The sequence below is a fragment of the Williamsia sp. Y721 genome (assembly GCF_059683565.1).
Map to the genome: position 1 here is coordinate 173,014 of NZ_JCASNH010000005.1, position 57,671 is coordinate 230,684.

The following is a 57,671-nucleotide window of genomic DNA, read 5'->3' on the forward strand; positions in this document are numbered from 1 at the left end:
CGGATCGATCAGCGTCGCCGCGTTGCTGTCGGTGATCCCCAGCCTGATCCCGTCCGACCAGATGATCGGTGTCGGCGCCCTCAATGCATTGACGGTCCGGCTCGGCGCGGTGCTGTCCCCGCTGCTGGCCGGCCTGATCGTGGCGACCTGGTCGGTGTCGTGGAACTACTGGATCACCACCATCGGAACGGCGATCACGATCATCATCTTGTCCGGGCTCCCCCGCCTTCCGGCGCCGACCCACGAGCCGACGGAACCGGTCGACGGCAAGGCTGTCCCCGCCCGCGAATCCGCCGTGCAGTTCCTGCGTCGCGACCGACTCGTCGGCGGGGTGATCGCGGTCGGCGTGATCGCGATGCTCGGCGGCGGACTGCTCGCGTTGATCCCCGCATTTGTCGACGAGCGATTCTCCGGAGATTCGCGGACCACCGGCCTGCTCTACGCCGCCGGCGCGATCGGGGCGGTGATCGCGTCCTTCACCAGCGGCTGGCTGTCTTACCTGCGCAGGCCCGGACTGGTGCTGCTGACGGCACTGGCCATTGGTTTTGTCCTGCAGGGCGCGGTTGGCCTCGCGACCACCATCCTGCTCGCAGTACCACTGCTGATCGCATTCGGGGCGGCGACAACCATCCAGGAAGTGCTGCGCTACAACCTGATCCAGACCAATACTCCGGCCGCGCTGCTCGGCCGCGTCAACAGCCTCTGGGCCGCACAGGAAGTCGCGGGCCTCTCGGTTGGCGCACTGCTGGCCGGTGCCGTCGGCAGCTTCATGGCGGCATCGAGCGCGGTCACCGTCTACAGCGGAATCCTGCTTGTCGTCTCCCTCTGCGGAGCGCTGGTGTTGCGTCCGCTGCGGACGTATTCGCCACCGAATTCCCCGGTGATAAGGTGAGCCTTCCTTAAGATATTCGTGGAAACACGTTGAGCGACAGGAAGACCAGAATGACGTCGGAGCGACGGTCGAAGAACATGCAGTGGCGCAACCGCCTGATCGGCGTTGTCGCCGCGGGTACGGTCCTCCTTCCGTTACTCGCGGCCTGCGGGTCTGACAGCGACGGCAACCAGACGAACGATGCCCGGAAGGCAACGGAAACCGCGGCCGCCTCGGAGTCGACTTCTGGTTCGTTCCCGGTGACCGTGGGCGGTGCGTTCGGTGACGTCACCATCGAATCGAAGCCCGAGCGGGTCCTGGCACTGAGTCCGACCGACGCAGACATCGTCCTCTCACTCGGCGTGACGCCGATCGCCATCCCCACCAGCGCCCAGACCGACGCGACAACCAACGGCACCGGCCTGTTCCCCTGGGCGCAGGGCAAGTACCCCGCCGGAACCCCAAAGTTGGACCTCAGCACCGCGCAGTCGTCCACTCTCGAAGCGATTCTGGCCCTGGAGCCCGACGTCATGGTGGGCACCGCGTTCTACGGCCTGGTCGATCAGACGAATGCCGCACTGGTGGACGTGGCACCGATCGTGTCGTACACGACCCAGGCGAACGGTGATTCCTGGCAGGACTCGACCCGAAAGGTCGCCAAAGCCCTTGGCCTCGAGTCCAAGGGTGAAGAGGTCATCGCCTCGGCAGATTCGACACTCTCCGACGCCGCAGCGGCCAACCCGCAGCTCAAGGGCAAGACGTTCAATGTCCTCATCTCGCCGTCGGCATCCGACGTCTACATCCTGTGCTCGGCCGACGACAACCTGGGCCGCGTCATGAAGGAGTTCGGCATGGTGTTGTCCGACTACGCAGAGAGCGTCCCGTGCACCAACGGCCGGACCCAGGTCAGCTACGAAAGCCTGGAGAAGCTCGACGCCGATGTGCTGATCGTGTTCCCGGACACCGCCGACCAGATGAGTCTGCTCAGTGATCAGCAACTGTGGACCAACATGCCTGCCGTCAAACGTGGTGCCGTCGTGGCGATCCCGAAGACCGAGTCGGTCCCGGCTGCACTGGCGTTCCCGTCAGCACCCAGCCTCGAATGGGCAACTGATCAGATGACCCCGAAGATCGTGGAAGCGGCCGGGAAGTAGCCACACACACGGCCCACGGGCCCTGGACCCACAAACGCTGATCGGCGCGGCGGTGAACATCTCACCGCCGCGCCGATTGCTATCCCGAAGAGTTGCGATATCCGAGCCGACCCGAAGCCGGCAAGCCTCAGGCCGAACCGACCCATTCGTCGGTGCCGTCGGCGAAGATCTGGTGTTTCCACACCGGCAGCTGGGCTTTGACCTCGTCGACCAGCAGCGCACACGTGGCAAACGCCGCCTGCCGGTGATCGGCGGCGACGGCGACCACCAGTGCGGCGTCGCCGATGGCGAGATTGCCGACGCGATGCGACACCGCAACGGCACGTACACCTTCCGCGGCCGCCGCGACCTCGCCGACAACTCTTGCCACCACCTCGGCAGCGGTCGGATGGGCACTGTAATTCAGAGCGGTCACGTCTCGGCCGCCATCGTGATTGCGCACGGCACCAACAAAACTCACGATTGCCCCGGCAGTACCGTCGGCGGCATCACCGGCAAGCTGTTCGTGGACAGCGGTCGACAACGGTTCCTCGGTCACGGCGGCCAAAGCCACCACGGCTGCCATCAGTGATCACCTCCGTTGATCTGATCGATCGCGTGGTCGAGAACCGGCTCGAGTACCTCGAGTCCGTCCCGCACACCTCCGCTGGAGCCGGGGAGGTTGACGATCAGAGTGCGTCCGGCAGTGCCGACGATGCCACGTGAGAGGACCGCGGTGGGCACCTTCGGAAGACCGCTGCGCCGGATGGCGTCGGCCAGACCAGGTATCGCGCGGTCGATCACGGCGGCGGTTTGTTCGGGTGTGTGGTCGGTGGGTGTGAGCCCGGTTCCCCCGGTGGTGATGATGAGGGCAACACCGGCGTCAACAGCACCGCGCAGCGCCTCGCCCACCGCGTCGCCGTCCGGCACGACCTGCGGCTGCCCGACCTCATAACCGCGCTCTCGCAGCCACCCGGCGATGATCGGCCCACAGCGGTCCGGATACACGCCGGTGGCAGCCCGTGTCGAGGCGACCACGATGGCGGCGGTGCGCGATGTGGCGTGCTCAGACCCCGGTGAATGGGTCTTACCCATCGTCGCGCTTCCAATGACCTTTCTTGCCACCGGTCTTTTCGGCAAGTCCGATGTCGGTCATCTGTGCGCGGGGGTCGACCCCTTTGACCATGTCGTGAAGCGTGAGACCGGTAACGGCGACAGCGGTCAGCGCTTCCATCTCGACGCCGGTGCGATCGGTGGTGACGGCCGTGGCCCGCACCTCGATGGTGCTCTCACCGAGTTCGAAGTCGACGCCGACGGAACTGAGCGCCACCTGATGACAGAGCGGGATCAGTTCAGGGGTCTTCTTGGCCGCCATGATCCCGGCGATCCGGGCCGTGGCCAAGGCATCGCCCTTGGGCAGACCACCAGACGACAGCAGCCCGATCACTTCGGCGGTGGTCACAAACGTGCCCGTTGCCACAGCTTTTCGGGTGGTCGCGGGTTTGCCTCCGACATCGACCATCTTCGCTGCCCCGGACTCATCGAGATGAGTCAGGCGCCCCGAATCCGATGAGGGATCCACCGATCAGCGATTGACCGTGGTGCGGGGATGGAGGTAGGGAAGATCGCTCGGATCCAGCGGGAATGTGATGTCGCCAAAGGGTGACAGCGATCCGGAACGATCGGACGTGAATTCACTCACGGCGTGCTCGCCTTCCGGAACCTCAGGCCAACCGTTGTCCACGTACTTCTTCTTTTCAGCCACGGCGGTCATTGTGCCATGACCGGCGCGCATATCATCTACTGGATGAGCCCCGACCAGCCAATCAGCCTGGCCGACGACCTCGCCTCGCGCAGCGACGAACAACTGCTTGATCTGTTGCAGGCGCGGCCCGACCTGGCAAGCCCACCTCCTCCGGGTGTTGTGGTCCTCGCCCAGCGGGCGTTGTCGGCAGCCTCGATCAACCGTGCCGGCGAAGATCTGGACCTGCTCGCGGTGGCCGTTCTCGAAACCCTGAGCACATTGCGACGGGAGTCCGGCGGCGAGGCCGTCACCGCCGCTGCCGTCACCGAAGCCCTGTCGCAGCGCGGCGATCCGGCCGCGATCCGCGCCCGGATCGATTCGCTGAACGCGCTGGCGCTGATCTGGGGTCCGCAAGAAGCCCTGCGGACCGGACCGCATATGCCTGCTGCGTGGCCCTGGCGCGCACCGCTGGCCACCGCGCCCATCAACCTGTGCGACCTCGAGGAGATCCGGAAGAAGATCGACGCGCTCGGTGAGCGCGAACGCGAACTGTTGACCACGCTGTCCACCGGCCCCGGCCTCGGCCGAACCCGTGACGCCGCACTCGGACCGGACTCGGACCGACCGGTTCCCCAACTCGTTCACCAGGATCTGCTTGTCGTGGTGGACGAGCAGACCGTCGAATTGCCGGTGGTGGTCGGGCAGTTGTTGCGCGGCGAGGATCCGGCCGAGCCCAAGGTTCCGCGCCCACCGGAATTGACCGGCGGCGGCGGCCGCAAGATCGGTCTCGGCGAAGTCGACGCGGCCGCCGCGGGCGAGGCCATGGAGTTCTTGCGGCACAGCACAGATGTGCTCGAGGCACTCGGTGCGCAGCCGGCGACGGTCCTGCGGGCAGGCGGGATGGGAGTCCGCGAGATCCGCCGCCTGACCAAAGCGGTGGGCGTGGACGAGAAGCGGATGGGGCTGGTGCTCGAGGTGCTGGCGGGCCTGCGCCTGATCGACTCCGGCTTCCCCGAACCAGACCTGTCCGACGGTGTGGAACCGTCGTGGGCACCAACAACATCCGCCGACAGCTGGATCCACCAGAGCACCGAACGACGCTGGTTCTCGATCGCGTCGGCGTGGATCGACCTGCACCGTCGTCCGTGGCAGATCGGCGATCGGACACCGGAAGGCACGATCATCGGCGCGCTGGTCGGTTCGATTTCGGAGGGCGCCGCACGCGCCGAACGAATGCTGGTGCTGCAGGCACTGGCCGAGGCCAAACCCGGTGCCGCTGTCGGTCCCATCTCGGTCGGGCGGCAGATCGCCTGGCGTCACCCCCGGTGGATACGCCGGTTGTCGCAGACCACTATCGCCGAGACACTCGCCGAAGCACAGGCGTTGGGCCTGGTCGCCCACGGAGCGCTGACATCCGCGGGCCGTGAGATCGTCGCCACCGGTACCGCCGAGGACATCGAGTCCCAGACAATCGCCGCGATGGCACGGTCCATCCCGGCCCCCATCGACTACTTCCTTGCTCAGGCAGATCAGACGATCACCGCACCGGGTCCGCTGACACCCGAACTGATGGCCGACCTCAGCCTGGTCGCAGATCTCGAATCCGGTGGCGCCGCATCGGTATATCGGGTCTCGGAAGCAACCGTCCGACGTGCACTCGACGCCGGCCGCACCGGCACCGAGTTGCTCACCTTCTTCACTTCTCATTCGAAAACGCCGGTGCCGCAGTCGATCTCCTATCTGATCGACGATGTCGCCCGTAAACACGGACAGCTCCGGGTCGGCGTCGCCAGTACGTTCATCCGATGTGAGGATCCGACGACGCTGGCCGCGGTGCTCAGCTCCCCGGTCGCCGACGAACTCTCGCTACGCGCGCTGGCTCCGACCGTCGCCGTGACGTCCGAACCACTGATCGGCGTGCTCGATCACCTCCGGGCGGCCGGGTTCGCCCCGGCAGGCGAGGACGCCACTGGCGAACTGGTGGACCTGAGGTTCCGTGGCGCGCGGCTGCCGACACCGCGCGAACGCCAGAGTGCCCGCAAACCGTCGCTGTCGCTGCCGAGCCGCGATCGGCTCGGCGCGGTGGTCACCCACATGCGTTCGCAGGATGCCGCCAACTCCGCAACTCTGGTCCGTCCTGGGAAGGGCGGCTCCTCGGTGACCGGCGGCGGACTGCCTGCCACCGCGCTGTTGCAGAAAGCACTGAATTCGAAGAGCACGGTTCGGCTGGGATATGTCAACGCGGAGGGCTTTGCGAGCCGTCACGTGGTGGTCCCCCGGTTGATCGGCGCCGGCCAGGTGATCGCGACCGAGCCCGGCACCGACGAGGAGCACCGGTTCTCCCTGCACCGCATCACCACCGTCGAAATGGTCGACTGAACTTCGGCCCGTAGAGAGACGCACGTCACCCCTACGTGGCACAAACGCGCACTTCCCAGGACAATGGTTCCTTGTGACCGACGGACCCCTGATCGTGCAATCCGACAAGACCCTGCTTCTCGAGGTCGACCATCCCCAAGCTGCCGAAGCGCGCGCCGCCATCGCGCCGTTCGCAGAGCTCGAACGCGCACCCGAACACGTGCACACCTACCGGGTGACACCGCTGGCGCTGTGGAACGCCCGCGCGGCCGGACACGACGCCGAACAGGTGGTGGATGCGCTGGTCAGCTTCTCGCGCTACGCCGTGCCGCAGCCCCTGCTCATGGACGTCGTCGACACCATGGGCCGCTTCGGACGACTGCAGTTGGTCAAGAGTCCGGTCCACGGATTGACCCTGGTGAGCTTCGATCGCGCGGTTCTCGTGGAGATCATGCGCAACAAAAAGATCGCTCCCATGCTCGGGGATCGCGTCGACGACGACACCGTCATCGTGCATCCGTCCGAGCGTGGTCGGCTCAAGCAGGTACTACTCAAGGTCGGCTGGCCTGCCGAAGACCTCGCCGGATACGTCGATGGCGAAGCCCATGCGATTTCGCTCGACGAGAACGGCTGGGAGCTGCGCGACTACCAGCAGTTGGCTGCCGATTCGTTCTGGGCCGGCGGTTCCGGTGTGGTGGTCCTGCCCTGTGGCGCCGGAAAGACGATGGTCGGCGCAGCCGCCATGGCCAAGGCTCAGGCGACCACCCTGATCATGGTCACCAACACCGTCGCCGGCCGGCAGTGGAAACGCGAGCTGATCGCCCGCACCTCCCTGACCGAGGAGGAGATCGGCGAGTACTCCGGCGAACGCAAGGAGATCAGGCCGGTCACCATCGCGACCTATCAGGTGATGACCCGCAAGACGAAGGGCGAGTACCGCAACCTCGACCTCTTCGATTCCCGGGACTGGGGCCTGATCATCTATGACGAGGTCCATCTGCTGCCCGCCCCGGTCTTCCGGATGACCGCCGACCTGCAGTCGCGGCGCCGACTCGGGCTCACCGCCACCCTGGTGCGCGAGGATGGCCGCGAAGGCGACGTGTTCAGCCTGATCGGCCCGAAACGGTACGACGCACCGTGGAAGGACATCGAGGCACAGGGCTGGATCGCACCTGCCGAATGCATCGAGGTGCGGGTGACGCTGACCGACAACGAGCGCCTCGAATACGCCGTCGCCGAACCCGAGGAAAAGTACAAGCTCTGCTCCACCGCGCACACCAAGATCAACGTGGTGAAGTCGATCCTGGAGCAGCACAAGGATTCTCAGACACTGATCATCGGCGCCTACCTCGACCAGCTCGATGAACTGGGCGAGGCCCTGAACGCTCCGGTGATCAAGGGCTCCACCAAGAACAAGGAGCGCGAAGAGCTGTTCGCCCTGTTCCGCACCGGCGAGATCCAGACGCTGGTGGTGTCGAAGGTTGCCAACTTCTCCATCGACCTGCCCGAGGCGTCAGTCGCGGTCCAGGTGTCGGGAACCTTCGGATCCCGGCAGGAAGAGGCCCAACGCCTCGGCCGTCTGCTGCGACCGAAAGCCGATGGCGGACAGGCACACTTCTACTCGGTGGTCTCCCGCGACACCGTCGATGCCGACTATGCGGCCCACCGGCAGCGGTTCCTCGCCGAACAGGGTTACGCCTACCGGATCACCGACGCCGACGACCTGCTCGGCCCGGCCATCGGCTGATCGCCTGTTCTAGTCGGCGGGGCTACCGAAGCAGAATCCGAGCGGCTTGGGACGGTCGAACGTTATCGCGCTGGGGCAACCGGGAACGGTCGTCGAATCAACCCTGGTGAGCACCTTGAGCACCGTGTTGATCTGGCTGCTCCCGACTTCACAGGGCACCTCTTTCATCCCGGTCAATGACGCGACGGGGACCTCGTAGCAGTTGCCTTCCTGAAAGTTGGGGACCAGACAGAGCTTCGTTTCGTCCTCGCCGGTCTGAGTCAGCTCCGAATATTGCTCTCCCCCACACGATTCGGAACGTGAATCGAGCTTCTCGGCGACGATGAAGTTCAGCGGCGAGGTCGTGCCGCAGCCGACGATGTCGAAGTCCGCGTCCGAGTTGGCGCCGGTCACGGTGACGCAGTCACCTGCTTTGACGTCGTCGATGTCGTCGGCCAGGACAACCGCCAGCGCCACCACCGCGATGACGCCTGCGACCAGAACAGCCGCCACCACTGCGAGAACCACCCACACCGTGCGCTTCTTGCGGGGTGGGGGCTGCTGGTAGTTGCCGTACGGACTGCCGCCGTACTGCGGGACCGCGCCGTACGGCGGGGCGACGGGCTGCTGCGGATAGGGCTGACCGGGGAAAGCAGGCGGAGGATAGGCCGGACCGGAAGCCGGACCGTAGCCCGGTGCCGGCGGCGGATACGACTGACCAGGTCCCGGTTGGCCGGGCGTGGCACCGGGGTACTGCTGCCCATAGGGATTCTGTTCTCCATACGGGTTGTTCCCACCAGGACCATTGGGTCCCGGCGCGCCTGGATAGGGACCTTGATCTGACACGCGAAACCCTCCGATGACCGAAATGCTGAGATTCTGAGCGTAACCGCTGACGACCGCGCCGCCGAGGTGAACGATTCTGAGCGCCCGCGCCGCTGTAGCGTTGGACACTGCGAGCATCTGACATCTCAGGAGGCCAACAGACATGCGGACCGTCAAACGGCTACAACCGTTCTCCTCTACGATCTTCGCCGAGATGTCCCAGTTGGCCGCCCAACACGACGCCATCAATCTCGGGCAGGGCTTCCCGGACACCGACGGCCCGGAAACCATGCTCATGGTCGCGCAGGATGCGATCGCGACCGGACACAACCAGTACCCGCCCGGCGCCGGGATCCCGGCGCTGCGGAATGCCGTCGCCCAGCATCAACTCGACCACTATGGGCTGCACTACGACCCCGACACCGAGGTCCTGATCACCGTCGGCGCCACCGAGGCCATCACCGGAGCCGTTGTCGGCCTGGTCGAGCCGGGTAGCGACGTGGTGATGATCGAGCCGTACTACGACTGCTATGCCGCCGCCACCGCGATGGCAGGCGCCAACCGGGTCACCGTCCCGCTGGTTCCGGACGGCGACGGCTTCACCCTCGATCGCGATGCGCTGCACCGTGCAATCACATCCGATATCGCGCTGGTCATCGTCAATTCGCCGCACAACCCCACCGGCACCGTCCTTTCCGGCGACGATCTGCAGGCCATCGCCAACGCCTGCATCGAGAACGACGTGGTGGCGCTGACCGACGAGGTCTACGAGCATCTGCTGTTCGACAACCGCACGCACACTCCACTGGCAACGCTGCCGGGCATGAGGGAACGGACGCTGCGGGTCAGCTCGGCAGGCAAGACATTCAACTGCACCGGTTGGAAGGTCGGCTGGATCAGTGGTCCGGCCGAGCTCGTCGCCGCGGCCCGGACCGCCAAACAGTTCATGAGCTACGTCGGCAGCGGACCGTTCCAGCCGGCCGTGGCCTCCGCGCTGAACACCGAAATGGACTGGGTTCGCCAGTCCGCAACCCGTCTGCAGCGCAGCCGCGATCTCATCACCAGCGCGCTGACCGATGTCGGTTTCGATGTGCACCGCAGCGAGGGCACCTACTTCGTCTGTGCCGATCCCCGTCCGCTGGGTTATCACGACGGTGCGGCGTTCTGCCGCGACCTACCCGAACGGATCGGTGTCGCGGCGGTCCCGGTCAGTGCCTTCGTCGATCACCAGGACCAGTGGAGCCACCTGGTCAGGTTCGCTTTTGCCAAGCGCGACAATGTGATCGAACAGGCCGCAGCGCGGTTGCGCGCCCTGGCCTGAAGGCGGACGCACACTGCTCTTGATGACCCCGTTGGTCAGGCAACAGCAGTGGCACCCCGCACCGGTAGCAGCTTCTTCACCACATCGTTCATGGTCAGCAGGCCACAGGTCTGCGCCCCGTCGGTCACCACGGCCAGATGCCCGCGGGTTTCACGCATCGTCTGTAATGCCTCATAGACCGGGGTTGCCGCGGCCAGTGTCAGCACCGGCCGCATCAGTTCGCCTGCAGTGGTGGTCGGCGGCACGGTCAGGCTGTCCCGAACGTGCACCACGCCTTCGATTCCGGTCTTGCCGCTGACCAGCAGCCGCAGGTGTCCGGTGGCGTATCCGGCCGCCCGGATGTCGGCGGCAGTGGCGTTCACGTCGATGGAACTCGGTGCGACGCCGCGGTTCACCAACTCGCCGACGGTCAGATTCTCGAGTTCCAGAGCCACCGCCAGTTGGCCGTGGTACCGCTCGTCGAGTGTTCCCACTGTCGCCGAATGTTCCACGAGATGCCGTAGCGCGTCCGAATCCTGGCCTGCGTCAACCTGATCCACCGGCGTCACACCGACCTTGATCAGGAGCCAGTTCGCCATTCTGTTCAATGTCAGCAGCAGTGGCCGCGTGAGCCACATGAATCCTCGCATCGGCAATGCGAGCATGGTTGCTGACTTCTCGGGGTGGGCGATCGCCCATGATTTCGGTGCCATCTCCCCCACCACGAGGTGCAGGAAGGTGACGATGATCAGTGCGAGAACGAATCCCAGGACATCGGCGAGCCACAGTGGGGCACCCCAGTCATCGAACATCGGGGTGAGCCAATGGTGCACAGCCGGTTTGGTCACCGCTCCCAACGCGAGGGTGCAGACGGTGATGCCCAGCTGCGAACCGGCCAGAAGTACCGACAGCTCCGATGCGCTGCGCAACGCTGCCCGCGCCGCGCGGCTGTCCGGTGCGGCATCCTCGAGTCGATGCCGCCTGGCGGCGATCAACGCGAACTCGACCGCGACAAAAAATGCAGACGCCGCGATCAGCGCCACCGTGATGGCCACGACGACCCAGGGGTTACTCATCGTCGACTCCCTTCGTCACCGTCAACGTGACGAACAGCGTTGCGGGAACATGCGATTCGATCGATGTCACTTCGGCGATCAGCTTGCGTACCGGAGCGTCCTCGTCACTGACCAGATCGGCCGGGTCCGGTTGGAGTTCGATCTCGATGCGCTCTCCGACCTCGGGCAGCCCGGCATATCGGGCGACAACTGCGCCCGCCAGCGTCTCGAAGTCACCGTCGGGCAGGCTGTATCCGACGATCCGTTCGACCTCATCCACGTGCAGGTCACCGGGCATCGTCCAACCGTCCTCGGCATTGCCCGCCACCACTGCGCCGCCTTCGGGGTCGTGCTCGTCGGCGATCTCACCGACCAGCTCCTCAGCGATGTCTTCGACGGTGATGACGCCGGAGAATCCGCCGTATTCGTCGACAACCAGTGCCATCGCATCGGATTCCTCGGTCAGGTGGGCCAGCACCTGCGGAAGCGGCAACGTGGTCGGCACGACCACCGCCGGTCGTGAACGCGACAAAGCGGTACCCGTTGTCGGGTCCTCGAGCAGATCGTGCAGGTGGATCACACCCAACAGGTCGTCCGACGTCGAACCGATCACCGGATACCGGGTGTGGCCGGTACCCATCAGTTCCACCACATCGGCCACGGGCAGGTCGGCATGCACCGTGCCCACCCGGGATCGCGGGATCATGGCGTGTTCGGCTGTCCGCGTCGGGAAGTCGAGGATCCGGTCGAGCAACGTCGACAACTCGGCAGGCAATTCGCCGGCATCCCGCGAGTTCGCGACGATGTGTTCGAGGTCGCGTGCGGTCGCCGAGTGTTCGACGTCATGAACCGGCTCGATCCGCAATGCGCGCAGAAGCAGATTCGACGATTGGTCGAACAGCCAGATCAGCCAACCGAACAGCCGGAGGTACAGCGTTGTCGACATCGCCAACCACCGTGCGACCGGTTCAGGGCGCGCAATGGCGAGGTTCTTCGGGAACAGTTCACCGAACAACATCTGCACCAGCGTCGAGAAGGCGACGGCGATGATCGCACCGATCGCGATGCCGGCACCGGTAGGGATGCCCACCCCACCCAGCAGCTCACCCAGGCCCTTGCCGATGAGGGGTTCGGCGACATAGCCGACGAGGAGGCCGGTGACAGTGATGCCCAGCTGCGCTCCGGAGAGCATGAATGAAGTGCGCCGCGTAACGGTGAGTGCACGGGCAGCACCGATGTCGCCGGCCTCGGCGCGCGCCTTGAGTCGCGACCGGTCAACAGACATATATGCGAACTCTTGGGCAACGAAATAGCCGGTGAGCGCGGAGATGAGAAGTACAACGAGGATGCCGAGAGCGATGGACACGAGCGTCAACGCGGAGTCGACCCCGCTTCGGCCGTCAGGTCAATGTCGAAGGGTCTATCTGTGCGCGGGGCGCTGGCCATGGCTCTTTCTGCGGTTGAGCGGGTCGATACCACCGTGCCCGACAGGCACCAATGGTAATGGGTTGGTAAATAAACTGCGCTCTAGCATACCGGATGGGAAATTTGTCGCACATACGTTCTAATCGCGCTAAGGTGGACCGATGAGTCCCGGACGTCAGGTGTCGCTGTTCGAGGATCTGAGTGACACCTCCATACCCACGCTGAACCCGCTGCTGGGGAACGTGATCCGTCGTGAGCTCTCCGATGGCGCCTGGGTTGATCTGCGACCGGCCTGGGTCGGCGGCGCCGACGAGGTCTTCGACCGACTGCACGCAGATGTTCCGTGGCGCGCCGAAAGACGGCAGATGTACGACCGCGTTCTCGATGTCCCCCGCCTTGTCCACCAATACCCCGACGCGGGCAATGGCCCCCATCCGATGCTCGGCACGTGCCGCGACGCTCTGACTGACCACTACCGCGCAGAACTGCCGGAGGGATTCGCGTCGGCCGGATTGTGTCTGTACCGCAACGGCAATGACAGCGTCGCCTGGCATGGCGACACCATCGGCCGGGGCAAATCCGAAGACACGATGGTTGCGATCCTCTCGCTGGGTTCGCCGCGTGCGCTGTTGTTGCGCCCGATCGGCGGCGGCGCATCCCTGAAGTTCACACTCGGCCATGGCGACCTGCTGGTGATGGGCGGCAGCTGTCAGCGCACCTGGCAGCACGCCGTACCGAAAACCACGGGCGTCGGACCACGGGTGAGTGTGCAATTCCGTCCCCCAGGCGTCTGGTAATTCAACCCAGCCCGCGAGCGTGCCCAAATCAACGTGCGCCCAACCGGTTACGCAGCGTTAACATCGCCGTTTCACCACAGACAAACGGCAACCGTAACTTCAGGAGCTACCGGCCAGAACGATTGAGCCGGAACAGTCCGCCCGGCATCGCCGGACACGATCTGGAGCTCCCCTCCAGAAGAGGACATTCACCTCCAGTGGTGGGCGCGAGGGCCATCACAGACGAAAGTTGTCTGGCCCACTGGAGGACTGAATGTACGACCTGCTTTTTCGTGATATCGGACATCTCATGCTGGAGCCGGGTAACGAACTGCCCGACGCCTGGCTGGCGGTGTCAGACGGCCGCGTAGCCGCCTTCGGATCCGCCGGAACTGAGCCCGAAGCAGCCGAAACCCACTCTGTCGGTGGTCGATTGGTGACTCCAGGCCTGATCAACACCCATCATCACATCTATCAGAACCTGACCCGGTCCTACGGTCCCGTGGTGAACGGCTCCCTGTTCGACTGGCTCACGGGCCTGTATCCGATCTGGTCGATGCTCGATGAGGAAGCGGTGTACGTGTCGACGTACATCGGGCTCACCGAGTTGCTGCTCGGCGGCTGCACCACCTCCACCGACCACCTCTACGTGCATCCTCGACCCAATCTGATCGACGCCCAGATTCGCGCGGCCAATGACATCGGCTTCCGGTTCTACCCGACGCGTGGATCGATGTCGTTGTCCGTCAAAGACGGTGGACTTCCGCCGGACAGCGTCACCCAGACCGCAGAGGCGATCCTCGAAGACTCCGAACGCCTGATCAAGCGGTACCACGACCCGAAGCCGGGTGCGATGACACGTATCGGCCTTGCGCCGTGTTCACCCTTCTCGGTCGATGACACACTCATGCGTGCCACCGCCGAGCTGGCGGAGAAACACGACGTCCGCATGCACACGCACCTCGCCGAGGACACCGACGAGCACACCTACTGCCTGGAAAAGTACGGCCGTACGCCGGTCGAGCACTTCGAGGACGTGGGCTGGGCCGGCCCTCGATCATGGGTGGCGCACTTCATCTTTCCCAGCGACGTCGAGGCCAGGCGGCTGGCGTCGGCAGGTGTCGGCGTTGCCCATTGTCCCAGTTCGAATATGTTGATCGGCGGCGGAACCGCCAAGGTCCGAACCCTTCGTGAGCACGGGATGGCCGTTGGTCTCGGTTGCGACGGCTCGGCGTCCACCGACCACGCCTCGATGTGGCTGGAAGCGCGAACAGCCTTGCTGCTGGCGAGGTTCCAGGGTGGACCTACCGCGATGACGGCCCGCGATGCACTCGACATCGCCACCGTCGGCTCGGCGCGATGCCTCGGATGGGACGACGAACTGGGGCGGCTCACGGTGGGATCTCTCGCCGATCTGGTCGCGTGGCACCTCGACCCGGTGTCCCTGGCCGGAGCACCGTCCGATCCCGTTGAGGCATTGCTTCGGTGCGGTCCGGCACGTGCATGGACAACTGTCGTGAACGGCAAAGTTGTTGTCGACGAAGGACAACCGGTATCTGCAGCCCTGCCCGACATGTTGCGTGAACATCGCCGTATCGCCACGCGAATGCAAACGGCCGCCCTGACCTGAGACCGGCGTCTGCGTCTCGCCACACGCTTGCCAGTGCCAACCACAAGTGCTCTGCCCCGCACACGTCTTCACCACAAGGAGAACCCCATGTCCCACGCAGGATTTTCGCTGTCCCGACGGAGTCTGCTCAAGGGCGGTCTCGGTCTCGGAGCAATAGCCCTCGGCGGACCCACGCTGCTCACGGCCTGCTCCGATTCATCGACCTCGGTGGCGGCCGACGGCACCACCTCCATCGACTACCAACTCAGCTGGCTGCCGACCACCGAACACTCCGGTAGCTGGATCGCCTCCGACACCGGCCTGTACGCGAACAACAAGCTCAAGGTGGGTTTTCTCAACGGGGGCCCCAACGTCAGTCCTGACACCGTTGTGATGTCCGGCAAGGCAGCGGTCGGCGGAAGCAACGCCGACGTGGTGGCCAATGCGATCACGCAGGGCGCCGATCTCAAGGTCTTCGGCACCCGATTCCAGAAGAGCCCCTTCTGCATCCTGTCTCTCGCCGACTCTCCCATCAATTCCCCGCAGGAGATGATCGGGAAGAAGATCGGTGTTGCCGCACTCAATGAGACGTCGTTCAACCTGTTGTTGCAGATCAACAACATCGACCCGGACAGTATCGAGGTCGTCCCGGTGCAGTTCGATCCCGCGCCCGTCGTGAACAAGGAAGTTGACGGCCAGGTGGTCTTCGTCATCAACGAGCCCACACAACTCGAGGCCAAAGGTATTGCCACCAACACCTTCCTGTTCGCCGACTTCGGCTATGCGGTCTTCTCGGGCGTCTACTTCGCCAAGACCGAGACCGTCGAGACAAATCCCGAGATGCTCGCCGCATTCCTTCGATCCGAACGACTCGGATGGGAGGCGAATGTGGCCGATCCTGCTCTCGGCACCGATCTGACCCTCAACGTCTTCGGCAAAGACCAGGGCTTCGACCGCGCACAGCAATTGCTCGAGTCGCAGACCCTGCCGCAGATCATGGTCACACCCGACACCGATACCGGCGGACTGCTCACCCTGCCGCCCGCGCTCATCGAGAAGAACATCGCCACGTTGTCCGCGAACGGGATCGACGTGGCCGCGGATCAGCTGTTCACCACCAAGATCCTCGACATGATCTGAGTGGCGGACATGGCGGCAACCCTGATCCTGAGTGGGGATCTGATGCCGGAAACATTCTGCGACTTCATCATCGCGCGCGCCGAGGTTCTCGACGTGGATGCGGTGGTCCTGGAGGCTGCCCCACATCGAATCGTCGTGCGGGTACACGGGCAACACGACCTCGTCGGCGCCTTCGAGATGGCCTGCGAGCTCGCGCCCGGAACCAGCGTTGTCCACGATGTCGCCCACCTCGACTGAACACCAGCAGCGCAAGAGAAAGGAATCATCGAGATGCTCACATCTCACCCGGCCCCGTCCTCGGGTTGGGCACCGGTCGCGCTGAGCCGCGACGTGCTCTCCGGCTCGGCAACAGACACGAAGCTGAGCGGCGCCGGCATCGCACTGTGGCGGGGAGGTGACGGACTCGTCCACGCGTGGGCCGACCGTTGCCCGCACCGCGGCATGCGTCTGAGCCTGGGTTTCGTCCGCGAGAACCGGCTCGTATGCCTCTACCACGGTTGGGAATACGAATCCGCGGGAGGATGCCGACACATACCCGCCCATCCCGATGTCGATCCACCGAGTTCGGTCCGGACCGATCGATACCGTTCCGCCGAACGTTATGGGATGGTGTGGCTGGACGGCCAGACCGGCACCACCAGAGGCGAGCTCGAATACGCCGTCGAGATGCCACCGGAATACCCTGCGACGCCTGCATGTTCGGTGTACCTCGACGCTGCGGTCCCCCGAGTGCTGGAATCCCTCGCCTCCCGTACGGACAACATGCAACATGCGGACAACCTCGTCCACACGACCGTCGACGGCTCCGATCTCGTCATCGGCGTCCAGGTCCGCGACGAGACCACAACCGTGATGCACATCTGCGTCGGCGTCGAAGGCGCCGACCCGGCTCTCGTGCGCCGGATCATTCAGTGGGCACACGCGTTTCGCGATGAGATGAACGCGCATGCGACGGTGGCCTCGTGAGTGACTTGCTGCTCGCCGACTTCGAACTCGACCTCAACTGCTACAAGGTGCGACTGGGGATGGCGCTACTCGGTATCGAGTACACAAAAGTGCCCGTGAACTGTTATCCGGTGGGCCCGGACACTGCAACAAAGGTGCCTGTTCTGCGCCATGGCGATAACACCATACGTGGCGCCGAGAACGCCCTGCTGTATCTGGCGACGGAGTTCGCGACCGACACCACCTGGGCGCCTGGAGAATCCGTGGACGGCTACCGGCTCGCCCACTGGCTCGATTTCTGCGCCAACGCATTCGGCGCGATCACCGTGGCGCGCGATCTCGCCCTGTACAGCGTCGACCCACTGGATGAGGCCGTCGGACGGGCGAAGGCGGCTGTGCAACAACTCGATGACCACCTCACCCTGCAGCGGATCGACAACCACTGGGTACTCGGCCCCCAACCCACCATCGCCGACATCGCGCTCTTCGCCGGTGCGGCCCTCACCCGGGACATCGGCATCGACCGCGGGCGCTATCCGGCGCTGCGGTGGTGGCTCCGACGCATGCAGACACTGCCCGGCTTCATCGCGATGCCCGGCATCCCCGTCTTCCCCTGACACCCGAGAAGAAAAGGCTTGCCATGCAACAAAGTGCCGTAGACGCGGTGATCCGTGGCCTCAAAAAGGCCGGTGTGAGCACCGTCTGCTATCTCCCCGACTCCCTGTTCAAGGAGCTCTATCCGGCCCTGGACGCCGACCCCGACATCCGGACGATCCAGGTCACCAACGAGGGTGAGGGTGCCGCCATCTGCGGTGGCATCTTCCTCTCGGGCAAACGAGCTGCTCTGATCATGGAGAACTCGGGGCTGCGCGCCTCAGTGGAACCGCTCGCCCGGATGGGTCTTGGCGCCGGAATCCCGGTGATCATGCTCATGAGCTACCGCGGTGAACTCGGCGAGAACAACTGGTGGGCGGTCCCGCACGGCATCACGATGGAACCCATCCTCGATGCGCTGCGGATCCCTTACCGGATCGTGCGGGAGGAAGACCAGATCGAGCGGGCGATTCACGACGCCTTCGAGTGGTCTTATGCGGCATACCATCATTCGGCGATTGCTCTGGGCGGAGGTCTGGTCCGATGAACGACTCGACAGCAAACATGACACGTTTCGACTGCATGAAGCTCCTCGCCGACAAATTATCGGACGAACTGGTGATCGTCTCACTGGGTGCCAGCGTGGACGAGTGGTACAACGCCGCACCCCACATGCGCAGCGCCAGCCTGTTTCAACAGCAACTCGGATGCGTCACTCCCCAGGCATTCGGGCTCGCGGTCGGCCTGCCGCACCGGCGCATCATCTCCCTCGACACCGACGGTGGAATGCTCTTCAACCTCGGCATACTCGCAACACTCGCCAACGAACGTCCCCGCAACCTCTTCACCGTGGTGTGGGACAACGAGTGCTACCAATCCATCGGGGGCCCACCGACGCACACGTCGAAGGGCATCGTGAGCATCGCGGCGATCGCCCGTGGCGCCGGCATCGAACACTCCTATACTGCAACAACTCTCGAAGAGTTTGACCAGCACTGCGCGGCGGGGCTGGTGGCCGACGAGCCGTACGTCCTGGTTGCGAAGGTCTCGAGCGTGGTCGAGCCCGGGATCAAACGCAAGCACAGCGACGGACGTGAGGACAAGTACATCTTCGTCCGGCACGTGGAGGCCACCGAAGAGATCACCATCATGGGGCCCAGTGAACACAACTGAGACGTTCGACTACATCGTCGTGGGCGGTGGCTCGGCGGGATGTGTTCTGGCGTCGCGTCTCTCGGAAGATCCCGACGTCTCCGTGCTCCTACTGGAATCCGGGCCGAGCCACGACGGCATCGCCGAGATCGACGAGCCGGGCGGCTGGGCGAGGCTGTTGTCCGGGAAGTACGACTGGGGATATGCCTATTCGCCCAACGCGAACCTCGACGGGCGCATGATCCCGATACCCCGCGGGCGGGTGCTCGGCGGTTCGAGCAGCATCAATGCCATGCTCTGGTATCGGGGCCACCCCAGCGACTACGACGTCTGGGAGGACAGCGGAGCGACAGGGTGGAATTGGGAGTCAATGCTCCCCTACTTCCGCCGCTGCGAGAACTGGGAAGGCGGTCCGTCCGAATTGCGCGGCAGCGCAGGGCCACTGACCATCACCACGCCCGAAAACCCCCATCCGGTCGCCGAAGCGCTGCTCGGTGCGGCCACGGAACTGGGTTTTCCGGTGCTCGCCGACTCGAACGGCAACGACGTCCACGGCGCCTCGCTGGCAAATCTGACCATCGCGGACGGTCGACGGATGAGCACCGCCCGTGCATATCTGGGGCCCGCGGCGCAGCGGACCAATCTGACCGTGCGGACGGGCTCTCACGTCGGGGCCCTCGAATTCGAAGGTGCCCGGTGCTCCGGGGTGAATCTCGGCGGAACCCTGGTTCGGGCCGAACGAGAAGTGATTCTGTCGGCCGGTGCGATCTCGAGTCCGCACCTGCTGTTGCTCGCCGGTATCGGCGAACCCGAACACCTGCGGGCACACGGCATTCGGGTCCGAAGTGATCTGCCGGGTGTAGGACAGAACCTCCAGGACCACCCACTGCTGATGGGGGTGAACTTCGCCGCCCGCCTGCCGATGGGACCGGTGCGCGACAACGGCGGCGGCGCCATCCTGAACTGGTGCTCCACACCGGAGCAGTCACTGCCCGACCTGCACGCCTTTGTCGTCCAGGGGCCACACGCGACGCCCGAAGTCGCTGCGACGTACGGCCTTACAACATCCGACAACGTGTTCGCGGTCTCACCCGGGCTGATGCGGTCGCACAGTGTCGGACAGTTGACCCTACGGTCCGCCGACCCGGAGACGGCACCGGAGATCGATCCCCGGTATCTGTCCGACCCTCGTGACCTGACCGCCCTGGTCGCCGGACTCGACACCATCATGGATCTGGCGCAGACCGCGCCGTACCGAACGCTGATCGCGCGACCGATCGCACCCGATCGTCGTCTCACCGGCGCCGAGCGCGCGGCGTTCGTACGAATGAGTTGTTCGACGTTCTTCCACACCGCAGGCACCTGCGCGATGGGTACGGGTCCCGGAGCCGTGGTCGACTCCGAGCTGCGGGTGTACGGGACCGAGAACCTGCGCGTTGTGGATGCCTCTGTGATCCCCACATTGCCCTCGTGCAACACCAACGCACCCGTCGTCGCGCTCGCCGAGCGCGCGGCAGATCTGATCGCCGGAAGGAACGCCGCATGAGCACACTTCTCACCGCCGATGCCGTGGTCACCGTGGACGCCGCCCGCACCGTGATCCCCGATGGCGCGGTACTGGTCGACGGTAACCGGATCATCGCCGTCGGACCCACCGATCAGCTGACCGCCGAATATCCTGAGGCCAAGGTGACCGCGCTGCCCGGACGCCTCCTGATGCCCGGACTCATCAACGCGCACAGCCACTCCGGGCTACTGCGCGGAACCGCCGAAGCGCTACCGGTCTGGGAATGGCTCCGCGTACACATCGACCCCATGCACCGGGTCGTCACCGCTGCCGAAGCCGAAGCGGCGTCCTGGCTCTGCTATGCGGAAAGTGTGCTGTCGGGTACCACCACGGTGGTCGACATGTGGCGGCACATGCATGGCAGCGTCGCCGCCGCCACCGGGGTCGGGAACCGGCTTGTCACAGTCAATTACGTGAGCGCCCATCCCGACTTCGACTACTTCGACACCCTCGACGACAACGAGCAACTACTGCAGCGCAGTCAGGGTGCGGCAAACGGCCGGGTCTCGGTCTGGGTCGGACTCGAGCACGTCTTCTATGCCGACGCCGCCGGCCAACGCCGGGCCATCGACATGGCGCGCGACTACGACACCGGGTTCTACACACACTGCAGCGAATCCGAGATCGAGATCGCGGAGTTCGACAAGCGCTACGGCAGCAGGCCGATGAGGGCGCTGGAGCGACTCGGATTCTTCGACGTCCCGCGCACCATGCTCGCGCACGCGGTCTGGCTCGACGACGACGAGATCGCGTTACTCGCGCAGCGTAGTGTCGCCGTCGTCCACAACCCGGTGAGCAATATGAAACTCGCAAGCGGGGTGGCACCGATCGAGCGCCTGCTGGCCGCCGGTGTGACCGTCGGGCTCGGTACCGACGGGGAGAAGGAGAACAACAACCTCGACATGTTCGAGGAGATGAAGGCCGCCTCCCTTCTCGCGAAACTGTCCAGCGGGGATGCCGCCGCCCTGGACAGCTGGAAGGTGATCGAAATGGCCACCATCAACGGCGCCAGGGGCCTCGGCCTGGACGCCGACATCGGCTCGCTGGAGCCCGGCAAGAAGGCCGATCTGATCGCCGTCCGCACCGACACCCCGCGGATGACACCGTTCTTCCCCCAGGGTCCCTATTTCAACCTGCAACACAACCTGGTCCACGCCGTGCGCGGCTCGGATGTGGATCTGACGATGATCGACGGTCAGGTGGTGGTGCGCGACGGACAGCTGGTGTCGCAGGACCTGCCGGACATCATCGCCCGCGCTCGGGGCGTCGTCCCGGGCCTGTTCGAACGGCGCGCGGACTGGCTCGCCGAGCACGACGATCTGGAAGGAGTCTTCGGTGCCCACGATTGACGACGTCCACACCGATGAACGCAGCGACGACGGCCGCTGCGACGATCCGGTGGTTCTCGACCAATGGTATGCGGTGTGCGCCCGCACCGAACTCGACGACGGCGCCATCACCACACGTCTCCTCGGTGTCGACTTGACCTGTATGGCGGACGATCCCGATGTTCCACTGGTTCGCGCCGACGGAGCCGAACTGCCCGTCCGTCTGCGATACGGGTTCGTCTGGACCACGCTCGGCACCCCGGCCGGGGACATCTTCGATCTCCCCGAATCATTGGAGCCTGATCGGCGCTACGTGCCTTGCGGATGGATCACGATGCGGACCTCACCCGGCCGGGTGGTGGAGAACTTCCTCGACATGGCGCACTTCCCGTTTGTGCACCCCGGGATCCTCGGCGGTGAATCGAACACCGAAGTGGCCAAGTACGAATCGGAGATCCGCCGCGACACCGACGAGGTGTGGGCCACCAACTGCACGTTCTTCCAGCCACAGGTCAGCGCGAGTTCCGAGGGCGCGTTCGCACAATTGTCCTACCGGGTCCCGGCGCCGTATCTGGTGGTGCTCTATCGGGTGTCACCGGCAGACCCGACCCGGCAGGACGCGATCGCCCTGTTCATCCAGCCGATCACCCAAACACTCTGTCGTGCACAGCCGGTGATGTACCTGGTCGATCAGGAGGCCGCCTTCACCGATCTGCTCCACTTCGAGCAGACGATCTTCCTGCAGGATCGCATCATCGTCGAGAATCAACGCCCGCTGTTGCTCCCACTGGATCCGCGCGACGAAATCCCCACCCGAGCAGACGGTTCATCCATCACCTATCGACGCTGGCTCAAGGCGAAGGGCCTGCGATACGGCGCAGTCCCCTTACCACCCGCCCGCAGCCGCCGAGGAGCAGACGCATGAACACCCCGACCACAATTCCTCGCCACAGTGCCGAGTTCCTGAGCACCTCACCCAAAGCACTGCTGATCGGCGGCGACTGGGTTCCGGCAGGCAACGGCGTATTCGAGAGCCGCGATCCGGCCTCGGGCGAACTACTCGCCGAGATCGGTTGTGCATCCGCCGCTGACGTCGACCAGGCGGTGCGCTCGGCCCGCGAGGCGCTGACCGGACAGTGGGCGAAGTGCACCCCTACCGCGCGCGGAAAACTGTTGTGGCGGTTGGCAGACCTGATCGACGAACACGCCGACGAATTGGCCGAGCTCGAGACCCTCGACCAGGGCAAGACCTGGGCCACGTCCCGTTTCGCCGAGATACCCTCTGCTGCAGAACAGTTCCGGTACTACGCCGGCTATGCGAACAAGATCTCGGGAACCACCATCAACCCGTCGATCACGTACCAACCGAAGGGCCGGAAGGTGATGGCGCACACCGTGCGCGAGCCCATCGGGGTCGTCGCGGCGATCGTGCCATGGAACTCTCCACTGCTGATGGCGGCGATGAAGCTCGCGCCTGCCCTGGCGGCCGGCTGCACGGTGGTACTCAAACCCGCCGAAGACACCAGTCTCACCGCCATCCGGCTCGGCGAACTGATCGTCGCCGCGGGCTTTCCGGCCGCAGCAGTGAACATCGTCACCGGCGACGGTGACGTGGGACGCGCACTGGCGCAGCACCCCGGTGTCGACAAGGTGACCTTCACCGGTTCCACCGAGGTCGGAAAGAAGCTGGTGGCAAGCGCCGGTGGCACCAATCTCACCCGGCTCACGCTGGAACTCGGTGGCAAGTCACCGGTGGTCGTACTCGACGACGCCGATATGTCGATCACGATTCCCGGTGTCGCCAGGGGCATCTTCGCCAATGCCGGGCAGGTCTGTGTATCCGGTTCACGGGTGTACGTCGCGCGCAGCGCATATCAGGAACTTGTCGACGGTCTCGCGGCTGCGGCGTCGTCGATGCGGCTCGGTCACGGGCTCGACCCGGCCAGCGATCTCGGTCCGCTCGTCAGTCGGACGCACCGGGCGCGGGTTGCCGAGTACGTGGACGACGGCGTGGCCGGTGGAGCCGAAGTCGTCACCGGCGGCTCGGTCGTGGCCGGTGAAGGCAGCTTCTACCGACCGACCGTGATCACCGGAGCCGGCCCGGATATGGCGCTGATGCGCGAGGAGATCTTCGGACCGGTGGTGGCGGTGACCGCGTTCGACGACATCGACGAGGTCCTCGGCTGGGCCAACGACACCGAATACGGGCTCGCCGCCAGTGTGTGGACCCGCGACTTCAGCGCCGCCCATCGGCTGGCGGCAGACGTGCGGGCCGGAACGGTGTGGATCAACTGCCACTCGTACTTCTCACCCGAGCTACCGAAAGGTGGCCACAAGCAGTCCGGTTGGGGCGTGGAGAACGGCGCGGCCGGCCTCGACAACTATCTCGAGTCGAAGACGATCTGCATGATGGTGTGAGGGGGTCGAGAGATCTCGGCTCAGGGCAACCGCGAGTCTCAGGGCAGTTGGGCCACAAGTAGGTTTCCGTCGAACTCACCGGCCGCTTTGTCGCTGATCCCGCATTGTCCGTCGGACTCGCCGGGCACCTTCACGTACACCTCTTCGACCTTCGCATCCGGATCGAATGATCTGTCCGAGATCGTGCCCAAGGTTTGCGTAGGCGGGTTGCACCATTCGGTTCCACTGCCCTGCGCGCCGTTGCGCGAGTTGTCGATCAACACGAAAAGATCAGCCCCGTAGGCATTTTGAACGTCGAGGCCGTACTGCTCGGTTTCCGCTTCCGGACGATAGTTCGCCACGTTCAGCGCGATGCCCGGCACGTCTACGTCGTGCGCCGAGATCCGCTTGAGGAATTCGGCCGTATCCTGCGGGCTGCGCCACGTACTGTTGCCTGCGTCCAGATATACCGCGGTATTCGCGTTCGCGGCAAGCACTTTCAGCGCTGCCGCGAGCATCGAGACCCGTTCTGCGGCACCGGCCTCTGGCAGATCGGGCAGATGCGCCAACGCGTCCGGCTCGAGTACGATCACCGCGTCGCCCTGACCGATCACGTCGCTGATTCCCGAAATCCACTCGACATACGCCGCGGCTGAGGCGCTACCACCCTGCGAATGACCGCCGTCATCGCGTTGGGGAATGTTGTAGGCCACGAAAACCGGCACCGACCCGTTCGCGGCGGACCGGTTCAAAACCTCGCGAACGGTCTGCGCGGAGTCCTCGGAGTAGAGCCATACCGCCACCGGGGTCTGGATCAGATTCTTCAGGGACTGCTGTTTTTCCACTGGGACATAGCCTTCCGCCGCCAACAGGTCGGCGGAGTACCCCGGGTCGGCCTGGACCGAATAGTCGGCGCGTGCCGGTGCGGCACGCTCGGACGGCAGCGAACCATCGACAGGATCACCCTCTCCCCCACCGGTGCATCCCGTGACCAGCAACAGACCGATCGCCGAACCCGCCACGACGCCACGGCGCACACGCGATGCGAGGAAGGTGTCGATCAACGAGGACATTGCCTGGTTCACTCGACCTGCACCCATTTCGCGATGCCGGGAACCCCGGCGGTGTCATTGAAGAAGAGCATGTAGCTCCCCCTGGGCAGCAGTGCCCTTTCGGATGGCAGTGTCACGGTGACATTGTTCCCGTTCTGGACGAATCCGACGTCGACAACCCGCTGATTGGTGTCGGTGACGTGCGTCGTCGCGGCCGGAAGGACCAACCTGGCAGATGCGATCGGCGCACCTGCCGTTCCCGGATCAAGGGTGAATGTGCCTGACTTTCCCAGAGGCAGCACGGTTGGACCATCGGTTATCGCAGTACGCGACACCGACTTCCCGTCCGTTCGGAAAAGATATGCCGGGGTATAGACCTCCAGCCGTTGTTCGAACTCACCGGGCACGGAATTGTCTTTGTCCGAGAACAGCGGATCGGATCCCATCGTCAGGATCTGCCCGTTGGGCAAGAGGATCGCCGACGAATGATAGTTACGGCCAACACCCGGATCAGCCATCGCCGTGAGCTCACCGTCTGCGGTCAGCACGTAGCTCTTGAGGATGTCGCTGTCGCCGCCGCCCCGATAGTCCCGAGAACCCCCGGTGATGAACACATCCCCGGAAGGCAGCGGAACCAGGCTCGGATACCTTGTGCCGTCCGCCAACTCGCCGAGCGGCTCGAATCGAGGAGTCGGACTCTTGAGGTCGATGACGTCAATTCTCTCCGTGGACAGCGGCGAGTTCCCGATACCTCCGCCACCGACGACCACGAGCCGCTGATCGTTGACCGGCCCGATCCAGGTGGACGACCCGGTCTCGAGCTGATCCGGATCTCGAAGTCCCGGCACCGGTGCAAACGTGTTGTTCTTCAGATTCCACAGGCCGGGCTCGCGGCCCGACTCCGCCGGACCCCATCCGGTCGACGGCCCGGCGAAGAACAGCATGTCATCACGTGCCGTCTGGAAGACCGCCGGATAGGTCGGAAAGAATCTCTTGAGGCTGCCGCGCTCAGTCCACAGTTTTGTCTTCGGATCATATATCTCGTTCTGTCCGTCCAGGATTCGGCCCGAGTTGTCGAGTCCGGACAGCGCGATGACAGATCCGTTGGGCAACGTGGTCAGTGTCGGATACCAGCGGGCGTAGTTCATGTCCCCGACCCGCTCGTATTCTTCGGTGATCGGGTTGAACTCATAGGAGTACCGGGTGCCCTGGTACTCCTTCTTGTCCATCGTCATCTTCGGGGCAAAGCCGTGCAGGTTGCGACGATCGGCCGCCGTCATTCCCTCGAGTTCCACCCGGTAGGCCTCGCCTTGCAGCGACACCCCGGCAGCACCTGCAACCACGGCTTCGACGAAAACGTTGCGATCGGTCGGCGAAATCTTGCGGGTCCGGGGATCCACCTTCGCCGCAGGGATCACAACCTCAGAATCCGACCGATACTGCTTACCGCTTGCCAGCCCGGTCAGCGCTGTCCCCTTCGGGACCACAAAAGACTTGCCGGGGGTCTCATTTCGAATGGTCACGTAGCCGCCGGCGTTGGTGACGTCTTTCGCCGCCTTCTCATAGCCTTGTGTGCCACCGGCCACCAGCAGGTTGCCGTTCGCGAGATGTGCGTGGCCTGCACAGAACATGTCTTCGGGTGTGTTGACCTCTTTGATGTAGCCATCGGACGGGTCGTAGACGACTGTGCTGAACTGCCCGGCCTCAAAACTCTCCCGATCGTTGCCCGAACCGGCTATCAGCAGTATTCGGCCCGAGGGGAGCAGCGCAGCGTGCACGGCATTGATCTTGTGATCCCCTGGCAGAGTGATGGTCTCCCACTTGCCGTGCTGAGCCTTGTACTCGTCGGAGTTGATGAGCCGGTGCCTGTTGACATTCTGGATCAACTCAGCCGCAGGCGGCGCAGAGAACCCCGCAAGCAGGAGCACCGCACCCACCCCGATCGCCGTTCGCCAGTTCAGCACCGATTTCAGGCTCATATTCGGTTTCCAGCCGGTGCGGGGAGTCAAGCGCTCACCGGCGTGCGAGCCAACGTCGTTTGTTCACCGTCAGCGGGCACGGCCGTGGCCTGCGCTCTGGCTATCGACACCTGCCAGATCACAATCGGCGATGCCGACAACGCGGCCGCGGACAACGGCCACAGTAGTGTCGCCGGATCGGCGTAGCCGTTGACACAGATGAGAGCGATCACGACCACATAGAACAACAGCCAGATGATGTTGAGCCGGAAGGCAAACCAGGTGTCTCGGTTGCTGTGCACACCTTTGGGTGTCACCTCGAAACCGGTCTTTCGTCGAAACACCATTTTGATCAATGCTGCGGCGTAGACCGGTGCGGTGACCACGCTCATGAACATTCCGTAGACGCCCCACGACCGCCCGACCTCGTAAGGGCTGACGTTGTGACGCCGCGACGAGACGTAGACCGACATCTGAAGGACAGAGACCCAGCCGTAGAAGAGCAGCCAGTCGTTTGGCGCTACGCCGGTCGCACTCACGCCGTAGATGGCGAACAGCATCGCGTTGACCGCTCCCAGCATCCACGTCACCGCCATCACCGGGTAGAACGACATCAACAACAGGTAATGCGCGATGCGCAGTGGGCTGCGCCGCATCCCCCACATCTGGCGCAGAAACGGTCCGGCGAACATCTGTTCCAACGAGCCTCGCGCCCAACGGGTCTGCTGTTTGTAGAAGCTCCCCCAAGTGTCCGGGCCCTGACCGTGGGCCAGGAGGTCAGGCGTGTACACGCCTTTCCACAGACGACCGGTTTGCGGGTTGGTTCGGCAGAGGACTTCGAAACTGGTGGCCATGTCTTCGGTGATCGAGGACTGGATCCCGTCGATCTGGCGCAACACGTCGCTGCGAATTGCATAACTCGTGCCAACCAGCATCGGAGCCCAGTACGTGTTGGCGGCGGTCTGGATCAGGGCATGGAACGGGAACTGCTGCGACTCGGCCAGTTTCGCGACAACATTCGACGTCGCATTGGCATAGGCCTGGGGACCCGAGACGTAAGCGATATCCGGGTCCTCGAAATAGCCGAGCATGCGATCGCCGAACTCCGGGAGCGGAACATGATCGGGATCCAGTCCCATGATGACGTCGTAGGCGGGGAAACGGTCCGTGGTACTCACCCAGTCGAACGCGGCATTGATGTTTCCGTATTTGGTTCTGGTCGAGAACTTTTCGCCGGCGTGGTAACCGGGCATCCCGAGTCTGCTGAAGTGGTAGATCATGTTGCTGCCGACCTCGTCGTTGATCGACTCGATCAGTTGCGGAACCCGCTTCGGGTCGCCGGGGTCACCTTCATCGAGCACGAAGACATCGAACGTGCCTGATTGAACTCCGTTTTCATTCTGAACCTGGTGATTGATCTGTTTGGCCGCGCGCAGGGTTCCCGCCAGCACATCGATGTCCTCGCTGGCCGGAACAAAGGTGATGAAGAGCGCCACGTTCATACCGTCCCTGGGCCTGATCACGACCGGCTTCTTCACCAGGACCGTGGACGTGGCCAGCATGCAGGTGAGGAGCATTCTCGAGGATTCGATGAGCAACGAGATCGCGAGTAACACGAAGACGATTGGCCCGGCGACGGAAACCCGTTCGACAACCGGGGTTCCCGCGAAGGTGAGCCAGTAGATGTACCCGACGCTCACGGTCAAGGTGACGAAGGTCAGCATCACCGCGCCGAGGCATCGAGTACGACCGTTCATGGCCTGAAGTCGTACGCGCCCATCGAAGTCATCGGACGGCTCACCCGCTATCCGGCTCTTCTCGACAATCAGGTCCTCGAGGCGCACGGTCACGCTCCACCGAGATGGCGAAATCCCATCGTCAGAACTCGCCCACCCGGAAGGAACGTCTGATTGCGAAAGCCCACCCCGCGAAAAGAAACGCGCATGCAGAACTCCGAATGTCTTGGCCGAGTTGATGTTCGAATCAGTAAGATGTGAGCATCGCCGCTCTATTGCGTTCGCGCAACAACACAAACTCGGCGATTCACCACACTTGATTGACCGTTAGAGTCAGTAGTGGCACCGACGATCCGATTCCGTCAATTGTTCAGTGGAACAAGTCGGTTTCGTACCGTCTTCGACACTCAGAACGCTCAGCAATGTGTGACGGAAATCATATCTTCTTCGTCGGTGAGATTAATGATTGCTCGCGGCCGGTCCGAGGCTGGTTCAGAGCGGATAGGTCACGCCGGTCAACTTCTCCGACGCCGCCCAGAGTTGTGCCGCGAGCGCGGCGTCCTTGGACAACGCCGTTGACGGCGATTCACCAACAGGCCCACGCATGCCCATCAACCGCGTTGGTCCCCAGTAGATATCCGGATCGGCATCGCGTGCTGTGGCGGCAAATATCGTCGACTGCGCGGCTTTGCGCGGATGATGCCCCACCAGCCTGATTGCCGGTTTGGCCAGCTTGTCGACAAAAGTCTCTGTGTGAGAGAACAATTCGGTCGACGAGACACCGGGATGGGCAGCGTATGACCGCTTCGGTGACCCCGCCGCCTGCAATCGCCGCTGGAGTTCACGGGCGAACATCAAATTGGCGAGCTTCGACTGACCGTAGGCAACCGCACGCACGTACCGGCGGTTCTCGTAGTCGAGGTCGTCGAGGTACAGCGCAGGCGTCTGCCGATGCGCGATGCTCGACACGGTGACGACCCGGTCGCTGACGCGGTCGAGCAGTTGCCCGGTGAGTGCGAAGTGACCGAGATGGTTGACTCCGAACTGTGTTTCGAAACCGTCCACGGTGAGCCGGTACGGCGTGTTCATCACTCCGGCGTTGTTGATCAGAACATCGCACTGACCGACCTGTTCGGCGAATGCACGAACAGACGACAGGTCTCCCAGATCAAGATGCGCCACCTCGAGGTCGCCACCGATCCGCTGCGCCAGCCGATCGGCTTTCGCGGTGTCACGGCAGGCCATGACAACTTTTGCGCCTTTGCCTGCCAAGGAGCTCGTGATGTGTTCACCGAGCCCACCGTTGGCACCGGTGACCACAAACGTTCGGCCGGTCTGATCTGGTATGTCGTCTGCCGTCCACCCCATCAGTTCGACGGCGCCGGATCCACCGAGTAGGTCACGCCGGTCAGTGATTCCGACAGTTCCCAGAGTCCGGCGGCGACGAGTTCGTCGCGCGATCGCTTGTTACCCGTGGCAGGTCCCGGTGCGCCGCGCGACCCGCCGAGTTTGGTCGGACCGTAGAAGCCGCCGGACCGTGCCTGGTCCGAGGTCGCGGCATACAGGCTGGGCAGGGCGCCGTCAGCAGCCGGCTGGGCCATCAGGTTTCCGATGACCATCAAGCGATCCCAGACCGATTCTGTGTGCCCCTGCAATCCGGTGGCGGCGTATCCGGGGTGGGCCGCCATCGATTTGACTGATGACCCGGCAGCAGCGAGCCGCCGCGCGAGCTCGTACGAGAACAGCAGGTTGGCCAGTTTCGACTGTCCATAAGCCGGCCATCGCGAATATGAGCGTTGCCGGTAGTTGGGGTCTTCGAGGTCGATCTTGCCGATCTTGTGCATGGCCGACGACACGGTGACGACGCGGTCGGAGATCTTGGGCAGCAGCAGCCCGGTGAGCGCGAAATGCCCAAAGTGATTGGTACCGATCTGCATCTCGAACCCGTCGGCCGTGCGCCGCAGCGGTATTGCCATCACACCGGCGTTGTTGATCAGGACATCGATCGGACCCGTCCGTTCCGCACACGCCCGAACACTGGCGAGATCGGCCAGATCGAGTTCGGTGATGGAGGCGTTGGCCCCGATCCGGGCAGCCACGGGCTGCGCCTTTTCCACCGTTCGGCAGGCCAGGATCACATTGGCACCCGCCGCTCCCAGCGCGAGGGCGGTTTGCTCACCCAGACCGCTGTTCGCTCCCGTGATCAGGAACGTGCGTCCGCTCTGATCACCGATATCCCCCGTGGTCCATGTCATCGCCTCAACCAATCCCCTCGTCATTTTCGAGCATCGATGTGTACTTTTTGCTATCTCCGGTCGCGCATTCCGAACAGTGACCGGGTTCCCTCGCCGACAACGTCGGAAACCACGGTTGTCGGGATCTTGAATGCAGTGCCTATCAGTGATTTCAGGCTACGGCTCCCCTGCTCGCTGTCGACGGGAATCGTGTAAAGATTGGTCGGTACCGCACGCCCACGCAGCACCAGGGATCCGATCGAATCCCAGTGACCGTGCTCATCGTCAGAATTGTCGATCGCCGATCCGCTGGCCAGGACGTGCGCGCGAACCGATTTGGCGGCCTCGGACAAACGGGCCGCCTCGTTCACCGCATCACCGATGACCGTGTACTCGTAGCGTTTGACCGCACCGATGTTTCCGGCGAACACGGTCCCCGCCGAGACCCCGATCGAAAAGTGTAGTGGCCGAAGCACTTCGAGTTCGGCGTGCAGTTCGCGAGCCGCTCCCAACGCGGCGCCCGCCGGGTCGGGGACCGCACTGGGCGCGCCGAAGATCGCCAGCGCCGCATCACCCTCGAACTTGTTGATGAATCCGCTGTGCCGGTCCACCACGTCCGCGACGATGGCAAAAAAGCTGTTGAGCAGGGCCGCGACAGTCTCGGGCGCTTCTCGTTCCGCGAGTTTTGTCGACCCCTGGACATCGACGAAGATCACGCCGACAAATGTGTTCTCGCCATGAAAACCCGCACCCTGCTGCAGCGCAAGCTTCGCCACGCCGTCACCGACGTGCCGTTCGAACAGTTCCCTGATCTGCTCACGCTCGGCCAGCCCCGACACCATGTCGTTGAAGCCCTGCTGCAGGATTCCGAGTTCGGAGGAGTCGTAGACATCCAGAACCGGGTGCGACTGCCCGGCCTTCACCCGCTCCATCCCGCTACGGATCTCACCGAGTGGGTCGGTGATCGAGCGTGACACGAGTACGGTCGCCCGGATGCCGCCGACGAGGCAGAAGCCGGCAAGGACCACCGTCGGGACATCGACGACGTATCGGCTCGCGGGGATCCACTCCGGCAACCGGCCGACGTTGATGGCGATGAGGCCCACCAGCGGGACGGCACAGAACACGATCCACACCGCGATCAGGCGTTCACGGACCCCGAGGATGGATCGCCCGAGTACCCCGTCGCGCAACGCGATCGCCACGAGTGGCCGCGACACCCGTTCGACGAAGAGGTACGCGAGACAGGCGGCGGATGTCCCCGCCATCAGGAAGGCCGAACCGAACACCACGAACTCGACAGCGGTACCACCGAGTCCGAACGGGATGTAGATCAGCGCTCCGATCGCCCAGGTGAGCAACGTCGCGCCCGCCTGCTGCAGCGGCATCATCTGGATCGATCTGCGCCGATCCGGTGACGCCGGGATGGTTTTCACAAACCACACGAGCTGCGGATACAACACGGCGGTGCTCACCGCACCGCCGAGCAGCAAACCGATGACGACCGAACAGATCAGGACGGGAATGTTCGCCGCGTCGATCATGTCCGGCACACTCAATTCGCCGCCTGTCATCACCAGCTGGATCATGACCACGGTCTCGAATGCGGCCGCCAGATTGCTGACCGCGATACCGATCAGCGCAAGGACCACAAAGCGGTTGGCCACATGCCGTCGACTGGCCGGACCATCCAGACTCGGATCGGGTACGTCGACGAAATAGTGATCGATCCGATCATCGATACGGCGAATGCTCTTGAAGGCGTTGGCCAGCCGTGAACGTCGGCTGGACTGGTGCGCCGTCAAGGGTCCACCTTCTCTCACCGCCGATCACCAGACCACGGGCGCGGTCAGATCTCGATCGCAGTTAACGGCAACTATACATAAAGCAACTCAAGTTGCGTTAGAGTCGATAGGTGCGTCAAACCGGGTCTTCGGACCCCATGCCAGAGACGACACCACGGATCCGATCACACCGCCGCGGGGCGGCCGTCCGCGATCGCGTGATGTCGGCGACCGTGAACGAGCTGCTCAACGTCGGCCTCGACAGGCTCACCATCGCGCAGGTCGCCGACCGGGCAGGCGTCCACGTCACATCCATCTATCGTCGATGGAAGACCAAGGAACAGCTGGTCACCGACGCACTGGTCGATCAATTCGATCCCACGATCGATGTGCCCGACACCGGTTCCCTGCGGGGCGACCTGATCGCACTGACCATCGACCTCCACACCGCACTCACCAATCCGCAGGTGAAGACGCTCTCACGACTCGTTGCCATGCCCATCGACGTCGGCCCCCTCGTCGAATTGCAACGCCGGATGACGCAGGCACGAACCGAGGTACTGAAATCGACCTTCGTGCGTTCGGCCGAGCGCGGAGAAATCGACATCACCACCGAACCCGACTATCCACTGCTTCTCGAGGTGATCCACGCCCCGATCTACGCGCGCGTCCTGCTGACGAGGGAGCCGGTGGATCTGAAGTTCATCGAAGACCTCGTCGATGTGCTCATGACGGGGTTCACTCCGCGTTGGCAAGCGACCGAATAACAGGCTGCGGCCTTATGGCAGCACGACCCGACAATCACCGGAGTCTTTGTGAAACTCTCACTAATTGATTTGTTCGAACCGGTGTCCGGTGATGATCGGTCGATCACACAGGCCTTCTACGAGACTCGGCCTGCCGGCGTCGGCCCGAACTCTCCCCAGGAACTCCTTGCGGTGCGTGCCTCGAGGGCAGCTGACCACACATCACCAACCCGAGCTGTTGTGCAGACGGTCGACATCGGCGGCCGCAGTGTGTCATTGCGCGTGATCACTCCGAAAGACAACGAGGTGACCGGGGTCTATCTGTACATCCCGGGCGGTGGCTTCTACATGAGTTCAGCTGCCAGTGCAGATGCTCGGAACACAAGGCTTGCGGATGCAGTCGGGGCGGTTGTGGTGTGCGTCGACTACCGACTCGCGCCCGAGTCCCCCTGGCCGGCAGCGCCGGACGATTGTGAAGCGGCAGCTCTGTGGCTGCTTGACGTCGCAGCCGAACGGTTCGGCACAACCAAGCTCGTCATAGGCGGTATGTCTGCGGGTTCGACCTTGGCCGCGACGACGCTGTTGCGCCTTCGCGAGCGAGGCCTTGCACTGTCATTTCTCGGCGCTGTCCTGGAGGCAGGCACGTATGACATGAGCGCCCAAACCCCTGCTGGGCGAACCATCGCCGACGAGTACTTCATCGAGGCGTACGTCGGCCATATCACCGACCGCACGGTTCCGGATATCTCTCCGACGTTCGGCGACCTGAACGACCTGCCGCCAACCCTCGTTGTGGTCGGGTCCGAGGACCTGGTGTTGGCCGAGAACATTGCAATGGTGGCTCGGCTGTCTGCGGCGGGCAACGATGTCGACTTGCGGCTCTATCCCCATGTCCCCCATGGATTCGCCAACCATGCAACGCCCATCGGCCGCCGCGCTCTACTCGATATCGAAGCATGGCTCAGGCACCGCTTCGACGTGCCGCCCCGCTGACAGAGCCGAGCCGACCAAATCCCAGCGGCGGCCCCGCGTCCGGGATCTTCCGGTCACGGGGCCGCCGCTCGGGGAGCCTGATGGCCGGTGGTGGTCAGCCGATCAGACAGTCGATATTGCTGCGCAGGGTCAGTGCGAGACTAGGCAGTCTTGCCAGCTTCGATGTCCAGCGTGATGGTGATCTTGTCGCCGACAACGCTGCCACCGGTCTCCAGGGGCATGTCGATGTTGATGCCGAAGTCCTTGCGGTTGAGGACAACCGAGGCCTCGAAGCCGGCAACCGGGCCGTTGCCCATACCGGGGTTGACACCGTTGAACTCGAGCTTGAGGGTGACCGGACGGGTCACGCCGTGGAGGCTGAAGTCACCTTCGACCAGGTAGTCATCGCCGTCGGCCTTGACCGCCGTCGAGGTGAAGGTCGCGGTCGGGTACTTCTCGACCTCGAAGAAGTCTGCCGAGCGGATGTGGCCGTCGCGGCCTTCGTTTCCGGTGTTGATGGATGTGACGTCGATCTCGGCGGTGACCGACGGGACGCCGTTCTCATCGACGGTGATGGCTCCCGAGAAGGTCTCGAAGTTTCCGCGAACCTTGCTCACCATGAGATGGCGAACAGAGAAGGCGACGACCGAGTGGGTCGGATCGATGGTCCAGGTGCCGGTGCCGAGATCTGTGGTGGTGATGGTGGCGCTCATGTGGTTCTCCTAGAAAGTCTGGTGGTTGGGACTACATACGATCTAACCGGACTACGGTCCGATTCATTCCATCGGGGTGAAAGTCACTCGGTCGGCAACGCCTGACCTGCGACGACGAGCATCGAATGTGACCGAATGCACCGCAATGCCCGGGCTGCGGCGGCACAATGCCAGCAGACGCAGCATCAGAAGGGTGGTCCACGGGTGTTCGATACAGACGTTTTGATAGCCGGAGCCGGTCCGATCGGCCTGACCGCAGCGATCGAGCTGCGGCGGCGCGGGATCCGATGCCGAATCGTTGATCCACTCCTCGAGCCCCCGCAATACGCGAAGGCCGTCGGTGTCCAGCCCCGCACACTCGAGGTGTTCGAGGGGATGGGTGTGCTGCGCCAGATCCTCGATGCGGCGATCCAGATGCGCGGGCAGGTCGTCTACGTCAACGGCATCGAAGTGTCCCGGATCGACCTGTCGCTACCTGCCGATGTGCCCTTCGGCTTCGCGTCCATCCCCCAGTACGAGACCGAGCGCATCCTCCGCGATCGCCTCGAGACGCTGGATCTACCGATCGAACGCGGAACCTCGCTGTCGCGTTTCGACCAGGACGACAAAGAGGTCACCGCGGTGCTTGCCGGCCCCGACGGGGATGAGATCGTCACCGCGCAGTATCTGGTGGGCTGCGACGGTGCCCACAGCATCACCCGCAAAACACTCGGATTGACGTTCGAGGGCGCGGCGTTCGAGGAGCAGTACATGCTCGGCGACGTCGAGGTCGACTGGGTGCAGCCGCCCGGGTACGGGGTGCGGGTGATGCACCAGACCGAAGGCACCACCGACGACCTACTCGTCTGTATCCCGCTTCCCGGTCGCGGACGATACCGGATGTCGATGCTCGTCCCCGAGGACCTCGCCTCGGCGAAACCGTCGGAGCCGGGGGCGATCGCGCACGGATTCGAAGGTGGGCGCAAACCCGAACTCTCACACATCCAGGCCGTCCTCGACCGGCTCGCCCCGGAACCCACCACAGCGCGAAACCTGCGGTGGTCATCGGTGTTCCGGATCAGCCACCGGATCGTCGACTCGTACGGACACGGCCGGGTGTTCGTTGCCGGCGACGCCGCACATATCCACCCACCGACCGGTGCGCAAGGCATGAACACCGGTATTCAGGATGCCCACAACCTGGCGTGGAAGTTGGCATTGGCCGTCAACGGCAAGGCATCAGACGGTTTGACCGCCAGCTATGACGCCGAGCGCCGGCCGATCGGCGAAGAGGTGGTCGGGCGAACCGTCCGCAGCGCACGGGAAGGTATCGACGCCGGATCGACGAGTCCGGAGCAGCTGATGCTCCGTGAGGCCCAACTCCTCATCGACTATGCGGGCAGCCCGATCGTCGGATCCCCGGCCGACGAGGGCTCGCTGCTCGTTCCCGGCGTCCGAGCCCCGGATGCCACCGGTTTGTCCCGCGACATCGTCACCGACCCGTTCCGGTTGTTCTCACTGTTCGATCGCCTGCGGCATACCGCGATCATCTACCTCAGCGATGCGGACGATGTAGCCGAAATCGTCGATCTCGAGTCCATCGCGACAGCGGCGCAGGCGGCCACCCACGGCGAACTCGATGTATACGTCGTCGCCGCGGCGGCCGCAGCCATCGGAACGACCACCCTGCCCGTCATCCGCGACGACTCCGGCAATTTCGCCAAAAACTATGGCGCCGAGAATCATTCCATATTCATTGTTCGACCCGACGGATATCTGGGCTACAGCAGCGACGCCATCGCCGAAGACACCGTCGTCGGGTTCCTCGCGAAGACGTTCCGGTAGCTCTGAGGAACGGGTAGCTCGCAGGAACGGGCCGACGAATCGTTCTCGTGGATGACATCTAGAAGGTCGGTGGCGGTTCGTTCCTTCCTCGTTCGTCCCGGACTGCTTGGTTGTGTTGTTCCTGTAGTTCGCGCTGCCGACGGTTGGCCAGTCGTTCTTGTTGACGGCGTGCATGTTTCGCGACAGTGTGTGGCTGCGGTCTTGACGATGGTACCGGCGGTCGTGGCCGTGGTGAGCCGCGTTGGTTGTCGAAAACGATCAACCTCAACATCGGGAACAGGTCATCGCCGGTCCACCCCGGACCGTGATAGTGGCGGCGTTCGGGGGTGGTGAAGATGAGCCGCGACCGCCCGGTCTCGGGGTCGGGGAACTGATCATCAAGCCAATCCGAATATGTCTTCAACAGGTGGTGAAAACGGCACAGCGTCTTCATCTCTGACGGATGGGTGCAGCCACCGGCCTCAGGCTCGTTGTGGTTGTACTCGCAGGTGTGGTCCAGGTCGGCGCCCCAGGCCTTGTGCTCACACCCAGGCCACATGCAGTACACATCCCGGATCCGGAGGTAAGTGTCCAAGACGACCGAGGGCCGGTACTGGTCACCCGGTTGGGTGGCCGGCAGCGGAATCACCTGCGGAAACGGCGCTGTGACGATGACACTGTCGTCGCCGTCACCGGGAAGGTTCTCGACTGACGGGTTCTGCGAGCGGCGCACGTACACGTTCGGCCGCTTCGGTTTTGGTATCCCCTGCTCGGGCAGCGCTGGTTCTGGCTGCACCGCTTCTGGCTGCACCGCTTCTGGCTGCTCGGGTGCTGGTTGCGCTGGGTCGGTCTCGGACTGCGGTGATGCGGGTCCGGACTGCTCAGGCTCGGGCGGTGTGGATTCCGCTGATGCAGATGCAGATTCTGGTTGCTCCGACTGTGCGGGCGCAGGTTTGTTGCCCATTGGCCGCTGCACAGTTTCCGGGCGGGCTGCAATGTCGCGAACATGATCGCCGGAGATGACACCGTGACCATCCAGAAATCCTGGATTCTCGGCGCGTCCGTCAACGGTGACTTGATCGGTGATCACATGCAGCACGATCTTCACATCCACACCCGAAACCATCTGGCCGGCAGGGACGGTGACAATCTCGGCGGTGCAGGGGTGTTTTGGGTCGTTCGGGCATTCACAGAGGAACTCACGGCCCATCACCGTGGCGAATAACGCATCGGCCATCCGATCAGACTTTTTCCGCGGATCAGCCTTGCACGTGGCCATGGCCAACTTCTCCAGCCTCGCCATGATCAACGTCAATTCCTCAGCGGTGGAATGCGCATCCAAAACCGCCATGCCGTGGTCGGTGTTGTTGGCCCACACGCCGCGATTGTTCTTCGCGTCCTCCCGATTCTTGCGGACCAGGTCCGGATCCCGACGGAAGATGATGGCATCGACCATGTCTCGCATCCGGCCCTTGGACCACGACCCCCGCCGACCCAGCGCCTCGGCGATACCTCGATCAATCTCAGCCATATGGGCGGCTGAGCCCTCGATCAACTCGGTCCGCGCGATGATGTCCGGGATGTGGTGCGCGGCGATGCGGCCGGCTTTCAACAACGCATTGACCGCAGGCAGGCGATCGCGCAACGCCACCCCGCGATTGATCTGCAACTCCGCGGTCCGCTGCGTCAACCCCTGTGCCACAGACAATCTCGCCGCACACTGCGCGAACGGATCCAGTGCCCGCATCTCAGCTTCGGTACCTGCAGTCGGCTCCACCAGTAGCCGGTGCATCATCGCGGCAGCGGCATAACGCTCCCACTCCATCCGCGACTGCTGGGCCATCGCCAGCTCGGTATTGCGCAACAACTCGTTGGTGCGCAGCAGATAGACGGGACCGATTTCATCGTCCCCACCTGCATCTTCGATCTCCCCCTCGAACATACATTTGAGTCTAAACGAGGGGTCTGACATTGGTTCCGCCAAGGAGATCGGGCGGTTTCGTAGTCGTGGCGCGGCTCCCCAAATCCTCCAGCAACAGGAACAGCTCGTGCAGCTCCGCGAGGGTCCGGCCCGACACCAAGGCATCACAGAATGGCAGCGCTGCGGCCATCGCTCCGGCCTTCGGTTCGTAATCCTGTTCTCCCGCGCGAGGATTGATCCAGACCACCCGCCACGCCCGACTGGCGATCCTGGACATCACCCGCGCGATCACGTCTGGATCGTCGCTGTCCCAGCCGTCCGAGGCGATCACCACCAGCGCACCGCGGAGTGAATGTCCCGCAGGCGACGCCACGAGTTCGGCCAGGCTGTGGCCCAGCCGAGTGCCCCCGAATCGGTCGGCAACCTTGTCGTTTGCCTTCGCAACGGCAGCTTCCGGCGACCGGTGGGCAAGGATCGCCGTCAGTTTCGTCAACGCCGTCGCGAACGCGAACACCTCGGGCCGGATCATCGAACGCCGGTCGACCGCAGCCCGCATCAGGTGCAGATACGTCGTTGTGTACGGCTGCATGGAACCACTGACATCGCAGACGAAGACAACCCGGCGCCGACGCAGACGCGGCCGCCGCCGGACCAGAACTGCGACCTCGAATCCGGTTCGGCGAGAATGGTTCATCGTCGCCCGAAAATCGACAGCCGAGCCACGGCGACCGTACTCGCGGCGCCGAGACCTCCGGCGGGGCCAGCGAGCCACCGCATGCTCCAGCCAGGCTCCGAGCACCCGCAGGTCATCGGCGTCGAACGATTCGAACGGCTCGTCGGCCCTGGCCATCAGGCGACTGGGCAGCAGATCGGGCAGTACCGCACCGTCCGGCGTTGCTCCGGCGGCGCCCGCAACCGTGCGTCGTGTGGCCCAGGGCAAACCGGCGGCCTCATCCTCCGACCGTCCCGGCTGTGACCCACCGGGGTCAGGCACAGACGGGCTGACGCCGGACAGCGGAGCGGCTCTACCCGGCGGATCGAGCCCCAGCCCGGAACCGGCGAACACCTCATCGAAGACGGCATCAAAAGCCACCAGGTCGTCGGCCCGGTCGACCAGCGTCAGGCGGGCCGCCCAGTACAACTCGGTTCTGGTGTGGGGCGCCAAGTGGCGCAAGGCTTCTACGAACGCGGCCGGACCGCCTGCCGAGACGGCAACCCCGCCACGACGCAGGCGGGCATCGACCGCGACGGCAAACGCCGCGAGGTCGACGCCGCGCATCAACGTGACAGTTCTTCCCGCCGCACTTGTCACCTCCGATGTCGCCTTCTCACGCGGTGCTCAACCCACCCGCGAACTCCACGAACGCCTCGTGCACGGCGACGCGATCGTCCGGGGTCTTGGCGAGTGCACTGAGGGCCGCCGACGCGTCGTCGGCGACCAGATCGCCCACACCGAGTGCCACGAGCGCCGCCAGCCAGTCGATCGTCTCGGAGATGCCGGGAGGTTTGTCCAGATCGAGTTCACGCGCTCGGGAAACGAACCGGGTTGCTTGATCGATCAGTGCCGCAGTGGCTCCCGGTACCGTCCGGCGAACGATCGCCACCGCGCGTGCCGGCGGCGGAAAGTCGATCCAGTGGTAGAGACACCGACGACGCAGCGCATCGTGAAGGTCGCGGCTGCGGTTGGAGGTCAACACCACGATCGGTGGCGTCGGGGCGACAAACGTACCAAGTTCGGGAACCGTGACCGCCGCCTCGCCGAGGAACTCCAGGAGCAGGGCCTCGAATTCGTCGTCGGCGCGGTCTATCTCGTCGATCAGCAGAACCGGCGGCGTCGCGCCGCGGTGTCGGACGCAGTGCAGGATCGGACGGTCGATCAGATAGGCCTCGGTGAACAGATCCGATTCGGAGATGTCGGTCCCCCGCGATTCGGCAAGTCTGATGCTGAGCAACTGGCGCTGGTAGTTCCAGTCGTAGAGCGCTTCGTTCGCGGTCAGCCCTTCGTAACACTGCAACCTCACCAGGGGTGCCCCGAGTACCAGCGCCAGAGTCTTTGCCGCGGTTGTCTTGCCAACTCCCGGTTCACCTTCGAGCAACAACGGCCTGCCCATGGTCGTGGCCAGATAGATGGCGGTCGCGGTACCGATGTCCAGCAGGTGGTCGTGTTCGTCGAACCGGCGAATCACGTCGGCGGTATCGGTGAATCCCCCTGTCATGTCCGTGGCCTTGTCATATATGTGTCGCGGACAGCAGGTCGATGTAGTCGTCCCAGGTGTCGACATCGGGCGGGATCGGGGTGTCGACCTCCAGAGTTGCGGTGTCGAAGCGCCCGGACGCGATGAGTTTCCACAGACCCTTGTCGCCTCGGAGTCGCGCCACCGCCGCAAAGATACTGCGGTCCAACCAGAACGGATGCCCGGCATGTCCGCGATATCGCGTGACCACGATCTTCGCCGATGTGCCCGGACCGTCTCCCGCCTGCGATAGCAGGCGATGGACCGTCGTGGCCTCGATCCCGGGTTGGTCACCGAGGAACAGGATCAGACCTGACGAGGCCGGGTCCACCGCCCCGACCGCCGATCGCAGCGACGCTCCGCAGCCGAAGCCACTGTCCTCGACCTCCACCGCATCGACGCCGCCGAGGTCGACACGCTCACGTATCGCACCGGCGTCCTTGCCGAGTGTCACGACGATCTGATCGAACCCGCACCCGCGGACCATGTCGATCGTAGCCCCGAGAAGTGTTGTCTCCCGGTACGGCAGAAGCTGTTTGGGTACGCCGAGCCTTCGGGAGGAGCCGGCGGCCAGTACCACCGCCGTTTGCCGACCACGTGTCATGGGGATCCGATCGCCGACAGGTACGAATCCCGGCAACCGGTACCGCAGAACCAGTGATCGGCACCATCAATCGCCGCGTGCACCGTGTCAGGTCCGATGGACACGGTCATCCCACACACCGGGTCCACCGCCTCCCGCGACTCAACGGTCGGCCGGGGCGCGGCCGCGATACCTCCCCCGCGGCGGGCCGCGATGAGTTCGGCCACGATCGACACCGCGATCTCCGCCGAGGTCTTGGCTCCGATGTCGAGACCGACAGGTGTGTGGATGCGTAGGCCCTCGTCGACCGTGGGCGCGACCTCTGCAAGAACCGCCGCCCCGCGAATTCGGCTCGCCACCAACCCGATGTAATCGACGCCGGCGTCGAGGGCAGACCGGATTATCGCGGCCTCGGCGCCACCGTGGCTGGCGATCACAACCGCGGCGGTGTCGGTCAAAGCTCCGGCGGCATCGGTCGATTCGTCGTCAGTGGCCGTATGAGGCTGCCCGGTCTGATCGACCTCGAAACCGACCAGTTCGCACATCTGGGCCAGCGCCTGGGCAATCGGTGCCGATCCACAGATCCGGATCAGCGGACTCGGTATCTGCGGTTCGAGGAATATCTCCAGAGCGCCGCCCGACAGACACGGATTCACGACAACCGATGCACCTGCGGCCTCGGGAAAATGCAGATCACCGTCAGGCAGTACCCGCAGCAGAACACTTTCGCCGCCCTGCAATGCCCCGAGCGCGGCCCGGCGCACCGAGTTCTGAGCGCACTGCCCGCCGACAAAACCCTCGATTGTCCCGTCGGACAGGAGAATTGCCTCATCACCGGCCCGCGCCGATGTCGGCTGACCGGCACGCACCACGGTCGCATGCACAAACGGTGTACGCCGGGACAACAATTGTCTGACGCGTTCGTCCACCGTGATCGACTTCGCCATGATGATCTCCGTTCAGATCGGTGGGGTCGCCCGGCCCTGCATGGCTTCCCACACCCGGGACGGGGTCAGCGGCATGTCGGCGTGCCGAACCCCATAGGGCGCCAGGGCATCCACGACGGCGTTGACCACCGCAGGCGGCGAGCCGACCGTGGCAGATTCGCCGATACCCTTTGCACCGATCGGATGGTGCGGCGACGGTGTCACCGTGAAACCCGTCTCCAGGTGTGGAACTTCCACGGCTGTGGGAATCAGATAGTCCATCAACGAGCCACCGAGACAGTTCCCGTTCTCATCGAATTCGATGATCTCCATGAGCGCCATCCCGATTCCGTCGGCGATGCCTCCGTGCACCTGACCCTCGATGATCATCGGATTGATCCGGGTGCCACAGTCGTCGACGGCGAGAAACCGGCGCACCTTCACCTGTGCGGTACCCGGGTCGATGTCCACAACACAGAAGTAGGCGCCGTACGGATAGGTGAGATTCTCGGGGTTGTAACAGATCTGGGCATCGAGACCACCTTCGATCCCATCGGGAAGATCACCGGCGCCATGGGCGCGCATCGCGATCTGGGAGATCGTCACCGCGGCGGACGGGTCACCCTTCACATGGAACGATCCCTTCGCCCACTCCAGGTCGGCAACCGACGCCTCGAGCATCCCGGACGCGATGATCTTGGCCTTGTCGCGAACCTTGCGCGCCACCAGTGCCGCAGCGGCACCCGACACCGGCGTGGACCGACTTCCGTAGGTGCCGAGGCCGAACGGTGTCTGGTCCGTATCACCGTGCACCACATCGATATCGTCAGGTGGAATACCCAGCTCTTCGGCGACGATCTGCGCGAAAGTCGTCTCGTGGCCCTGCCCCTGGCTCTGTACCGACAGTCGCACAACGGCTTTGCCCGTGGGATGAACCCGCAGCTCACACCCATCGGCCATACCCAACCCCAGGATGTCCATGTCCTTGCGAGGTCCGGCCCCGACCGCCTCGGTGAAGAACGACATCCCGATACCCATCAGTTCTCCGCGGGCGCGCTTTTCCTTCTGTTCCTGCCGCAGGGCGTCGTAGCCGATCATCTCCATCGCCAGTCGCATCGTCTTCTCGTAGTCACCCGAGTCGTACAGCCAACCCGTTTTGCTCTTGTACGGAAACTGTTCGGGACGAAGGAGATTCTGCAACCGCAGCTGCGCGGGATCGATCTTCAACTCTTGCGCGAGGCAATCGACAAGGCGTTCAACAAAATACACGGCCTCGGTGATTCGGAAGGAGCATGCGTACGCAACACCGCCGGGCGCCTTATTGGTGTAGACGGCGGTCATCTTTGCGTAGGCGGCCTCGATGTCGTAGCTACCGGTGAACACCCCGAAGAACCCGGCCGGATACTTCACCGGGGCGGCGGTGCCGTTGAAGGCCCCGTGATCGGCCAGTACGTTCGACCGAATCGCCAGGATCTTCCCGTCCCGGGTCGCGGCGATCTCACCGACCATGATGTAGTCGCGGGCAAAACCTGTGCTGGTGAGGTTTTCGCTGCGGTCCTCCATCCACTTCACCGGCTTACCCAGAACGAGAGACGCCACGATGGCGCAGACGTAGCCCGGGTAGATCGGGACCTTGTTGCCGAATCCGCCGCCGATGTCGGGAGCGATGACGCGGATCTTGTGTTCTGGCAAACCTGCCACCAGCGCATAGAGCGTTCGATGCGCGTGCGGCGCCTGACTGGTCGACCACAACGTCAACTTGCCCGACACCGGATCCAGGTCGGCAACCGCCCCGCACGTCTCCAGCGGCGCAGGATGCACTCGTGGATAGACCATCTCCTGCTTGACGACGACATCGGCACGGGCGAACACCGCCTCCGTCGCCGCGGCATCACCGGTTTCCCAGTCGAAGCAGTGGTTGTCGGTCTTGCCTTCCAGATCGGTGCGGATGACCGGGGCGTCATCTGAAAGCGCCCGACGTGCATCGATGACCGGATCGAGGATGTCGTATTCGATGTCGATGAGTTCGAGGGCATCGCGCGCCGAATACCGATCCTCGGCAACAACAAACGCCACCTCCTGCCCCTGGAAACGAACCTTGTCGGTGGCCAGGACCGCCTGCACGTCGTTCGACAGGGTCGGCATCCAGGCCAGACCCTTCTCGGCCAGATCGGCACCGGTCACCACCGCTTTGACCTTCGGGTGGGCCAGCGCCGCGGAGCTGTCGATACCGACAATGCGCGCATGCGCCACCGGCGACCGCAGAATCGCCAGGTGCAGCATCCCCGGCAGGACGACGTCGTCGACGTAGTTGCCGCGGCCCCGGATGAACCTCGGATCCTCTTTGCGCAGCATCTTGCCGTGCCCGCAGGGCTTGTGGTCGTTGTCGACCACGTCATCTGGTCGCGGGTCCCCTGGTCGTGATTGAACCGTGGTCATGACGAACTCCCGATGGGTTCGACGGGTGTGACGGGGCCGGCGGTTTCAGTGGTTGCGTCGACACTGTGCTCGGCGGCCCACCGGATCGATCGCACGATCGTCGTGTAGCCGGTACATCGGCAGATCTGACCCGAGATCGCCTCCCGGATGGTGTCCTCGCCGGGGTCCGGGTTGCGGTCGAGCAGCGCCCGCGCGGTGATCATCATCCCGGGTGTACAGAATCCGCACTGCAGGCCGTGACACTGCATGAACCCCTCTTGCACGGGATCGAGTTTGCCGTCGACCTCGAGGCCTTCGACAGTGCGCACCGAGCGACCGTCGGCCATGACCGCCAGCATTGTGCACGACTTCACCGGTTCCCCGTCGACCTCCACCACACACGTTCCGCAATTGCTGGTGTCACATCCCCAATGGGTTCCGGTTAGCCGCAGTTGGTCTCGGAGGAAGTGGACAAGCAGTATGCGTGGTTCCACGTCGGCCGTGACGGCCTCACCGTTGATGGTCAGATTCACGAGCATGATCAATTCCCTTCCGGTTAATTTCCTTCTGGGGCGGGTATGGCCAACACCCGTTCGACAGACGTGCGGAGCGTGCGAATGGTCAACTCCGAGGCGAGATGCCGCTTGTAGTCAGCGCTTCCCCGGCTGTCGGTCACCGGCGAGCAGGCCGCCGCCGCTGCGGCGCCCGCCTCGGCGTACAACTCCTCACCCGGCGAGTTGCCGACGAGCACGGCTGCCACGTCGGCAAGCCCCTCGACGTCCGGGTTCACCGCGGTCAACCCGACGCGGGCCGCCGCGATCACACCACCTTCGAGCGTGACGCACGACCCAGCGGCGGCGATCGCCCAATCGCCCACCCGCCGTTCGACTTTCGCATAGGCGCTCGACGTACCCAGCCGGACCGGGATCCTCACCTCGATCAGCAGTTCATTGGGCGCCATCGCGGTCTCATACGGACCGGCCAAGAAGTCGTCCATCAGGATCTCCCGATCACCGTCGGGTCCGCGTACCTGACATGTGGCACCCAATACCGTGCACACCGTTGTCAGATCTTCGGCCGGGTCGGCCTGGCACAGAGACCCGCCGACGGTTCCCCGGTTCCGGACCACCGGGTCGGCGATCACCCGTTCGGCGTCCCGGAAGATCGGGCAGACCGCCGCCAGGGCATCCGACTCGAGAACCTGGCGATGGCGGACCATCGCCCCCAGTCGGACGAGCGTCGGGTCGCAGACGATATAGCCCAGCTCGGCGGCGAGATCGTTGATGTCGATCAGATACTCGGGGTTGGCCAGGCGCAGCTTCATCATCGGGAGCAGGCTGTGCCCGCCTGCGACCACGCGCGCCTCCTCCCCGAGCCGATCGAGGAGTCCAATGGCGTCCGCGACGCCCGTTGCGCGTTCGTATTCGAAGGGTCCAGGAACCTGCATGTGACCTACCTCACAATCGTGGAGGTGACCACAGTGACCCCGCCTGCGGCCAGGGTCAAGACCGAATTAAGTGATCACTTAATTCGCTACCGGCGCCGGACTCTCGGCAACCGGCGCTTCCTGTTCGTGATGAATCCGACCATCGGTTTCACGCAGCGGTCGGCCCCCGCCGCCCCACCGTCGCGCGATGATCTCCGCCGCGATCGACACCGCGGTCTCCTCCGGTGTCCGTGCACCGAGATCGAGCCCGATCGGACTCGCCAGGCGCGAGATCTGATCGTCGGTCAGTCCGACGGCACGGAGTCGCTCGACCCGATCGTCATGAGTGCGCCGCGACCCCATCGCGCCGACGTAGGCCACCTCGGGCATCGTCAGGGCCACCTCGAGCAGCGGTACGTCGAACTTCGGATCGTGGGTCAGGACGCAGATGATCGTGCGCTGATCGAGCGCTCCGGCGTCCACCTGCGCGGACAGGTACCGATGAGGCCACTCGACGACAACTTCATCCGCGGTGGGAAATCGCGCTGAGGTGGCAAACACCGGACGCGCGTCACAGACCGTCACCCGATAGCCGAGGAACGATCCCTGCTGAGCCACGGCCGCGGCAAAATCGATGGCCCCGAACACCAACATCCGAGGGCGCGGGGCGTGGCTGGACACGAATACCGCCATACCTTCACCGCGGCGCTGTCCGTCGGGACCGTAGTTCAGGACTTCACTCCGCCCGGCAGCGAGAAGCCCGCGCGCATCATCGACGACCGCGTTGTCCATACGGGTAGAGCCGAGGTGCCCGGCGACCGTTGTCGGCCGGACGACAAGCCGTCGCCCGATCCACCCCGAATCCGGGTGTTCGATCACGGTCGCGATGGCAACGGGTTGATGATCGGCGATGTCCTGGGCAATTTGGCCCAGCTCGGGAAATGTCTCCTGCGAGATCGCCTCGACAAATACATCCAGGATCCCGCCGCACGTCAGGCCCACGGCGAACGCGTCGTCATCCGAGACGCCATAGCGTTCCAGAGCCGGTTCACCATTTTGTGCGGTGTCGGCGGCCAGTTCGTAGACCGCGCCTTCCACACATCCACCGGAGACGGATCCGCTGACCGTACCGTCGGGCGCCACCACCATCAGCGCCCCGGCCGGCCTGGGAGCGGACCGAAACGTCCGCACGACAGTGCCGACACCCGCGGTTCCCCCGGAACCCCAGATGCGCATCAGATCCGCCAGCACGTCCTGCATTTCTCAAACTCCTCTACGCGACCCGTTGTGCCCGCGTCCCTTTGTAATTGGCCGTTCACGAATCGACGTGTCGGGCCTGACCTCCAACGTAGGCTCAGAACGTGACACCCGCTCAGCTTCGAGCCTATTCCGCCGTCGTGCGGCACGGTTCCGTGCACGCGGCAGCACAGGAACTGGGTATGACCGACGCCGGGATCTCCACGCATGTTGCGCAACTGCGTAAAGAACTCGACGATCCGCTGTTCGCACCGACCGCCGGCGGGCTGGCATTCACCCCGGGCGGCCTGAGACTTGCCGGACGAGCCACGGAGATCCTCGGTCTTCAGCAGCAGACCGTGATCGAGGTCGGAGAAGCAGCCCGTGGCCGACGACTGCTCAACATCGCGGCATCGAGCTCATTTGCCGAGCACGCGGCACCGGGTCTCATCGAATTGTTCGCCTCCCGCGCCAAAGACCTCTCGGTGGAGTTGAGCGTGCATCCGACCGCCAACTTCAAGAATCTCATCGAATCACGTGCGGTCGACATAGCGCTGGGTCCACAGGCCGCGCCGCCCAGTGACTCCATCGCGGTGCGTCCGTTCCTCAACTACCAGGTCATCACGGTTGCGGCACCAGGCAACCCACTCGCCTCCGGAGCGCCCACATCGACACTGCTACACGAGCAGCAATGGGTGCTCGGCCCCAGCGCCGGAAGCTCCACCGGTGTGCAGGCAAAGATGTTGCACGACCTGGGGATCCCCGAATCCAGACAACGAATATTCCAGAGCGATGCCGCCGCGATGGAGGAAGTCCACCGCAGCGGCGGGGTGAGCCTGACCATCGGTTTTGCGGTCGCCGCCGACCTGGCAGCCCGTCGCCTGATCCAGATCAAGGCCCCCGGACTGCAGGTTGCAGGGCAGTGGAGTGCGTCCACGTTGCCACCGGCGTCCCGTCAGCCAGCGGTCTCGGAACTCCTTCGATTCATCACCACACCAAGATGCACACAGGCGATGATCCGCGGATCCGGCGTAGGAGTGACCCGCTTTCGACCGAAAGTCCATGTGACACTGTGGAGTTAGCCGTTCGACGCAGCGTCGTCATCGCCAGCATGGTGCACGTATATGTAGCCGCAGACCTACGCCGCCTGCGATAGCAGGCAACCGACCTCCCCCACGACTTGTTTCGTCTCGCTATCGAAAGATATTGCACCCAAGCCACATTGGGCGAAATCAACTCTTGCGAACACGCGTTCGAATAGGTACAGTGAAGTCAGTCGACCACAAGCACGACGTATCTGACGCCTTCCCCGCAGAGACACTCCGGTCGACGCCCCCGGTTTGTTCTCTCCTTGGAAGGTGCTGCGCTATGCGACTTCTCGAGATGGTCGACGATCTCGTCGACCTAGTAATCCCCGATGATCCAACTGCCACGTTGGGCATGGCTAAGGATCTGATCACCCTACGTAACGCCACCGAGCATCAACTCGCGGTGTGCGCCGCGGTGATCGACGAGTCGGGTATCGCCCGTAAGGAGGGGTCTACCACGTCAAAGTTGTTGCAGGCCAATGGTGCGGCACCAGCATCGGCGTATCGGTGGTTGCGCATCGGACCGGGCCTCGCAGGTCTGGATCGTACTGCCGGATATTCGAAGGATGGGTTTCTGTCGTCCGAGCATGTCGATGCGGTGGTCAAAGGTGTCGCGCATGTCGTCGGGCGGTCCGAGGATCCGATCACCGCTGAGCAGCGGATCAAGTTCGAACGGAAACTGTTGAACCACGCCATCTCCGGAGCACCACCCGCAGAGATCAGCGCGGCGGCCCGAGCGCTGGGGAATGAGGTGGCGAAAGACACGGGTGGTCCGCCGCCGGCTGAAGACCGGTCGCTGAATAGTCTGGAATACAAAGTTCACGAGGGCCGTTGTGTCGGCACCTTCGATCTTGATGCGGTGATCGGGGAAAAGGTGCACTCGGCGCTGGACCTGTGGTCAAGGGCGCGTCCTGAACCTGACGGCTCCGATGATCCGCGTTCTCCGACCCAGCGCCGCGCTGATGCGTTACATCAACTGTTGGATTGTGGTGGTGGTGGGCAAATATTGGTGTCGGCGCCCCGGACCGAGGTGATGGTCACCGTGCCTGCCGACCAACCCGAGGCTGCGTCGCTGCCGTGGATGGGTCCGGTCACCGAGGCGACTGCCGCACTGTTGGCGTGTGATTCGTCGATCACCTCGATCACCATCGATGGGCAGCAAGTCCCCATCGATCTGAGTCCCCCGAAACGATTGTTCACCGGGCTGGTCCGTAAGGCGATCATCATCCGCGACGTCTGCTGCGTGAAATGTGGGGCGAAAGCGACCTGGTCGGACTGCCACCACATCGTGCACTTCGTCGACGGCGGCCTCACCACCCTCGAAAACGGTTGCCTGCTGTGCCGCACCTGCCACATGGCGGTTCACCACACCGACTGGGACGTGATCATGGGCTCCGACGGCCATCCCTGGCTGATCCCACCCGCCGACATCGATCCGCAACGAAAACCTTTACCGGCCTACAACCGACGAACCCTCACCCTCGCCGCTTGAACCAACTTCCACCACCAGCGCACCCGAGATCTTGTCGGGACCGCGCTTGCATCTTTGACAACTCCATAGTGTGAAGAAGCGTGTGCTGTCGTCCGTCCCAGTCGATTGGCGGGACGGGCGGCAGCGCCACTGGCTTGAGTACGTCAGGGCAGGTCGACCTTGGAGGCCAGCCAGCGTCCGTCGACCTTCTCCATGGTCATCAGGACACGGCTGCGGTCGATTCTCGCGTCCGGCGTCGCGGTGTTGGTGACGCTCTGGTCGACAAAGAGCATGACCTCCACCTTCGACGTCGTCGCCGACTTGATGCCTGAATCGATGACCGTGCCCTGTGCGTTCGCCTTGTTCTCGACAAGCAGATCGCGTAACTGCCCGCTCGACTGCGAGTACATGTCCTTGAATTCGCCGGTGGCCCCGTCGAGTACGGCCGCGAAGTTCTGGTCCAGGCGGTCCGAGCTGACGCTGGTCAGGGTCACGGCGTATTGCTCGGCCGCAGCCCGGGCTTCGTCGGCGGCGGCATCGATGTTGTTCTGCTCGTTCAACTTCAAACCCAGGATCGCCGCCACGACGATGGCCGCGATGGCGATCACGGCCAGCGCACCCACGGCGGCCCGACGAATCGTGAACACCGTCCGCCACGAACGGCGGTCGGTGTCGGCACCCTTCACCGATCGAGCCCGCTTGGCAGACGACCTGTTGCCCTTCCCGACAGTGCCTTTCCCACCAGCGGCCTTCTCTACTTCGGCCTTCTCTGCTTCGGCCTTCTCTGCTTCGGCCTTCTCTGCTTCGGTGTTCTCTGCGTCGGTCTGCGCAGTGTCGGCCTTCTCGGGGTTCTTCTTCGAGGTGTCGACCGCAACCGCCGGTGTATCCGCTTCTGCGGCTTCGACGTCCGCATCCTCGGCCATCAGACCCCATTTTTCTTCGGGAGTGGAGGTGACCGTTCCGCTGAGTTTGCTCATCGTTCTCTCCTCTGGATTGTCTGCGCTGTTGTTGTGGTGACCACCGGGCTGTGTGGTCATGGCGCCGAAGGCAGGACCGGACCTGCATAGGGCAATGGAATCGACTCCGGTCCAATGGGAGTCGGCGACGCGGTCGCGAGCGGATCGGCACCGGGTGGCGGACCACCCGAATCGTCGCCGGCTGGGCGTGGGGCGTTGGCGGCACCGCGGATCAGCATGGACGGATCATCTTCCGTGCAGTAGGTGCCGTAGAGGTACGGCTCCGGGAAGTCGACCTGCCAGTGCGGACGGCGCGGGAGATCGTACTGGCAGTTCTTGCGCGGATAGATGTTCACCGCAGCCCAGATACCTCCGTCACGCATGACCGATGCGATCGCGTCGAGGGTCGAGCCGTTCCGATCTTGCGGGAAGAAGAACTCCTGTAGCGCAGGGACTCTCAGATAGGTCAGCTGAGCAACCGTCGTCAGACTCCCCAGGAGCTGAACCATTGTCGGCGAGTTGTCGGCGATGATCGAGTCGACGGCCTGCAGTGTCACCGGCGTCTGGTCGATGAACGTCCGGAAACCGGAGTCCATCGACGCGATCCCGTCCAGCGTTCCTGCGAGCTTCTGCGACGTGTCCTGCAGCCCCGGGCTCATCTCCTTGAGGGTGCCGAGGACAACTTGGCTGTTGTTGAGCAAGCTCACCGTCTGCGGGAGCACCGAATCGAGCGTCGAGATGAGGAAGGTTCCGCCGGTGATGATCGATTCCAGCTTCTCCGGCCCTTCGGGACCGACCCCCAGCTCGGTGATGATCGTCTCGACCTTGGCCGGTTCGATCTGGGCCAGCATGCCATCGAGATCACCCAGCAGATCCGCCATCGGAACCGGTGTCGTGGTCTGGTCGGTCTCGACGACCGATCCGTTGGTCAGAAAGGGGCCCTCGTCGGTGGTGGGCCGGAAGTCGAGGTACTGCTCACCGGCCGGAGAGAGCCCGGCAACCCGAACCTCACCATCGCTGGGGATCTGAACGCCGCCCTCGATCGTGGCAACTGCCACCACCCCGTCATCTGACAGTTCCACGCTCGCGACCTTGCCGATCGGCACACCCCGCAAGGTCACGTCCTGCTTCGGCAGCAACCCACCCGACAATGCGAGATTGACCCGCACCGTCATCTTCGTGGCGGTCGGATCGGCCTGGAACACCCCGAACACCAGATAGGTGACGCCGAGAATCAGCACCATCAGCAGGGCGCCGACCGACAACCACAGACGATGATCGACCAGTTTCCCGACGCCGGTGACGACGAGTTTGGCCGGCGTCTCCAAAGGTCCGGTCGCGTACTCCAGTTGCTGGGTCATCGGCGCGGTCCCGTCAGATGACCACGCAACCGCTCGAGGGTGTGGGTGAGCGTGCCGATGGCGTTGGCACCGTCGGTTTCGAGGGTCGGGAGCTGGCTTCCCGGATCGGCCGAATGCCCGGGATCCGCAAGCGCACCGATCGAGAGGTCTTCGAGATCGGCATACGGATGGGCCGCGGTGCCGTTGGTGATCTTGATGACCGGGGCCAGCAAGGCGTTCACCTGGTCGAGGTCTGCCTTGGGGTTTGTCGCCGCGGCATTGAGCTCAGCGGCAAGGGTGTTGAGGTCGGCGATCATTCCCCGGTTGCCCGTACCGGCGACCGACGGGAATTTGGCCAGTTGGGCGGTGACGTCGGCGAGCTGCTTGACGAGCCCGAGGATCTGACCGGTGTTCGCGTTGAGAACGGTCAGCGCCGGACCTGCCGCCGCGATCGCGTCGGTGATGGTGCTCTGGCCTGCGGACAACGTCGAGACCAGTCGATTGGTCTGGTTCAGCGTGGTGCGGATCTCACCTGACCGGGCCGAGAGCTTACCGATGAGGGAGGTGGACTGATCGATCAAGGCGCCCAACCGGTCACCCTTGTCGCCCACCGCGCTCCCCAGCCCGTTGATGACCTTGGTCAGGTTGCGGATCACGCCACCGTTGACCAGCAGCGCCGACGTGGTCAGCACCTCCTCGATGGTGGCCGCCGCCGAGGTCTGCTCGATCTCGATGGCGTCACCGTCCTGCAGAACCGGGCCATCAGGGGCCGCATCCACCGGGGGCTGAACCGCCACGAAGATGTCACCGAGCGGTGTCGCCGAACGCAATTCGGCGCGGGTGCCGGACGGCAGGGTCACCTTCTCACTGATCTTCAGCGTGACAACGGCCGTGTAGTCCTCGACCCGCATACCTTCGACCTCGCCGATATCGGCACCGGCGAGTTTCACCTTCGCCTGATTCGGCAGATTGAGCGCGTTCTGGAAGGTGGCGTAGACCGTGTACGTGTCACCACCGACACTTCGCGCAGGCAGTGGCACCGACTCGAGGTCCATCGAACAGGCACTGGTGAACACGGCGAGCGCAACCAGCGCTCCGCCCAACGCATTCCGACCCCGGCGCATCATCGGGGTAGCCCTGCCATACCCTCGAGCATTGCCGAGACCCCGAAGTCGGGGCCGAAGTCAGACAATGTGCCGGTGGCACAACCCAGTTGACGAAGTCCCAACACGTTGCACACTTCTTTCAGCAGCTGGCCGTCGAAGAACACCTTCTCGATCTGCGCATGCACCCTGGCGACCTTGTTGTCGTGATCGATGATGTTGTAGACGCTGTCCAGCAGCATCGGTGTGACGTCCAGGAACTCCCCGATCTCCCGCTGATAGTCCGCCAGCGACGTCAGGAGTGTATTGGCATCGGTCACGGTTGTTTTCAGATTTCCCTGGTTGTCCCGAAGGAGGCTTTCGGCCTGCAACAGGATCTCGTTGATCTGGGCTCCGGTGTTGCCTGCGCCGAGGTCTTGATCGGCGAGCATGTCACTGAGTTGGCTTATTGCAGAGCCGAAGTCGCGGATCTGCCCGTCGTTGGCGGCTGCGGCATCGGTCAGGACCGACAAGTTGTCGACGATGGTGGTGATCGCGTTCTTTGTCTCGGCACCACCATCCTCGCCCATCCGCAATGCATTGGACAGCTGCGTCAATGCGCTGCGAATGTCCTGGCCGTTGCCATCGGTCATCGCCGACCCGACATCGAGGAGTTGCGCAACCGGTCCGGCTCCCTGCCCGTCGCCCTGGAGTTCTACCGCGAGATCATCGGCCATCGCCAGCAACCGGTCGAACTCGACCGGGGTCTTGGTGCGGTCCAAGCCGACCTGATCGTTGTTCTTCAACGTCGGCCCAGCCGTGTAGGCCGGGGACAGCTCGACATGCCGGTCGGTGAGGATCGACGTCGACACCGTGACCACGTTCACGTCCGCCGGGATCTTCACGTCACCGTCGATCTTCATCGTCACCTCCACGTGGGTGCCCTTCGGGGTGATCGTCTCGACCGTCCCCACCGGCATGCCCAGCACCGCCACCGCGTTGCCCTCGTAGAGGCCGACGGCATTGTCGAAAAGCGCACTCACCCTGATCGATCCCTCAGAAGCGGTGGCCGCTCGGACACTGCCGAAACAGACCACGGCAACGAGCGCCGCGATGACCGCAAACTTGATCACTGCCTTGCCCGTTCTCATTTGCAGTCCTTCAGGTACTCGGGAAGATTCACCTGATTGGCCCGGCCGCTGATCGCGCACATCCAGGAATCGACGAACGGTCCGGCAATCGACGTGAAGTCGGCTTCATTGGCGGTACCGGTGACATTCGCGAAGTTGCGGATCGGGACGGGCAAGATCTGCAGGGCGTTCCGCAGCAGATCGTCGTTGGTCGCCAGGGTCTGCATCATCCCGTTCAGATTTGTGATCAGCTCGTCGACCGCAGGCCGGTTGTCCACCACGATCGTCTGTAGTTGATCCACCAACTCAGTGGTGGCATCGAACAGTTGATCGATCATCGCGCGCCGAGAGTTGATCTCCTGCAATACCTCTCGACCTTGCGCCACCAGCGAGCCCAGATTGCCCTGCTGCTTGCGGATCACCTCGGTGAGTTGTTTGGTGCTGGTGAGCAGAGATCCGATCTGGCCCCGCCGGTCGGCCATGATCGACGCCAGACTCTCGACGTTGGTGAGGACCTGGGGTATCAGCTCCGGCGTACCCTCCAGTTGAGCCGAGAGTGTGGTCATGGTCTCGCCGATGTTCGCGAAGTCGACCTGCTCGAACGTTGTGGTCGCACTGGTGATCAGCTGCTGAAGGTCGTAGGGAACAGCGGTGTGCGCCAGGTTGATCCGGCCATCGGGAAGGCTCCCGGCACCGGCCGGCTTGAGCTCCACGTACCGCGAACCGAGCAGTGTCGTCAGCTGGATGGACGCAGTGGTGTCAGCGCCCAGATCCAGATCACTATCGATCTCCAGCGTCACCACCACGTGGTCACCCGCCAGCCGGGTCGCGGCGACCGTACCCACCGACACCCCGGCCACGGTGATCGAATCGCCGGGGCTCACCCCGGCCGCCTGCGCAAAATCTGCGTCGTACTTGACCTTGCCGAAACCCGCGCCCGCAATCTGCAACAGCGCGATGAGCAGGACCACGATGATGCCCACCGTGATCGCACCCAGCACCGCCATGTTGTGCTTTTCCACCGGCTGCCGGATCACCCGGCCCGTGTTCGAGACCATTCGTTTCAGCATGATGTCCTCACTGGCACGCCGGGGAGAACTTGGTCTTGCCGCCGGGCGTGGCAGCATCGACGATGGACGGGATCACATTGCTCAGGGCCGGGATGTACGTGACATTCAGGGTGCACAGATACGTGTCGATATAGGCGCCCGCCTGGGTCACGCGGGCAAGCCCTTTCAGCAGGATCGGGACATTGAAGCCCAGATATGCGAACGCATCCAGGTTGTCCATGTAGTGCTTGGCGAAACCAGGTTGCCGGGTGATGAACTGGTTGAGTTCCGGCGCAGCCTCATTGGCCAGTGTGGCAACTCGTCCCACCACCGTCGAAATCGAATCGATGGAGGTCACGAGCTCTTCGCGACGCTGCGCCAATTGGGTGAACATCGCCTGCGATTGGGTGATCACCGTGTCGACGGCGCCACGTTGCTCGGCAAAGGTCCGGACGATGCCGTCGAGGTTGCCGATGATGTCGCCGAGTATCTGATCGGGGCCGGCAAACGACTCCGCGAGGTCCGATGTCTGCGCGACGAGCGCGGTGATCGATCCGTTGTCACCCTGCAGTGCCCGGATGATGGACGTCGTGATGTTGTCGATCTGATTGGGGTCCAAAACGCTGAACAGCGGTTCGAATCCGTTGAGCAGCACCGAGATGTTGAACGAGGGTTCGGTGCGCTGCAGGGGGATCTCGCCTCCGGTCATGACGCTCGGATCACCGAAGTCGCCGAGTGAGAGCCCCAGGTAGCGCTGGCCGATGATGTTCTCATAGGTGATGGAGGCCTTGGTGTCTCCGTATATCTTCTGATCGGATTCCACCCGGAAACCGACCTTGGCAACGAGCCCGTCCAGCTTGATCGAATCGACGCGCCCCACCCGGACACCGGCCATCCGGACGTCGTCACCGATACCGAGGCCGGAAACATCGCTGAACACTGCGGTATACGAGGTCGACGGTCCGTCGACGCTGCGCCGCAGCGTGTTGAAGACGGTCCAGGTCAACGTGATCGAGATGACCAGGAAAATGATCAGACCGATGAGCGGTTTGCGATAGCTCATGACTGCGGACCCCCTTCTGCGGCATCGACGTTGACCGTGGTTCCGCGGGCGACCGGGCCGAGCAGCAAGGTGGACGCGGCACTCGGTGCCTCCCCGATGATCTTGCCGAGCACTTCCTGCTCCTGAGCACTGCCCACGGAACCGACATTGCCGCCCATCGGCGCCGACATGAAGTTCTGCGCCCCGTTGCGCGACGGGAACGTCGAGATCCCGTCCCCCACGGGCGCCGTCTGACAACTCGCGCCTTCCAGCTCGCCGTAGCGTGGGCAGTCGGCCCGGGTGAACATTCGGTGAGGGGTGAACTGGAACAAGAACTTTCCGGTGCCGTTCTGTGCACCGACCGGCCAGAACTCCTCGAACCACTTGTCGGAGATGTTCGCCAGACTGGTGGTGATCTGGGTGAACGACGACCCACCATCAGCGAGGACACCGAGCACCGGCGACAGGTCTGTGGTGATGCCGATGATCGTGTCGGTGTTGTTGGCCAGCGCCGTGTTCGCCGTCGCCAAGGTGGTCGAGGCACCTGCCAACAATGCGTTCAGCCCACGGTTCTTTTCCGCCAGCGTCTTCATCGGCACCACCGCGCTGTGCATCACGTCGAGCAATTCGGGTGCCGACTCATTCAGCCCCTGAACCGCACCGCTCAGTGCGTTCAGAGTCGACGGCCCGCTGCCGGTCCCGACGATCGCGTCCATTTCTCTGGTGATCCGATCGAGTGCGGCTCCGGCGTCCGAGATCTCGGCACCGTGGCGATCGGTGGCCTGTGCCACCACGGCCAGAAGTCCCACCGTTTCATCGGTACCCA

General features: G+C 63.9%; 52 protein-coding genes (2 of these 52 only partly in view). 22 read left to right on the forward strand and 30 right to left on the reverse strand.

The window, feature by feature from the left end:
• Together entS and AC56PL_RS24290 are read left to right on the forward strand one after the other, a co-directional pair.
• On the forward strand, positions 1-892 hold the 3' portion of the coding sequence (entS, locus tag AC56PL_RS24285; RefSeq protein WP_497155404.1) for an enterobactin transporter EntS. Its footprint begins 386 nt before the window's first position; the window shows 892 of its 1,278 coding nt (coding positions 387-1,278); the start codon falls outside the window, past its left edge; the stop codon is at positions 890-892.
• Positions 893-942: 50 nt separating this feature from the next.
• The gene (locus AC56PL_RS24290) at positions 943-2,025 is read left to right on the forward strand and encodes an iron-siderophore ABC transporter substrate-binding protein (protein WP_497155405.1); all 1,083 of its coding nucleotides are present in this window, start codon (positions 943-945) and stop codon (positions 2,023-2,025) included.
• Between the two features lie 127 nt (positions 2,026-2,152).
• On the opposite strand, the gene AC56PL_RS24295 is transcribed toward AC56PL_RS24290, so the two are convergent.
• Genes AC56PL_RS24295 through AC56PL_RS24310 form a run of 4 tightly spaced genes read right to left on the reverse strand, consistent with a single transcriptional unit; the run spans position 2,153 to position 3,778 of the window.
• Positions 2,153-2,590: a molybdenum cofactor biosynthesis protein MoaE gene (locus AC56PL_RS24295; RefSeq protein WP_495517527.1), complete on the reverse strand. Its 438-nt coding sequence runs from the start codon at positions 2,588-2,590 to the stop codon at positions 2,153-2,155.
• Positions 2,590-3,099 carry a MogA/MoaB family molybdenum cofactor biosynthesis protein gene (locus AC56PL_RS24300; RefSeq protein ID WP_497155406.1) on the reverse strand — a complete coding sequence of 170 codons (510 nt, stop codon included), beginning with the start codon at positions 3,097-3,099 and terminating at the stop codon, positions 2,590-2,592. The genes AC56PL_RS24295 and AC56PL_RS24300 overlap by 1 nt, the downstream gene beginning before the upstream one ends.
• The gene (moaC, locus tag AC56PL_RS24305) at positions 3,092-3,586 is read right to left on the reverse strand and encodes a cyclic pyranopterin monophosphate synthase MoaC (protein ID WP_495517525.1); all 495 of its coding nucleotides are present in this window, start codon (positions 3,584-3,586) and stop codon (positions 3,092-3,094) included. Before moaC ends, AC56PL_RS24300 begins: the two co-directional genes overlap by 8 nt.
• A 3-nt stretch (positions 3,587-3,589) precedes the next feature.
• Positions 3,590-3,778, reverse strand: coding sequence for a hypothetical protein (locus AC56PL_RS24310; RefSeq protein WP_495517524.1), 189 nt, complete (start codon positions 3,776-3,778; stop codon positions 3,590-3,592).
• A gap of 6 nt (positions 3,779-3,784) precedes the next feature.
• On the opposite strand from AC56PL_RS24310, the gene AC56PL_RS24315 reads away from it, so the two are divergent.
• On the forward strand, positions 3,785-6,127 hold the full coding sequence (locus AC56PL_RS24315) for a helicase-associated domain-containing protein (RefSeq protein WP_497155407.1): 2,343 nt from the start codon (positions 3,785-3,787) through the stop codon (positions 6,125-6,127).
• A 73-nt stretch (positions 6,128-6,200) separates the two neighbouring features.
• The gene (locus tag AC56PL_RS24320) at positions 6,201-7,853 is read left to right on the forward strand and encodes a DNA repair helicase XPB (protein WP_495517522.1); all 1,653 of its coding nucleotides are present in this window, start codon (positions 6,201-6,203) and stop codon (positions 7,851-7,853) included.
• Between the two features lie 9 nt (positions 7,854-7,862).
• On the opposite strand, the gene AC56PL_RS24325 is transcribed toward AC56PL_RS24320, so the two are convergent.
• Positions 7,863-8,678, reverse strand: a complete 816-nt coding sequence (locus AC56PL_RS24325; RefSeq protein WP_497155408.1) for an LppU/SCO3897 family protein — start codon at positions 8,676-8,678, stop codon at positions 7,863-7,865.
• Between the two features lie 142 nt (positions 8,679-8,820).
• Here AC56PL_RS24325 and AC56PL_RS24330 point away from each other — a divergent pair, with 142 nt between their 5' ends.
• The gene (locus AC56PL_RS24330) at positions 8,821-9,978 is read left to right on the forward strand and encodes a pyridoxal phosphate-dependent aminotransferase (protein WP_495517520.1); all 1,158 of its coding nucleotides are present in this window, start codon (positions 8,821-8,823) and stop codon (positions 9,976-9,978) included.
• A 35-nt stretch (positions 9,979-10,013) separates the two neighbouring features.
• Here the strand turns inward: AC56PL_RS24330 and AC56PL_RS24335 are convergent, their stop codons facing one another.
• Both AC56PL_RS24335 and AC56PL_RS24340 read right to left on the reverse strand, forming a co-directional pair.
• Positions 10,014-11,033 carry a CNNM domain-containing protein gene (locus AC56PL_RS24335; RefSeq protein ID WP_495517519.1) on the reverse strand — a complete coding sequence of 340 codons (1,020 nt, stop codon included), beginning with the start codon at positions 11,031-11,033 and terminating at the stop codon, positions 10,014-10,016.
• Complete coding sequence (locus AC56PL_RS24340; RefSeq protein WP_497155409.1) at positions 11,026-12,387, reverse strand: hemolysin family protein; 1,362 nt, start codon at positions 12,385-12,387, stop codon at positions 11,026-11,028. The genes AC56PL_RS24335 and AC56PL_RS24340 overlap by 8 nt, the downstream gene beginning before the upstream one ends.
• Before the next feature lie 211 nt (positions 12,388-12,598).
• Between AC56PL_RS24340 and AC56PL_RS24345 the strand changes: the two genes are divergently transcribed.
• From AC56PL_RS24345 to AC56PL_RS24400, 12 genes are all read left to right on the forward strand, one after another.
• The gene (locus AC56PL_RS24345; protein WP_495517517.1) at positions 12,599-13,234 is read left to right on the forward strand and encodes an alpha-ketoglutarate-dependent dioxygenase AlkB; all 636 of its coding nucleotides are present in this window, start codon (positions 12,599-12,601) and stop codon (positions 13,232-13,234) included.
• A gap of 253 nt (positions 13,235-13,487) precedes the next feature.
• Entirely contained in the window at positions 13,488-14,843 is a 1,356-nt protein-coding gene (locus AC56PL_RS24350; RefSeq protein WP_497155410.1) for an 8-oxoguanine deaminase, read from the forward strand.
• Positions 14,844-14,930: 87 nt separating this feature from the next.
• Entirely contained in the window at positions 14,931-15,962 is a 1,032-nt protein-coding gene (locus AC56PL_RS24355) for an ABC transporter substrate-binding protein (RefSeq protein WP_495517515.1), read from the forward strand.
• A 9-nt stretch (positions 15,963-15,971) separates the two neighbouring features.
• Positions 15,972-16,199 carry a hypothetical protein gene (locus AC56PL_RS24360; RefSeq protein ID WP_497155411.1) on the forward strand — a complete coding sequence of 76 codons (228 nt, stop codon included), beginning with the start codon at positions 15,972-15,974 and terminating at the stop codon, positions 16,197-16,199.
• Between the two features lie 33 nt (positions 16,200-16,232).
• On the forward strand, positions 16,233-16,928 hold the full coding sequence (locus AC56PL_RS24365; RefSeq protein ID WP_495517513.1) for a Rieske 2Fe-2S domain-containing protein: 696 nt from the start codon (positions 16,233-16,235) through the stop codon (positions 16,926-16,928).
• Positions 16,925-17,524 carry a glutathione S-transferase family protein gene (locus AC56PL_RS24370; RefSeq protein WP_497155412.1) on the forward strand — a complete coding sequence of 200 codons (600 nt, stop codon included), beginning with the start codon at positions 16,925-16,927 and terminating at the stop codon, positions 17,522-17,524. Before AC56PL_RS24365 ends, AC56PL_RS24370 begins: the two co-directional genes overlap by 4 nt.
• Positions 17,525-17,547: 23 nt before the next feature.
• Positions 17,548-18,048, forward strand: coding sequence for a thiamine pyrophosphate-binding protein (locus AC56PL_RS24375; protein WP_482140238.1), 501 nt, complete (start codon positions 17,548-17,550; stop codon positions 18,046-18,048).
• On the forward strand, positions 18,045-18,674 hold the full coding sequence (locus tag AC56PL_RS24380) for a thiamine pyrophosphate-dependent enzyme (protein ID WP_495517510.1): 630 nt from the start codon (positions 18,045-18,047) through the stop codon (positions 18,672-18,674). The genes AC56PL_RS24375 and AC56PL_RS24380 overlap by 4 nt, the downstream gene beginning before the upstream one ends.
• Entirely contained in the window at positions 18,661-20,199 is a 1,539-nt protein-coding gene (locus AC56PL_RS24385; protein WP_497155413.1) for a GMC family oxidoreductase, read from the forward strand. The genes AC56PL_RS24380 and AC56PL_RS24385 overlap by 14 nt, the downstream gene beginning before the upstream one ends.
• Complete coding sequence (locus AC56PL_RS24390; protein ID WP_497155414.1) at positions 20,196-21,569, forward strand: amidohydrolase family protein; 1,374 nt, start codon at positions 20,196-20,198, stop codon at positions 21,567-21,569. Before AC56PL_RS24385 ends, AC56PL_RS24390 begins: the two co-directional genes overlap by 4 nt.
• Positions 21,556-22,473: an aromatic ring-hydroxylating dioxygenase subunit alpha gene (locus AC56PL_RS24395; protein WP_497155415.1), complete on the forward strand. Its 918-nt coding sequence runs from the start codon at positions 21,556-21,558 to the stop codon at positions 22,471-22,473. Before AC56PL_RS24390 ends, AC56PL_RS24395 begins: the two co-directional genes overlap by 14 nt.
• On the forward strand, positions 22,470-23,966 hold the full coding sequence (locus AC56PL_RS24400) for an aldehyde dehydrogenase family protein (RefSeq protein WP_497155416.1): 1,497 nt from the start codon (positions 22,470-22,472) through the stop codon (positions 23,964-23,966). Before AC56PL_RS24395 ends, AC56PL_RS24400 begins: the two co-directional genes overlap by 4 nt.
• A 38-nt stretch (positions 23,967-24,004) precedes the next feature.
• Here AC56PL_RS24400 and AC56PL_RS24405 read toward each other — a convergent pair whose 3' ends face one another.
• The 6 genes from AC56PL_RS24405 to AC56PL_RS24430 all read right to left on the reverse strand — a co-directional run bounded on the left by AC56PL_RS24405 (position 24,005) and on the right by AC56PL_RS24430 (position 32,730).
• Positions 24,005-25,018 (reverse strand): glycoside hydrolase family 6 protein, encoded by a 1,014-nt coding sequence (locus AC56PL_RS24405; RefSeq protein WP_497155417.1) that lies wholly within the window; start codon positions 25,016-25,018, stop codon positions 24,005-24,007.
• 8 nt (positions 25,019-25,026) lie between these two features.
• The gene (gene glxA / locus AC56PL_RS24410; RefSeq protein ID WP_497155418.1) at positions 25,027-26,976 is read right to left on the reverse strand and encodes a radical copper oxidase GlxA; all 1,950 of its coding nucleotides are present in this window, start codon (positions 26,974-26,976) and stop codon (positions 25,027-25,029) included.
• A 26-nt stretch (positions 26,977-27,002) separates the two neighbouring features.
• On the reverse strand, positions 27,003-28,805 hold the full coding sequence (locus AC56PL_RS24415) for a glycosyltransferase family 2 protein (RefSeq protein ID WP_497155419.1): 1,803 nt from the start codon (positions 28,803-28,805) through the stop codon (positions 27,003-27,005).
• A gap of 378 nt (positions 28,806-29,183) precedes the next feature.
• Positions 29,184-30,059, reverse strand: a complete 876-nt coding sequence (locus tag AC56PL_RS24420; RefSeq protein ID WP_497155420.1) for an oxidoreductase — start codon at positions 30,057-30,059, stop codon at positions 29,184-29,186.
• Positions 30,059-30,946 carry an oxidoreductase gene (locus tag AC56PL_RS24425; protein ID WP_495517501.1) on the reverse strand — a complete coding sequence of 296 codons (888 nt, stop codon included), beginning with the start codon at positions 30,944-30,946 and terminating at the stop codon, positions 30,059-30,061. Before AC56PL_RS24425 ends, AC56PL_RS24420 begins: the two co-directional genes overlap by 1 nt.
• Before the next feature lie 50 nt (positions 30,947-30,996).
• Positions 30,997-32,730 carry an adenylate/guanylate cyclase domain-containing protein gene (locus tag AC56PL_RS24430; RefSeq protein WP_495517500.1) on the reverse strand — a complete coding sequence of 578 codons (1,734 nt, stop codon included), beginning with the start codon at positions 32,728-32,730 and terminating at the stop codon, positions 30,997-30,999.
• 137 nt (positions 32,731-32,867) lie between these two features.
• Here AC56PL_RS24430 and AC56PL_RS24435 point away from each other — a divergent pair, with 137 nt between their 5' ends.
• Positions 32,868-33,476 carry a TetR/AcrR family transcriptional regulator C-terminal ligand-binding domain-containing protein gene (locus AC56PL_RS24435; protein WP_495517499.1) on the forward strand — a complete coding sequence of 203 codons (609 nt, stop codon included), beginning with the start codon at positions 32,868-32,870 and terminating at the stop codon, positions 33,474-33,476.
• Positions 33,477-33,524: 48 nt separating this feature from the next.
• Entirely contained in the window at positions 33,525-34,448 is a 924-nt protein-coding gene (locus AC56PL_RS24440) for an alpha/beta hydrolase fold domain-containing protein (RefSeq protein WP_495517498.1), read from the forward strand.
• A gap of 140 nt (positions 34,449-34,588) precedes the next feature.
• Here the strand turns inward: AC56PL_RS24440 and AC56PL_RS24445 are convergent, their stop codons facing one another.
• On the reverse strand, positions 34,589-35,140 hold the full coding sequence (locus tag AC56PL_RS24445) for a YceI family protein (RefSeq protein WP_497155421.1): 552 nt from the start codon (positions 35,138-35,140) through the stop codon (positions 34,589-34,591).
• 204 nt (positions 35,141-35,344) lie between these two features.
• Between AC56PL_RS24445 and AC56PL_RS24450 the strand changes: the two genes are divergently transcribed.
• Positions 35,345-36,964: an FAD-dependent monooxygenase gene (locus tag AC56PL_RS24450; RefSeq protein ID WP_497155641.1), complete on the forward strand. Its 1,620-nt coding sequence runs from the start codon at positions 35,345-35,347 to the stop codon at positions 36,962-36,964.
• A 58-nt stretch (positions 36,965-37,022) separates the two neighbouring features.
• On the opposite strand, the gene AC56PL_RS24455 is transcribed toward AC56PL_RS24450, so the two are convergent.
• From AC56PL_RS24455 to AC56PL_RS24495, 9 genes are all read right to left on the reverse strand, one after another.
• Positions 37,023-38,885: an HNH endonuclease signature motif containing protein gene (locus tag AC56PL_RS24455; protein WP_497155422.1), complete on the reverse strand. Its 1,863-nt coding sequence runs from the start codon at positions 38,883-38,885 to the stop codon at positions 37,023-37,025.
• A gap of 10 nt (positions 38,886-38,895) precedes the next feature.
• Positions 38,896-40,143, reverse strand: coding sequence for a vWA domain-containing protein (locus AC56PL_RS24460; protein ID WP_497155423.1), 1,248 nt, complete (start codon positions 40,141-40,143; stop codon positions 38,896-38,898).
• Positions 40,144-40,192: 49 nt separating this feature from the next.
• Entirely contained in the window at positions 40,193-41,080 is an 888-nt protein-coding gene (locus tag AC56PL_RS24465; RefSeq protein ID WP_497155424.1) for an AAA family ATPase, read from the reverse strand.
• A gap of 13 nt (positions 41,081-41,093) precedes the next feature.
• On the reverse strand, positions 41,094-41,702 hold the full coding sequence (locus AC56PL_RS24470; RefSeq protein ID WP_497155425.1) for a nucleotidyltransferase family protein: 609 nt from the start codon (positions 41,700-41,702) through the stop codon (positions 41,094-41,096).
• Entirely contained in the window at positions 41,699-42,616 is a 918-nt protein-coding gene (locus AC56PL_RS24475) for an XdhC family protein (protein ID WP_497155642.1), read from the reverse strand. Before AC56PL_RS24475 ends, AC56PL_RS24470 begins: the two co-directional genes overlap by 4 nt.
• 24 nt (positions 42,617-42,640) lie before the next feature.
• Positions 42,641-45,046 (reverse strand): aerobic carbon-monoxide dehydrogenase large subunit, encoded by a 2,406-nt coding sequence (locus AC56PL_RS24480; RefSeq protein WP_497155426.1) that lies wholly within the window; start codon positions 45,044-45,046, stop codon positions 42,641-42,643.
• Complete coding sequence (locus AC56PL_RS24485) at positions 45,043-45,564, reverse strand: (2Fe-2S)-binding protein (protein ID WP_497155427.1); 522 nt, start codon at positions 45,562-45,564, stop codon at positions 45,043-45,045. Before AC56PL_RS24485 ends, AC56PL_RS24480 begins: the two co-directional genes overlap by 4 nt.
• A 17-nt stretch (positions 45,565-45,581) precedes the next feature.
• Positions 45,582-46,472 carry an FAD binding domain-containing protein gene (locus AC56PL_RS24490; RefSeq protein WP_497155428.1) on the reverse strand — a complete coding sequence of 297 codons (891 nt, stop codon included), beginning with the start codon at positions 46,470-46,472 and terminating at the stop codon, positions 45,582-45,584.
• Between the two features lie 78 nt (positions 46,473-46,550).
• Positions 46,551-47,711, reverse strand: coding sequence for an XdhC family protein (locus AC56PL_RS24495; RefSeq protein ID WP_497155429.1), 1,161 nt, complete (start codon positions 47,709-47,711; stop codon positions 46,551-46,553).
• 101 nt (positions 47,712-47,812) lie between these two features.
• On the opposite strand from AC56PL_RS24495, the gene AC56PL_RS24500 reads away from it, so the two are divergent.
• Together AC56PL_RS24500 and AC56PL_RS24505 are read left to right on the forward strand one after the other, a co-directional pair.
• Entirely contained in the window at positions 47,813-48,769 is a 957-nt protein-coding gene (locus AC56PL_RS24500) for a LysR substrate-binding domain-containing protein (RefSeq protein WP_495517486.1), read from the forward strand.
• Between the two features lie 286 nt (positions 48,770-49,055).
• Positions 49,056-50,267 (forward strand): HNH endonuclease, encoded by a 1,212-nt coding sequence (locus tag AC56PL_RS24505; RefSeq protein ID WP_497155430.1) that lies wholly within the window; start codon positions 49,056-49,058, stop codon positions 50,265-50,267.
• Positions 50,268-50,410: 143 nt separating this feature from the next.
• Here AC56PL_RS24505 and AC56PL_RS24510 read toward each other — a convergent pair whose 3' ends face one another.
• The 7 genes in view from AC56PL_RS24510 to AC56PL_RS24540 are tightly spaced (at most 19 nt apart) and all read right to left on the reverse strand, a layout consistent with a single transcriptional unit that may run on beyond the window.
• Positions 50,411-51,283: an Rv1363c family protein gene (locus AC56PL_RS24510; protein ID WP_497155431.1), complete on the reverse strand. Its 873-nt coding sequence runs from the start codon at positions 51,281-51,283 to the stop codon at positions 50,411-50,413.
• Positions 51,280-52,563 (reverse strand): MlaD family protein, encoded by a 1,284-nt coding sequence (locus tag AC56PL_RS24515; protein ID WP_497155432.1) that lies wholly within the window; start codon positions 52,561-52,563, stop codon positions 51,280-51,282. Before AC56PL_RS24515 ends, AC56PL_RS24510 begins: the two co-directional genes overlap by 4 nt.
• Positions 52,560-53,669, reverse strand: a complete 1,110-nt coding sequence (locus tag AC56PL_RS24520; protein WP_497155433.1) for an MlaD family protein — start codon at positions 53,667-53,669, stop codon at positions 52,560-52,562. Before AC56PL_RS24520 ends, AC56PL_RS24515 begins: the two co-directional genes overlap by 4 nt.
• Positions 53,666-54,775, reverse strand: a complete 1,110-nt coding sequence (locus AC56PL_RS24525) for an MCE family protein (RefSeq protein ID WP_497155434.1) — start codon at positions 54,773-54,775, stop codon at positions 53,666-53,668. The genes AC56PL_RS24520 and AC56PL_RS24525 overlap by 4 nt, the downstream gene beginning before the upstream one ends.
• Positions 54,772-55,812, reverse strand: coding sequence for an MCE family protein (locus tag AC56PL_RS24530; protein ID WP_497155435.1), 1,041 nt, complete (start codon positions 55,810-55,812; stop codon positions 54,772-54,774). Before AC56PL_RS24530 ends, AC56PL_RS24525 begins: the two co-directional genes overlap by 4 nt.
• Before the next feature lie 19 nt (positions 55,813-55,831).
• Positions 55,832-56,866, reverse strand: a complete 1,035-nt coding sequence (locus AC56PL_RS24535) for an MCE family protein (protein WP_495517479.1) — start codon at positions 56,864-56,866, stop codon at positions 55,832-55,834.
• Positions 56,863-57,671, reverse strand: the 3' portion of a protein-coding gene (locus AC56PL_RS24540; RefSeq protein ID WP_495517478.1) for an MCE family protein. It continues 487 nt past the right edge of the window; 809 of the gene's 1,296 nt are visible here — the last part of the coding sequence; its start codon lies beyond the right edge, outside the window — the gene reads right to left on this strand; its stop codon occupies positions 56,863-56,865. The genes AC56PL_RS24535 and AC56PL_RS24540 overlap by 4 nt, the downstream gene beginning before the upstream one ends.

What these genes read in the sequence shown, in the direction of transcription:
- AC56PL_RS24290 (WP_497155405.1), top strand. Translation starts at nt 943, where the DNA reads ATGACGTCGGAGCGACGGTCGAAGAACATGCAGTGGCGCAACCGCCTG.
- AC56PL_RS24295 (WP_495517527.1), bottom strand. Translation starts at nt 2,590, where the DNA reads ATGGCAGCCGTGGTGGCTTTGGCCGCCGTGACCGAGGAACCGTTGTCG.
- AC56PL_RS24300 (WP_497155406.1), bottom strand. Translation starts at nt 3,099, where the DNA reads ATGGGTAAGACCCATTCACCGGGGTCTGAGCACGCCACATCGCGCACC.
- AC56PL_RS24310 (WP_495517524.1), bottom strand. Translation starts at nt 3,778, where the DNA reads ATGACCGCCGTGGCTGAAAAGAAGAAGTACGTGGACAACGGTTGGCCT.
- AC56PL_RS24315 (WP_497155407.1), top strand. Translation starts at nt 3,785, where the DNA reads ATGACCGGCGCGCATATCATCTACTGGATGAGCCCCGACCAGCCAATC.
- AC56PL_RS24330 (WP_495517520.1), top strand. Translation starts at nt 8,821, where the DNA reads ATGCGGACCGTCAAACGGCTACAACCGTTCTCCTCTACGATCTTCGCC.
- AC56PL_RS24335 (WP_495517519.1), bottom strand. Translation starts at nt 11,033, where the DNA reads ATGAGTAACCCCTGGGTCGTCGTGGCCATCACGGTGGCGCTGATCGCG.
- AC56PL_RS24345 (WP_495517517.1), top strand. Translation starts at nt 12,599, where the DNA reads ATGAGTCCCGGACGTCAGGTGTCGCTGTTCGAGGATCTGAGTGACACC.
- AC56PL_RS24350 (WP_497155410.1), top strand. Translation starts at nt 13,488, where the DNA reads ATGTACGACCTGCTTTTTCGTGATATCGGACATCTCATGCTGGAGCCG.
- AC56PL_RS24355 (WP_495517515.1), top strand. Translation starts at nt 14,931, where the DNA reads ATGTCCCACGCAGGATTTTCGCTGTCCCGACGGAGTCTGCTCAAGGGC.
- AC56PL_RS24360 (WP_497155411.1), top strand. Translation starts at nt 15,972, where the DNA reads ATGGCGGCAACCCTGATCCTGAGTGGGGATCTGATGCCGGAAACATTC.
- AC56PL_RS24365 (WP_495517513.1), top strand. Translation starts at nt 16,233, where the DNA reads ATGCTCACATCTCACCCGGCCCCGTCCTCGGGTTGGGCACCGGTCGCG.
- AC56PL_RS24375 (WP_482140238.1), top strand. Translation starts at nt 17,548, where the DNA reads ATGCAACAAAGTGCCGTAGACGCGGTGATCCGTGGCCTCAAAAAGGCC.
- AC56PL_RS24380 (WP_495517510.1), top strand. Translation starts at nt 18,045, where the DNA reads ATGAACGACTCGACAGCAAACATGACACGTTTCGACTGCATGAAGCTC.
- AC56PL_RS24390 (WP_497155414.1), top strand. Translation starts at nt 20,196, where the DNA reads ATGAGCACACTTCTCACCGCCGATGCCGTGGTCACCGTGGACGCCGCC.
- AC56PL_RS24400 (WP_497155416.1), top strand. Translation starts at nt 22,470, where the DNA reads ATGAACACCCCGACCACAATTCCTCGCCACAGTGCCGAGTTCCTGAGC.
- AC56PL_RS24405 (WP_497155417.1), bottom strand. Translation starts at nt 25,018, where the DNA reads ATGTCCTCGTTGATCGACACCTTCCTCGCATCGCGTGTGCGCCGTGGC.
- glxA (WP_497155418.1), bottom strand. Translation starts at nt 26,976, where the DNA reads ATGAGCCTGAAATCGGTGCTGAACTGGCGAACGGCGATCGGGGTGGGT.
- AC56PL_RS24420 (WP_497155420.1), bottom strand. Translation starts at nt 30,059, where the DNA reads ATGGGGTGGACGGCAGACGACATACCAGATCAGACCGGCCGAACGTTT.
- AC56PL_RS24425 (WP_495517501.1), bottom strand. Translation starts at nt 30,946, where the DNA reads ATGACATGGACCACGGGGGATATCGGTGATCAGAGCGGACGCACGTTC.
- AC56PL_RS24435 (WP_495517499.1), top strand. Translation starts at nt 32,868, where the DNA reads ATGCCAGAGACGACACCACGGATCCGATCACACCGCCGCGGGGCGGCC.
- AC56PL_RS24445 (WP_497155421.1), bottom strand. Translation starts at nt 35,140, where the DNA reads ATGAGCGCCACCATCACCACCACAGATCTCGGCACCGGCACCTGGACC.
- AC56PL_RS24455 (WP_497155422.1), bottom strand. Translation starts at nt 38,885, where the DNA reads ATGTTCGAGGGGGAGATCGAAGATGCAGGTGGGGACGATGAAATCGGT.
- AC56PL_RS24460 (WP_497155423.1), bottom strand. Translation starts at nt 40,143, where the DNA reads ATGCGCGGCGTCGACCTCGCGGCGTTTGCCGTCGCGGTCGATGCCCGC.
- AC56PL_RS24465 (WP_497155424.1), bottom strand. Translation starts at nt 41,080, where the DNA reads ATGACAGGGGGATTCACCGATACCGCCGACGTGATTCGCCGGTTCGAC.
- AC56PL_RS24470 (WP_497155425.1), bottom strand. Translation starts at nt 41,702, where the DNA reads ATGACACGTGGTCGGCAAACGGCGGTGGTACTGGCCGCCGGCTCCTCC.
- AC56PL_RS24480 (WP_497155426.1), bottom strand. Translation starts at nt 45,046, where the DNA reads ATGACCACGGTTCAATCACGACCAGGGGACCCGCGACCAGATGACGTG.
- AC56PL_RS24485 (WP_497155427.1), bottom strand. Translation starts at nt 45,564, where the DNA reads ATGCTCGTGAATCTGACCATCAACGGTGAGGCCGTCACGGCCGACGTG.
- AC56PL_RS24490 (WP_497155428.1), bottom strand. Translation starts at nt 46,472, where the DNA reads ATGCAGGTTCCTGGACCCTTCGAATACGAACGCGCAACGGGCGTCGCG.
- AC56PL_RS24495 (WP_497155429.1), bottom strand. Translation starts at nt 47,711, where the DNA reads ATGCAGGACGTGCTGGCGGATCTGATGCGCATCTGGGGTTCCGGGGGA.
- AC56PL_RS24505 (WP_497155430.1), top strand. Translation starts at nt 49,056, where the DNA reads ATGCGACTTCTCGAGATGGTCGACGATCTCGTCGACCTAGTAATCCCC.
- AC56PL_RS24510 (WP_497155431.1), bottom strand. Translation starts at nt 51,283, where the DNA reads ATGACCACACAGCCCGGTGGTCACCACAACAACAGCGCAGACAATCCA.
- AC56PL_RS24515 (WP_497155432.1), bottom strand. Translation starts at nt 52,563, where the DNA reads ATGACCCAGCAACTGGAGTACGCGACCGGACCTTTGGAGACGCCGGCC.
- AC56PL_RS24520 (WP_497155433.1), bottom strand. Translation starts at nt 53,669, where the DNA reads ATGATGCGCCGGGGTCGGAATGCGTTGGGCGGAGCGCTGGTTGCGCTC.
- AC56PL_RS24525 (WP_497155434.1), bottom strand. Translation starts at nt 54,775, where the DNA reads ATGAGAACGGGCAAGGCAGTGATCAAGTTTGCGGTCATCGCGGCGCTC.
- AC56PL_RS24530 (WP_497155435.1), bottom strand. Translation starts at nt 55,812, where the DNA reads ATGGTCTCGAACACGGGCCGGGTGATCCGGCAGCCGGTGGAAAAGCAC.
- AC56PL_RS24535 (WP_495517479.1), bottom strand. Translation starts at nt 56,866, where the DNA reads ATGAGCTATCGCAAACCGCTCATCGGTCTGATCATTTTCCTGGTCATC.